The following is a 51,152-nucleotide window of genomic DNA, read 5'->3' as shown; positions in this document are numbered from 1 at the left end:
GTGGCGGCGGGATGGGTGAGGTCTACGAGGCCGAGCACACGGTCAAACAGTGGACGGTGGCGCTCAAGTTGATGTCGCGCTGTAGGCCCCAGGCGACGCCGGCGCCGAGCAGCACCAGCGCAACGGCCACCGCGATCCACGTCCGTCGTCCGACAAGTCCGGACGGCGGCGACGGCGGGCGCGCGGGCGTCGGGTGGATCTGCAGGTCGGCCACCAGCGACCGCAGCTCGCGCAGCGTCGTGGCCCGGGTGGCGGCGCTTACCCGCTCGCGGTGCTCTTCGGTCGACAGCTGACCGTCACCGAGCGCCGCGTCGAGCGCCTCGCAGGTCCGGTTCCGGTCGTCGTCGCTCGCCCGGGTGTCATCGATCATCACCCGCTACCCGATGAGCTTCGTCAGCCAGGTCGGGTCGGAGTAGTTCACCGACGCGGTGCCGTCCCACACGAAGGGCGTCGAATTGGCGTTGAGCCCGGACAGCGTCGCGTACCCGGCCGCGGACTTCGCCTTGCCCGTGCCCACGTCGTCCCCGGACTTGATGCACGTCAGCACGTCGGTGTCCGCGCCGACGTTCTTGGCCAGCTGGGCCAGTTCGCCGTCGGTGCGGTCCTCCGCGGCGTCCTCCGCCGGCTGGAAGTTGCTGGCGAACAAGCCCGAATAGAAGGCGGTGTACGTCTTGGCATCGTTTTGCGCCGCGACGCAGTACGACGCCGCCACCGCCCGGGTCGAGTAGTTCTTGCTGTGCGACTTGTCGTCGAGGAAGTCGAGCAGGTGATAGCGCACCGCGAGCTTCTTGTTGTTGACGGCGGTTTCGATGTCGCCCGCATTCGACCGGATGAAGCTGCCGCACGGCGGGCAGATCGGTTCGTTGAAGATGTCGATGGTCGTCGAGGCGGCCGAGCTGCCCACGAACACGCCGTCGTCGAGCACCCGCAACGCGACCGCGTCCGGCGGAGGCGGTGGCTTGGTCGGCTCCGGCGGGGACGCCGACTCCCAGGGCCGGATTACGGCGAGCGCGACGCCCACGATGGCCACCAGGGCGGTGGCGGCGACGCCCACCCACAGCCAGGGTTTCCTACTCGGCCGCGGCGGTTGACCCCAGGGCGGCGCCACCCCGGCGGTGCTGGGGCCCCAGGTGGGCCCGGCGCTCCATCCCGTCGGCTGGGGCGCCGGGCCGCCGGGCGGCGGGGAGGCCCAGATCGGGGCGGACGAGGGGGCGTGCACGGGCGTGGCCTGGGCGATCCCGGCGGACTGCTGGCTGGCGAATGCGGCAGGCATCCGCGCCACCTGGCTGCGCTGCAGGATGTCGGTGGCCCGGTCCCGGTCGGGTTCGGCGAGGGCGGAGTAGGCGGCCGCCGAGAGGTCACCGCAGGTGGCGTAGCGGTCCGCGGGGTTCTTGGCCATGCCGCGGGCGATCACTCCGTCGAAGGCGACCGGGATGCCGGGCCGCGCGGCGCTGGGCTTCGGGATCGCCTGGTGCAGGTGGGCGCCCATCACGCTGATCTGGTCACCGGTGTACGGCGGGGATCCGGTCAGGCACTCGTACAGGACGCAGGCCAACGCGTAGATGTCGGCGCGATGGGTGACGTCGGAGTCGCTGAACCGCTCCGGAGCCATGTACTTGACCGTGCCCACGGTGGTGCCGATCTGCGTCAGCTTCTCGTCGGCGGTGGCGCTGGCGATGCCGAAGTCGACCAGGTACGCGAAGTCGTCGCCGCTCACCAGGATGTTCTCCGGTTTCACGTCGCGATGCAGGACCCCGGCAGCGTGGGCGGCGTCGAGCGCCGAGCCGATCTGGCGGACGATGGCCACCGCCCGCGGCGGGGACAGCGGCCCGTACCGGCTCAGCATGCCGGCCAGGTCCTTGCCGTCGATCAGGCGCATGTCGACGTAGAGCTGGCCGTCGATCTCGCCGAAGTCGTGAATCGGCACGACGTGCGGTTCCTGCAATCGGCCGGCGGTGCGGGCCTCGCGCTGCATGCGGGAGCGGAAGACGGGGTCGTTGGACAGCGTCTGCGACATCAGCTTCAGGGCGACCGTGCGCTCCCGGACCGTGTCCTCGGCCTCATAGACATCGCCCATCCCGCCGCGACCGATCAGCCGCCGCAGCAGATATGGACCGAACTGCGAACCCTCCCGCGAGTCCGCGGTCGTGTCACCCATCCCGACTCCTCAGTCACCGACCGTGCGCAGGCATAAGGCTAAGGTTTTCCAGGCCGCTGGGCACGGCGAATAACGAAAGCCAGCTAATCGGACGGCGGGATCAGTGGAGTTCGTCGTCACCGCCGGCGCGTTCGGTCAGCCCTTCGCGGGACAGCGCGCGGACGAATCCGAAGGCCTGCATCCCGGCGGGGCCGGGGTTTTCGGTGATCCAGTCGTTGATCTTGCCGAAGGCGTTGGCCAGGTCGTCGCGCTTGACGCGGATGAGGTAGGTCATTCTGTCGTCGTCCGGATCGTCGAGGGATTCGGCGACGGCAACCGGATTCTTGAAGGCGTAAGCGATCCCGTGCACGGCGTCGTGGTTCAGCGCCCACTGAAGTTCGCTCGGCCGCAGCCGGTTCACCGCCAGATTGCGGTAGTCATGGTCGTCGTTTGAGCTGCTCACCTGGCCGATAGTCCTCCTGGTGTATGGCTCGACAAAGTGGACGGCGAGGATCTCTAAAACCATGCCGCGCAGGCGATTCGATACGGGTGTCAAACCGGGCAGTTCCATCATAGGAAGGGCTTTCCCCGACTGCATGTCGAGCGGAATCAGCGGCGGTAGCGCAAGAACACGTAGCCGTCGCACACCAGCGCGTGCTCGAGGTGCATCGTCACCGGTGCGGGCAGCGTCGACGCGGTCGGGCGCCGGCCCACCGGCTGGCTTGCGGCGAGTTTGGGGGCCAAAGTCACGCAGATCTCATCGACGGCGTCGGCCTCCACCAACTCGTCGAGCAGGGTCGGGCCGCCCTCACACAGGATGCGGTGCAGGCCCCGTTCGCGCAGCAGCGCGACGGCGCCCGCCATATCCACGGAATCGTCGCCCGCCACCAGCACCCGCCGCCCGTCGCCGGGGTCGTCGAGCGCCGCCGCTTGCGCGCAGGTCACCACGATCGGGGGCTGATCGGGGTCGCCGAGCAGCCTGGCGGGCAGTCGGCCGCTGCGGCTGACCACCGCGATCGGCGGCGGTGCGGTCCGGCCCCCACCGGTGAGCCGGACCGGGCCGTAGTTCTCGGCGCGGGCGGTGCCGGCGCCCACCAGGACCACGTCGGCGTGGCCCCGCAGGATCTTCAAGAGCTGCTGATCGGTGGGGCACGACAGCGGACCGGCCCGGCCGCCGAACGCCGCGGCGCCGTCGGCGCTGAAGATCATGTTGACCCGCACGCCCGGCGGGGCGTCGGCGTAGAACGATGCGAGCTCGGTGATGTCGGCGACGGTGCCCACGCGGGGAGCCACGGCTACGCCTCGTGGCCGGGTTCCAGATGCCGGACGTCGCCGAAAGACACCCAGCTCTCCAGCTCCCGTGGTGGGCGGCCGTCCACCGGCGCGAGCAGATGCCCGACGTGGTCGCCCAGGGAGAACCGTTCGAGAATCTCGCCGGCGAACCAGGCGGCCGCGTCGTCCAGGATGGGCAGCTGCGCCGGGCCGCTGTGCCACGAGCAGCGGTCGAACTTGTCCACGGTGTCGCCGGTCTGGCTGCCGAACAGCTCCACGACGTCGAGGTGCTCGTGGTCGAAGACGTGCACGGCCAGGTGGGTCGCCTTGGTAGCGACGCGGAACGTGTGGTTCTTCCTGGACAGGCCCACCAGGAAGCGGGGCGGGTGGATGCTGGTCTGACTGGCGAAGCCGACCAGGCAGCCCGCCGCCACGCCCTGGGCCCGCGTCGTCACGACGTACATCGGGTAGTTCAGCACCGAGACGAGCTTTTCGAATGCGTCTTCTCTTGGGTCGGCCATCCGGTCAGTCTTCCCATCCGGCCCGCAGGGGAACCGTGCGGGCCCGGCTAGCCCTGGCAGCAGGCGGCTTCGGCCTGGTCGGTGCCCGGTCCGAAGGTGTCGGAGTCGGCGATGACGGTGTAGACCTCCCAGCGCTCCCCGCCGGGGCCGGTGACCCACACTTTGTCCTGGTTGGCGAAGCAGCAGGTGGTGTCGAGCTCCTCCTCGGTCACCAGCCCTTGCCCGGCCAGGCGCCCGATTTCGGCGTGCACGGTGTCGCTGTCCGCGACCTCCACGCCGAGGTGGTTGAGGCTGCCACCGTGACCGGGGTTCTCTAGCAGCACCAGCTTCAGCGGTGGCTCGGCGATCGCGAAGTTGGCGTAGCCGGGTTTGACCTTGGCCGGTTCGGCGTTGAACAGCTTGGAGTAGAACGCGATCGCCGCGTCGAGGTCGTCGACGTTGAGGGCGAGTTGCACACGAGACATGGGGTGTCCTTCCTTTTCCGTGCGGCTATGGGGTTGTGGTGGGCAGGAGTTCGGCGATCAGCGCCTCGACGCGCCGGGCGATGTCGTCGCGGATCGCGCGCACGGTGGCCAGCGGCTGGCCTGCGGGGTCGGGCACTTTCCAGTCGCGGTAGGACACTCCCGGAAAGTAGGGGCAGGTGTCGCCGCAGCCCATGGTGATCACCACGTCGCTGATCTGAACGTCCGCGCCGTTGAGGACTTTCGGTTTGGCCGCGGTGATGTCGATGCCCCGCTCGGCCATGGCGGCGACGGCGACGGGGTTGACCTCGTCGGCGGGTTGCGTTCCTGCGGAACGGACTTCGATGCGGCCTTGCGCCAGCCGGTTCAGCAGCGCGGCGGCCATCTGGGAGCGTCCGGCGTTGTGCACGCAGACGAAAAGAACGCTGGGCTTACCGGCCATCGGCGAACACCCGTGACCGCAGCGCCAGTGAAACATAGACCAGGCCGACCAGCACCGGCACCTCGATCAAGGGGCCGACGACCCCGGCCAGGGCCTGCCCCGACGTGACACCGTAGGTCGCGACGGCCACCGCGATGGCCAGCTCGAAGTTGTTGCCGGCGGCGGTGAACGCGAGGGTGGCGGTGCGGGCGTAGCCGAGGCGCAGCGCGTGCCCCAGGGCATACCCGCCGGCCCACATGATCGCGAAGTAGGCCAGCAGCGGGATCGCGATGCGGGCCACGTCCCATGGCCGGGAAGTGATTTGTTGGCCCTGCAGCGCAAAGAGAATCACGATGGTGAACAACAACCCATACAGCGCCCACGGCCCGATGCGGGGTAGGAACCGCGACTCATACCAGTCGCGGCCCCGGAACCGTTCCCCCAACCGGCGCGAGGAGTAGCCGGCCAGCAGCGGAATGCCGAGGAAGATGAGCACCGCCTTGGCGATCTGCCACGGGGAGACGTCGATCCCGGTTTGGGTCAGGCCCAGCCACCCGGGCAGCACCGACAGGTAGAACCAGCCCAGCGCGGCGAACATCACCACCTGGAACAGTGAATTCAGGGCGACCAGCACGGCCGCGGCCTCGCGATCCCCGCAGGCCAGGTCGTTCCAGATGATGACCATGGCGATGCAGCGGGCCAGCCCGACGATGATCAGGCCGGTGCGGTACTCCGGCAGGTCGGGCAGCAACGACCAGGCCAACGCGAACATGACCGCCGGCCCGACCACCCAGTTGAGCAACACCGAGGAGACCATGAGCTTGCGGTCGGCGGTGACTTCGTCGAGCCGGTCATAGCGAACCTTGGCCAGCACCGGGTACATCATCACCAGCAGGCCGATCGCGATCGGTAGCGAAACACCTTGAATGGCAACGGTGCCCAGCGCCGATCCCAGCCCGGGAACGATTCGCCCCAACGCCAGGCCGGTGGCCATCGCCGCGCCGATCCAGACCGGCAGATACCGGTCCATGGTTGGGAGGCGGGTCGGGGCCGCCGTCTGGGTGCCCGTCATGGCTTCAGGACCGACGAAAGTTGCTGCAGCGCGGGGGGAATAACCCAGTAGTACACCCAGGTCCCGCGCCGCTCGCAGTCCACCAGCCCGGCGGAGCGCAGCAGCTTGAGGTGATGGGAGATCGTCGGCTGCGACAGGTCGAAGGTCGCCGAGATCTCGCAGACGCAGGCCTCGCCGCCGGGATTGCTGGCGATCAGGCTCAACAACCTCAGGCGCACCGGGTCGCCGAGCGCCTTGAACATCGCGGCCAGCTCCGCGGCCTGGGCCTCCGGCATGGCGGCCGTCCCCAGGCCGGTGCAGCATGACATCGGTTGATTAGACACACTTCTATATAAACACATATCGAATCAGTGCGCCAGCCCTACTTCGACCGCACCCGCCGAATCGCGTAGGCGGCGACGCCGACGGCCAGCACCGCCAGGCCCGATGCCACCGACGACAGGGGCATCGCGAACGCGAGGAGCACGCATCCCATCAGCCCGGTGAGCGGGATCGCCCGGTGGGGGCGGCCCTCGTCACGCCCCAGGGTGAACGCCGACGCGTTGGCGACGGCGTAGTAGATCAGCACGGCGAAGGAGGAGAAACCTATCGCGTTGCGCAGGTCGGCGGTGGCGGCCAAAATCGCCACCACGAGGCCGATCAGCAGTTCCGCGCGGTGGGGGACTCCGAAGCGCGGGTGCACGGCGGCGAGGGCGTGGGGCAGGTGGTGGTCCCGAGCCATGGCCAGCGTCGTCCGCGAGACGCCCAGGATCAGCGCCAACAGCGAGCCCAGCGCCGCGACGGCCGCGCCCACCTGGACGACGGGAACCAGCCAGCCCGTCCCGGCGGCCCGCACCGTGTCGACGAGCGGCGCCGTCGCTTCACCGAGCCGTCGCGGCCCGAGCACCGACAGCGCGGCCACGGCCACCAGCGCGTAGACGGCCAGCGCGATGGCGAGCGCGATCGGTATCGCGCGGGGGATGGTGCGCGCCGGGTCGCGCACCTCCTCGCCCAGGGTGGCGATGCGCGCGTAGCCGGCGAAGGCGAAGAACAACAGCCCCGCGGCCTGGACCACCCCGCCGAGGGTGGTCCCCAGCGGACGAAGGGGTTCGGCGCCGGCCGCTCCCGACGCGAACGCGGCGACGACCACCGCGGACAGCACGGCCAAGACCAGCGCGACGATGACGCGGGTGAGCCAGGCCGACTTCTGCACGCCGGCGTAATTCACCGCGGTCAGTCCGACCACCGCGGCGACGGCCACCGGGTGCGCGTGCGAGGGCCACGCGTAGGTGCCGATGGTCAGGGCCATCGCCGCGCACGAGGCGGTCTTGCCGACGACGAACCCCCACCCCGCGAGGTATCCCCAGAATTCGCCCAACCGCTCGCGGCCGTACACGTAGGTGCCGCCCGAGGCCGGATAGCGAGCGGCCAGGCGCGCGGACGAGGTGGCGTTGCAGTAGGCCACGACCGCGGCCAGCGCCAGGCCCGGCAGCAGCCCGGAGCCCGCCGCGCGCGCCGCCGGGCCCAGTGCTGCGAAAATCCCGGCGCCGATCATCGAGCCCAAGCCGATCGTCACCGCGTCAAACAAACCCAGGCTTCGGCGAAGCTCGCCCGCGTTGCTGTCGGCCACTTGCGTCTCCCTCACCGCTCCGCAGTGGCCAAACCTATCAAATGAGTTTGATGTATCGTCGGCGACGTGGCGGCAGGCAAGACGACGGTTCCGTCGCTGATGCAGATGGCGTCGCACCCGGTGCGCTGGGCGCTGCTGACGGAACTGGCGGGCACCGATCTCCGGGTGCGGGAATTGGCTGCCGCCGTGGACGAACCGCAAAACCTGATCTCGTATCACTTGCGGCTGCTGCGCTCAGCCGGCCTTGTCGACGCGCGGCGCAGCAGTTTCGATGGCCGCGACACCTACTACCGGCTGAACCCGACGGGGTGCGCCGGGGCGTTCCGCGAGGCGGCCGAGGCGCTGCATCCGGCGCTGGCGCCGACGCACGGCGGCAGGCCGCCGGTGCGCTCGGTGCTGTTCTTGTGCTCGGGCAACAGCGCGCGCTCGCCCATGGCCGAGGCGTTGCTTCGGCGGCGGGGCCAGGGCCGCATCCGGGCCGCCAGCGCCGGCAGCCATCCCAAATCGCACCTGCACCGCGACGCGATCCGAATCATGCGCGACCGGTATGGGATCGACCTCGGGGCGCAGCGGCCGCAGCCGTTGACCGCGGTGGCGCGGCGCCGCTTCGACTGCGTGATCACGCTGTGTGACAGGGTGCGCGAGTACGCGCGCGACCACGGCGTCACCACCACGACGCACTGGAGCCTACCCGACCCGTCGGGAGCTGGGTATCCCGAATTCGGGCGGGTGGCAAGCGAATTGGACGACCGCATCGACTTCCTGCTGCCCGTCCTCGACGCCCACCCGCGGGGACGATGACGTGGCGCTGGATCGGCGTGACTTCTTCAAATGGGGCGGCCTGGCCGCGCTCGCCGCGAGCGGGGGAGCGTGCGCGCGCCCCGCACCGCCCGGTGGAAAGGCCGATTACATGTTGCGAATCGGCACGGGCGCAGTCGAATTGGCGCCCGGCCGCGTCGTGTCGACGCTGACCTACAACGGGCAGTTTCCCGGACCGCTGCTGCGATTCAAGGAGGGCCAGCCGACAACGGTGGACGTCTTCAACGACACCGATTCCCCCGAGCAGTTGCACTGGCACGGTCAGCGGCTGGGCGTCGACGTCGACGGCGCGGCCGAGGAGGGAACGCCCTACGTGCCCGCGCACGGCATGCGGCGGGTCTCCTTCGTTCCCGGCCCGGCGGGGTTTCGCTTCTATCACACGCACGTGGTGCCGCGCTCCGACCTGTCCCGCGGCCAATACACCGGACTGGTCGGCCCGGTCTACATCGAGCCCCGGCAGAACACCGGCGGCTACGACCAAGAAATCTTCTTGACGCTCAAGGAGTTCGAGCCCTCGTTCAGCCGAGGTGGCGACATGGCCAGTGATTTCCTGCCCGGCGGGCAGGAGCCGGAACTGCGGGAGCGGGGCGAATCGGCGATGGCGGCCTCGCTGGCCCGGGGCGACCCGCGCGGGAAAGAGGTGAGTTACGGGGCGTTCGCCGTCAACGGCCGCATGCTCGGTCATGGCGATCCGATCCGCGTGCGAACCGGCGAAAGGGTCCTGCTGCACGTGCTGAACGGCAGCGCTACCGAGACGCGCAGCCTGGCGCTGCCCGGGCACACCTTCAACGTGATCGCGATGGACGGCAACCCGGTGCCCAACCCGGCGCCGGTGCCGGTGCTGTGGCTGGGCGCCGGGGAACGCGTCTCCGCGCTCGTCGACATGACGCAGCCGGGGATCTGGGTGCTGGGCGACCTGTCCGACGACGACCGCAACCACGGCATGGGAACGGTCGTCGAATACGCCGGACGGGCCGGGGAGCCGCAGTGGACCGCGCCGCCGGCGTTCACATGGGACTACCGGCTGTTCGCGCGGCCGGCGCCCGTCCCGCCGCCCGACCGCACCATCGAGTTGTTGATCGAGAAGCGCAACGCCGCCGACGCCGGGTTCAACGTCTGGACCTTCAACGGCACGCCGTTTTCCATGGACGGCAACGGGCCGGTGCTCGACGTGCAGCGGGGCCAGCGCTACCGGCTGCGCTTGCGCAACGCCAGCGACGACCTGCACCCGATGCACCTGCACCGGCACACCTTCGAAATCACCCAATTCGCCGGCACGCCAACGGCGGGCGTCCGCAAGGACGTCGCGATGTTAGGCGGCTACCAGAGCATGGACGTCGACTTCGTCGCCAATCAGCCCGGGCTGTCGCTGCTGCATTGCCACCAGCAGATCCACATGGACTACGGACTCATGCTGCTGCTCAACTGCGCCTGACTCGGCCGCCCCCTAACCCAGCGGATTGTTCTCCCGCACACCGCGATACATGCCCCACCGCACGATCCAGGGCATCACCACCTTGTCGACCGACCACGTGGGGAAGCGGAACGCGTGGCCGGTGGGCAGGAAGACCTCCAGCCCGTCAGGTTGGACGCCCACCAGCGAACCCCACCGCCGCGTCGGCGCCCGGTAGGTCCGCAGCCGGCCGTCGCCGAACTCGGCGCGGACGTTTCGGGCCACCAGCGCATCGCCGCGGTTGCGGGCCGAGCTGCGCAGCGGATCGGTCGCCGCGACGTCACCGACCGCGAAGACACCGCGCTGTCCGGGCACCCGCAGCTCCGGCGTCACCCGCACGAACCCGCGCTCGTCGAGTAACTCCGGTGGCAGCCAATCGGTGTTGGGCCGCACCCGCCCGATCGCCCACAGCACGGCGTCGGCGGACGCCGGGGCTTGCCCGGTGCTCCAGCGCACCGGCTCGCCGGTGATCTCCTCGCCGGCGAAACCGTCGGGTAGTACGGCACGGTGGCCGGAATGGATACCTACGCCCAGGCCGGCGAGTCGCCGCCGAATCCTGTCCCAACTTCGCGGGTGGTACTCCCTCAAGGCGCGTGGTCCGGGGAAGTACAGGTCGATCCGCTTGCTCGGCCAGGTGGTGGCCAGGTTCAGCGCGCTGGAGACCGCCGCCGCGCCGCCGCCCACGACGACGACCGACTCGGCGGCCGCCAGCCGGTCGTGAGCCGCGCGCAGCTCCGCGCCGACCTCGGCGGCCGTTTGCATCGTCGGGCGCCGCCAGAAGCCGTTGCTGACCCCGGTCGAGATGATCAACGCGTCGAACTCCTCGACGAATGGCGAGCCGTCGACGCGTTTACCCAGCACGGCGCGGGTGTCCAGATCCAGGCCGGTCAGCTGGGCCTGCACCGTGCGCACCCGGTCCAGGCGGCGGAACCTGTCGAACGGAATCCAGTAGTCACGGGCCCAATCGTCCGGGCGGGACAGCCGGACGCCAAGCTCCTGGCCGCTGACCAGCGCGGGCTTGACGGAAATGCCGACGACGTCAGCGTGCACGGATAGCCGGATCGCGGCCAACACGCCCGCGTCTCCGAGGCCGGCAATGACGACACGCTTGCGGTTCATGTCGCTATCCTGCCCTGGGATGGATTTCGGGTTCGTCCACTGACCGATCGATTGCCAGGAGCAAGTCCCTTGGTCGCCTCGCCCCACAGCGATCGCATCGACCGCGTCGCGGAACTGCAGCGCTCGATGCACCCCCGCGTGCGTGCCGCCCTGCGCGCCGCCGTGCGCGCGTCGGCCACCCGCCCGGACGCCGCCCGGCGGGCCGCCAAAGACTTCCAGAAGCCGGGCCTTGCGGCGGTGGCCGCGGAGATCCGGTGGGCGTTCACCGCACCGCGCACCTGGCTGATGGGCGTGGTCGCCAACGTGGTCTTCGCCGCGGCGTGGTTGCTGGTGCAGCCGCTGGCCGTCGGCCGCCACCACACCGACTGGGTGATCCTGGTGGGCACGTACTTCTCGTCGTGGGTGCTGGCCGACGTCACCACCACCAATCTGTTCGGCGCCGACCACTACCGCGTGCTGGCGGGCCTGTCCGGCGGCGTGCCGTTCTGGCGGATCCTGCTGATCAAAAACCTTGCCCTGCTTGCCATCGTCGGGCTGCCCACCCTGCTGGCGGCGATGGTGTTGACGCTGTGGTTGGAAACGCCGGGGCGGCTGGGGATCACGATCCCCACCGTCGCCGTGCCCATCGTGTCCTGGCTCGGGCTGGGCAACCTGATCTCGGTGCTGCACCCGGTCAGCGTCGAACCGCTGATCCGGCGCTGGCGCCAGCGCAGCGACCGGCGCCGCACGGGCAGTTGGCTGGCGGTCCTGACCCTGCCGTACGCGTTGTACTACGTCGCCGACCCGATGAACGGGGTTGAGCACAAGGTGCTTTGGACGAAGGTGCCCGCGATGATCTGGCCGGTGTTCGGGCGCGACACCAAGAGCTTCGTGCACCTGGCGATTTCCGTGGTCGTCTGGCTCTTCGGCACGGGCGCCGCAGTGCTGTGGGTGCGCAAGCGCGGGCTGACTGTCAGGTAATCGGTTACGGCAGGGACAAGCGGCCCCACGAACGGGCCGACGGGAGTTTAATCGTCCCCATGACGACGCAGTCCGAGGCAGACGAAGTTCGGCAGATCGAAGCGCAAGCCGTGCCGACGCGGTTCGCTCGGGGCTGGCACTGCCTGGGCCTGATTCGGGATTTCGGTGACGGCAAGCCGCACGCGATCAACGCCTTCGGGCAAAAGCTCGTCGTCTTCCGCAGCGCGAACGGCACCCTCAACGTCCTTGACGCCTTCTGCCGCCACATGGGCGGTGATCTCTCGCAGGGCGAGGTCAAGGGGGATGAGATCGCCTGTCCCTTCCACGACTGGCGCTGGGGCGGTGACGGGCGGTGCAAGCAGGTGCCCTACAGCCGCCGCACGCCGAAGCTGGCACGCATTTCGTCCTGGACCACGCTGCAGCAGGACGGGATGTTGTTCGTGTGGAACGACCCGGAGCGCAAACCGCCGCCCGCGGAGGTCACGATCCCGCGCATCGAGGGTGCCACCAGCGACGAGTGGACCGACTGGCACTGGTACACCACGGTCGTGCAGACCAATTGTCGCGAGATCATCGACAACGTGGTGGACATGGCCCACTTCTTCTACATCCACGGCTCGTTGCCCACGTATTTCAAGAACATCTTCGAGGGGCACGTGGCCACTCAGTACATGAACGGCGGGAGTCGTCCCGACATCGGTAGCCCCGAAGGGACCACGATGCTGGGGACCACGTCGGTGGCGTCCTACTATGGGCCGTCCTTCATGATCGACGACCTGACCTACCACTACACGGACGGCGACGCCAAGACGATCCTGATCAACTGTCATTATCCGATCGACTCGAATTCCTTTGTGCTGCAATATGGGATCATCGTCAAGAAGTCGGACAAGTTACCCGGCGATGAGGCGCTCAAGACCGCGATCAGCCTGGGCGACTTCGTCAAGATCGGCTTCGAGCAGGACGTGCAGATCTGGCGGCACAAGGCGCGCATCGACAACCCGCTTCTGGTCGAGGAGGACGGGCCGGTCTACCAGCTACGTCGTTGGTATCAGCAGTTCTACGTCGACGACGCCGACGTTGAACCGGATATGGTGGACCGCTTCGAGTTCGAGCTCGACACCACCCGGCCCTATGAGGCGTGGATGAAAGAGGTCGAGGCGAACATGGCCGCCCAGGGCGCCGGCTAGGTGCGATGATGTCGCTCGATTCGTCTGTGCGGCAAGACAATCGCCTTGACGAGATGCCGATGCGCGCCGTGGGATGCCGCAGGTGCGGGGCGCGGGTACTTGCTCGCAAAAGTAGTTGGAATCAGACCAGCGTGCAGTGGAACGCCGACGCGACGGCCCGCTGTGTCGAGCGTGAGGACGCCGCCCGGATCGCTGGCAATGATCGCGGGGTGTTCCTGGCCTGCTCGGCATTGCGGGAATCGATCGAGGATGCCGTCGCGGCCGGAGAGCTGCCGATCGTCGACGAAACCGCCTGACCCTCAACCCGCCGAACGTCGAATTATCGTGCCATTGAGGGTATCCGTCTCGTTACTCGGTGATGAGAGTCCAGAGACCCCCGGCGCTCGCGCGCATTGCGGCATCGGCGACGACATCGTCCCAATAGCGCATCGAACCGAACTCCGATCGCCACGCCAGCGCAGCCCTGGTGAATTCGTGCAGCCGGTGCTCACGGGTGGTGCCGATGGCACCGTGCACTTGGTGGGCGTTTCTCACCACCACGGATGTCGCGTGGCCGGCACACGAACGCGCCGCGGCCACAAGGAATTCCAGGGTCGGGTTCGACCACTCTGTGACGGCGGCCGTCAACGCCGCCTCGGTTGCGGCCCGGGCGAGCGCGGCCTCGGCGGCAACGTCGGATACCAGGTGCGCAACGCCTTGGAATTTCGCCAGCGGGCGCCCGAACTGGGAGCGCGAGGTCACGTGCTCGACGCAGAGTCGCAGTATTTCGTCCAGGGCGGCACACACCTGGATCGCCCGCACCAAGCCCGACTTCAGCCGTAGCTGGCTGACCAGGGCCGGGCCGATGGGTGCGCCCTGCAAGCCGGCGAGCTCGGCAGCCACGGCGTCGCGGGGTTCGCCGATCAAGTTGGCGCCGGGGGTGATGGTCAGCGCCTCGGCCGCGACGTCGGCGATGCGATATCGCCCGTCGGCGCGCCATACCATCACGACGCGTTCGGCCGTGCTCGCCCACGGCACGTGCGTCGCGACGCCGCGCGCGTCGACCACGCAGACCGTCCGCACCGCGCGGTCGGCGGGCAACCCGCTGGCCTCCAGGAGCCAGCATGCCAACAAGTCGTGCTCCGCCAGCGGGATTCGGATACCGCTGCACACCGCCGCCTTCAGCAGCTCGGCGGCCTCGTACCACCCAGCGCCGCTGCCGCCGTGCTCGACCGCACCGGTCAAGCGCAGAAGACCGAGCTCATCGAGCTGGTGCCACAGGTCAGAGCCCCGCTCGACGATCGTTTGGCCCGCGAGCTTTTCGCGGTGACCGGCAAAGACGGCGCCCATCATGTCGGCCAGGGCTTCGTCGACCGACGGCCAAGTGCTCACCGCAGCCCCAATCCGCGTGCGATGACTCCGCGCAGCACCTCATTGGTGCCGCCGCGCAGGGTGAACCCGGGCCGCTGGTCCACGGCAACCCCCACCAACTCCGCGAAGATCCGATCGGGGGGGTCCTGCAGGTCGGCGAACTCCGCGATGTCGCCTTCGGTGGTGGTGCCGAGCACCTTGACCAGGGCGGCGGGGATGTCGGCCGGCTCGCGCCGTTCCAACGCGCCGGCAACCGCGGTGGACATCTGGTGCAGACCGGTGACCCGCGCAACGAGCCTCCCCAGCTCGGCGTCGCGGGGAATGGCGTTCGCCGCCATCCGGTCGGCGCAAGCGGCAAGCAGGACAAACGTCGACAGGTACCGTTCGGGTCCGCTGCGCTCGAAGCTCAGCTCGGAGGTCACCTGCCGCCAGCCGTCACCGAGTGCGCCCAAGACCATGTCGTCGGGAACGAACGCCTCATCGAGTATCACCTCGTTGAAGTGGTGGACGCCGTTCATCGAGACGATCGGGCGCACGTCGACGCCGGGCCCGCGCAGGTCGACGATGAACTGGCTCAGTCCGGCGTGCCGGTGCTCTGGATCCAGTGGCGCTGTTCGGGCGAGCACGATGAACGCGTGCGCGAGGTGTGCGCCCGAGGTCCACACCTTGGTCCCGGTCAGCGACCAGCCTCCGTCGACCGGCAGCGCCTTGGTGCGCACGCTGGCCAGGTCGGAGCCCGACTCCGGCTCGCTCATGCCGATGGCAAAGAAGCACTCGCCGCGCACGATCCGCGGCAGGAAAGCGAACTTCTGTGACTCTGTGCCGTATTTCAGCAATGACGGCACGATCTGCCGGTCGGCGATCCAGTGCGCAGCGACGGGAGCGCCGGCAGCGAGCAGCTCCTCGGTCACGGCGAACCGCTCCTGGAATGAACGCCCGTGGCCGCCATATTCGATCGGCACCGTCATTCCCAACCAGCCGCGCGCCGCGAGCGCGGCGGTGAATTCTTCGTCCCATCCCGACACCCAGGCGTCCACCGACGGGGTGAACGCACCGGCCGTGCGCTGGTCGTCCAGGAACTGCCGCACCTCGTCGCGAAGCCGCTGCGTCGACAACGGGTCGATCGAGGCAGGGGGAATCAACCGGGAGAACGCCACCACCGTATCTTCCACCTCGCCCGTTTCACCGATCAGCCGGTCCCGGGCCGAATCGCTCGCGCAGCATGCGTTTGAGCAGCTTGCCGCTGGGGTTCTTCGGGTGGCCAGGAAGTTGTCGAGTTGTGCGCAGTGGTAGAACGGCAGGGAATGGATCTCGACATCGTCGGCGGACATGTCGCCGGCCAGGATTGTGCTGACGTAGTTCCACATCAGGGTTCGGCTGGTGTGCATGGCGCCCTTGGGGCGCGATTCGGTGCCGCTGGTGTACATCAGCCGCAGCAGTTGGTCGTCGTCGATGTGGGGGCGTGGGGCCGTCGATGTGGTGCGCAGCCACTCGCCGAAGTCGGGCCAGCCAGTCGGCGCGGACTGCCCGGGCGGCAGCAGCGCCGCCTTCGTCGTTACCGATCCGCCCAGTCGCATTGCTTGGTCGGCAGGTGGGTGTCAGGGCCGCTTCGACGATGAATCCTCGTGCGCCACTGTGGCCGAGCAGGTAGCAGACCTCCTCGGCGGTGAGCATGAAGTTGATCGGGACGAGGACCACCCCTGCCCGTGCGGTGGCGAATACCAGTACGGCGTATTGCCAGCAGTTGTGCGACAAGAGCGCCAACCGATCGCCTGCTTGAAAGCCATTGTCGCCCAACGCCGCAGCCGCGCGGTCCACCAGGTTCTCGAACTCGGCGAAACTGAGCACGACATCACCGTCGATGATCGCGATCTTGTCGGGGGGGCTGCTCGCCGGCCGGCGGGGGATATCACCGAGCGCATGCCTGCGTGCGCGCGCGACGGTGAGGTCAAGGTCGTCTAACTGCATGGGGGCCACCGTAGGCGCCGGTACTCGACGGCCTGCCGCCGGTGTCCCGCAGAGTCGACAGAGGGCTGCCCGATAACGATGGACGGCGTCGATGCCCGGCGTGATGAGCACCGGCGCAACCGCGAGAGGCGATGTCGGTATCCGGCCTCACAGCCGCATGGCCGCGGGCATTTCGCCGATCCACTGATGACCCCAGTAGCTGTCCGCGGTGATTTCCTCTGCCGTGTAATAGGTTTCGTCGACGCGCATGCCGTCGGTGCCGAACTCGATGTCCCAGTCTCCGGGGGCGCGGACGTAGAACGACACCATCTTGTCGTTCGTGTGCCGGCCCAGCGTGGAGGACAGCTGGAAGCCCTCGGCGTTCACGCGGTCCAGCGCCTGCCCGACGGCGTCCAGGCTGTCGACCTCCACCATGATGTGCACCAGGCGCGGGTCGCGCTGATGTGCGGCCGGCACGATCGCCAGGCTGTGGTGTCTTTCGTTGATGCCCAGGAAGCGAACGCGTACGGGCCCAAATTCTTTCGGCAGCGGCACCCGGAACGCGCCGCGCGTGCGGAAACCCAGCACCTCGGTGTAGAAGTCGAAAAGCCCGTTCGGGTCCATCGCCGGCACCACGACGTGGCCCATGCCCTGGTCGCCCGTGACGAATTTCGCACCGAACGGGGTGACGACGGGGCTGTGGTCGAGCACCGCACCGTGGAACACCTCGAGCGTCGTGCCGGCTGGGTCCTCGAAGGTGATGACCTCTTCGACGCGGCGGGCCTCGGCCTCGTCGGCGGACAGTTGCTTGAACGGGGTGCCGGCGGCGTCCAAGGTCGCCTTGACCCGTTGCAGCGCCGGGCGGTCCCGCACCTCCCAGCCGACCGTCAGCACCCGGTCGGTCTCGCCGGGCACCACGATCAGCCGGGCGGCGCGCTCGTCCATCCGCAGGTACAGCGCCTCGGAGTCAGGGCCCTTACCCTCGGCGAAACCCAGGACACCGAAGGCGAATCGCCGCCAGCGGCCGATGTCGTTCGTCGAAATGGTGATGTAGCCCAGGCTTTTCAGGTCGGTCAACGTGCTCTCCTAGATCAAGGCCCGCAGCGGGCCCTCGGGCGGATCGATACCCAGCGAACTGAGCGCCGATGCGTGATAGGTGGTGCCCGGCATGTGGATGGCGTGCAGCTGACCGACGTGCACGTCGCGCCAATACCGTTGCAGCGGCTTATCCATGCGGGCCGCGTTGCCGCCGGAGCGGGCGAAGATCTCGTCGACCGCCGCCACCGCGCGCCACACCGCGCGGATCTGGGTGCGCCGACCGGCCGCGCGGTCGGCGAACGACACCTCCTTGCCGGCGGCGACCATGTCGTAGATTCGGTCGGCGTTGGCCAGCAGTTCCTGGCGGGCGGCGTTGATGTCGGCGGCCGCCTCGCCGATGGCGAACATGACGTAGGGGTCGTCTTTGATGGCGGTTCCGGTGGCGCCGATGCGCTCGCGCTGGTAATTCAGGTGCGCGGCCAGGGCCCCCTCGGCGATGCCGATGGTGGCCGCCGAGATGCCCAGCGGGAACATCGTTGACCACGGCATCAGATACAGCGGCTCCGTCATGCCGGCCTCGCGCTGGGCGGTGCCGTCCATCACCTTCGTCGCGTCCATCACCCGGTAGGACGGGACGAACGCGTCCTTGACTATCACGTCCTTGGAGCCGGTTCCACGCAGCCCCACCACGTTCCACGAGTCCTCGACGATCTCGTAGTCCTTGCGCGGCAGGATCATGTGCAGCATCTGCGGCGGCATGAGCGGATTGCCCTTGTCGTCGCCCAGCATCGCGCCCAGGATGATCCAGTCGCAGTGATCGGTGCCCGAGCTGAACTGCCAGCGGCCGTTGAAGATGTAGCCCCCGTCTACGGGCTTGGCCACCCCCTGCGGCGCGTACGGCGAGGCCATCCACGTGTCGACGTCCTCGGCCCAGATCTCGGCGGCGACCTTCGGATCCGCGTACGCCAGCTGATAGGGGTGCACGCCGACAACGCCGACGATCCAGCCAGCCGCCGGATCGAGTGCCGCGGTCGCCATCGTCGTCTCGGCGAACTCGCGGGGGTGGACCTCGAAACCCTGATATTGCTTGGTTTGCAGCAGCCGGATCAGGCCGGCGCCCTTCATCAGCTTGACCGTGTCATCGGTGAGCCGGCCGATCCGCTCGGCTTCGGGGGCCTGGTCGCGCAACTGATCCGCCATCGCCACGACCCGGTCGAGTACCCGTTCGGTCATGTTGGTGTCCTTACGTCTGGAGGCTTAGTAATGGTCTACCGCAGTTCATGCCTCAGCCGAAGCCATTCCCCGACCAGACGACTGACGTGACCGCCAACGACGAGGCCCGGAAGTTCTACGAGGAGAAGGTGCGCGCGGTCATCGGCGACCCTGCGCTGGCCGACCTGCTCACCCCACCGGGATCAGAACCGCCGACGCGCACTACGACGTCGACATGATCGCGCTGGCAACGGGATTCGACGCCCTGACCGGCGCGCTGGCCAAGATCGACATCATCGGACGCGGCGGCCGTCGGCCGCGGCACGACTGGGTGCAGGGGCCGCACACCTACTTGGGCCTGGGCGTCGACGGATCTTCCAATCTGTTCCTGATCGCCGGGGCGCCCGCGGTGCTGGCGAACATGGTGCTGCACGCCGGGGGCAGCGCGGAAGGCATATTCATCAAGCCGCGCGGTGTCCGTGACCGAGGGACTCACGGGCGCTCGGTGACAGCCTCCGCCGAAATCCGATGCTGGTGTAGGTCCACCAACTTCAGCGCCCGCGCGGCCTTCGCGGGAGCCATCACGACCGCGGTGTGTGGCGCCCGGGATCCGCTGTGCTGCGCCGGTGGTGGGCCGGACTTGGCGGGCTCGTCGGGTTCCGGGTTATCGGTGGGTGGTGACGGTTCGTCCCGGCCTCCCGACCGCAACCGGTTGGTGGCGGCGACGGCGAGGACGGCGGCCGTGGCGGTGCCCAGCCCCTGCGCCCAGCCCACCGGGCCGACCGGCGTGCAGCCCAGGAGTTGGCTGATCCCCGGGGTGGTGATCATCGCCGTGAACGCGGCGAAGGAGCCGGCGGCGGTAAGCAGCACCAGCGGCGCGTGTGAGTCGACCACGGTCTGGCCCAGCTCGACGGCGACCAACGAGATCAACGCGACGGTGGAGGCCCGCTGCGGCAGCCCGGTGACCGAGGCCATCACCCAGGCCGTCGTGGCGGCGGTTGCGGTGAGCGCGCCCCGCGCGGCCACGGTTCGCATGAGCGCGCGCTCGTCGATGCCTTGCGCCACCCGTTGCACCGGCCCCGCCGGAGTGCTGACGGCGACCGCGGTCGCGGGCAACGCGTCGGTGAGCATGTTGATCAGCAGCAACTGCCGGGTGTTCAGCGGCGAGGTCCCGGTGAGGGCCGTGCCGATGACCGAGAAGATCACCTCGCCGGCGTTGCCGCCGAGCAGGCCGGCCACGGCCGACTGGACTCCGCGCCACAGCCGGCGCCCCTCGTCGATGGCGGCCACCAGGGTCTCGATGCGGCCTTCGGTGAGGACCAGGTCGGCGGTGGTGTGGGCGGAGTCGCTGCCGCGCGCGACCACACCGACGCCGACGCTCGCGGCCCGGATCGCGGCGGCGTCGTTGGCGCCGTCGCCAACCATGGCGCACACCCGCCCCGCGCGCTCGAGCGTCTGGACGACCTGCACCTTGTTCTCCGGCGACATCCGGGCGAAGATCACCCGCTCTAAGACCGCGCGCTGCTGATCCTGCCGGGACAGCGCGTTCCATTCGGAGCCGGTGATCACCTGGTCGGCGCTCACGGGCACCCCCAGTTCACGGGCGATTGCGGTGGCGGTGACGGGGTGGTCGCCGGTGATCAGCCGGATGGCCACGCCGCGGGTGGCTAGGTCCGCCAGCAGCTGCGGCGCCTGGGGGCGCGGGGTGTCCGAGAGGCCCAGGAATCCGGTCAGCGTCAACCCGGTCTCGCACAGTCCGGTGATGTTGTCGGGGTCTTTCCGCAGCGCTCGCGCCTGCGCGGCGCTCAGGCGGCGTTGGGCCACCGCGATGGTCCTCAGTCCCGCGGTCGTCAGGGCGGCGACCGCTTCGTCCACCTCCGCGCCGACGTCCCCGCACGCCGCCAAGATGACTTCCGGCGCGCCCTTGACGGTCAACTGCGTACCCGTCACCGAGGCCGAGAAGGCCCTGCCGGAGCGGAACGGTAGGTGTGCGTCGGGATCGGGTCGTGGGCCGGACCCCGCCACCGCGTCAGCCGCCTTGATGATGGCCTCGTCGGTGGCGTGGACGTGGGGATTGCCGTCGTCGGCCGGCGCGGCCTGGGCGGCGCACCGCAGGACGTCGTCGCGGGAATGGGCAGCCACCGGGTGCACCTCGGCGACCCGGAGGCGGTTCTCGCTCAGCGTTCCGGTCTTGTCGAAGCAGACCACCTCGACGCGGCCGAGCGCCTCGGCGGCGCGCGGCACCCGCACCAGCGCCCCGCATTCGCCCAGTCGCTGCGCCGACGCGGATTGGGCGAGGGTGGCCATCAGCGGCATGCCCTCGGGGACGGCCGCCACGGCGACGGCGATGGCGCTGCCGAGGGCTTGGCGCAGGCCACCGGCGCGCAGCAGGCCGAGGGCACCGACCGCGATGCCGCCGCCCGCGCTGAACGGGAACGCGCGGCTCATCAGCCGGCTGAGTTGGTGGTGCAGGCCGACGGTCGGCAGTTCACCGGACGCCAGTTCGGCCGCACGGCGGCTCTGAGTGTCGGCCCCGACGGCGGTGACCACCGCGACCGCGGTGCCGGCCACCACGGTGGTGCCGGCATAGATCATGCAGCGGCGCTCGGCCAATTCGGCCCCGGGCGTGGCCTCGACCTGCTTCTGGACCGACAGAGATTCACCGGTCAGCGACGATTCGTCGACCTCGAGGTCGTGCGCCTCGATCACCCGAGCGTCGGCGGGCACCACCTCGTCGCTGCGTACCTCGATCACGTCGCCGGGCCGCAGCTGCTCGATGACAACTTCTCGGTAGCCGCGTGCGCCCTCGGGTCCCGGGGTAACCACGCGGGCCGGTGGAGTCTGCTGGGCGAGCAGGCGGTTCAGCCGGTTCTCGGCCCGAAGCTGTTGGGCCGTCGACAGCAGCGCGTTCCCGGTCAGCACGGTCCCAACCAGCAGCGCGTCGGTCGGCGACCCCAGCACCGCGGTGGCCGCCGAACACAATCCGAGGAGCGGCGTCAACGGGTCGCCGGTCAGCTCGGCGACGGCGGCCCTGGCGAAGTTCCACGCCCCGGCGGGGAACCCTGTGCCATCGTGCGCGGAATCCGTTGCCGCAGAATGCTCGTCGGGGTCGCGCAGCGCAGCCAGCACCTCGCGGACCCGCTCGGCTGACATCGCATGCCACTCGAACGCTGGGGCCGGCCGGGGGACGGGCGTGCGAATCGTGCCGAGCGCCAACAGGTATCCCGATAGCAGTCCCGCGACGGCGCCGACGGTCACCGGGCCGGGCCCGCGCAGTCGGCGCACGCCGGGCACCATGAACAACGCGCCGAGCGCCGACGCGCCCACCGAGATCGCGATGCCCTGTTGGCTCGCCCTCCTGGCCGCCGGCAACGCATGCAGCACCCGCCACGCTCCGGCCAGGTCGTCGAGCATCAGGTCGGCGGTCCATGGCGGCGGAGCATCCGAGTCCGGCCTAATCCCCAACGCCACGTCGGCGCCCGAAAGTGCTTGTGCGCCAGAGGATGACAGCACCGCGACGGTGTGCCCATCCCGTTGCAGCGCGGACACCGCATCGGCGAGGGCGGCGTCGATGTCGCCGCCGGTCGGTTGGACGTCGTCGAAGGCCGGACGCAGGTCACCAAGCAGGTCGGTGTCGACGGACACCAGGCGCGCGCCGGAGTCGCGCGCGCGGGTGATCAACGCCGACGCCAGAGGGTGTGGAGCCGGGGCGATGAGCGCCTCGACCGGACCGCCGCCGTTGACTTCGTCGGCCGAGGTTACGGGAATCGGATGCCAGCCCGGGGCCGCGCCGTCGTCGAGCAGCTCCTGTGCGCGGGCCCAGGCCAAAAGCAAGTCGTCGTCGCTGGCGCCGCGCAACCGAACCACCCGCATTTGAGCGCCGCACAGCACGCGCGGATCGATCAGCAGCGCATCCACCTTGTCAAGCCTGCGCAGACTTTCCGGCCGCAGGGGAAGCACCGCGTGTTGATCCGCCAAGCCTCGCCCGAGCGTCGCCGCGAAGGCCTCGTGCGTAGTGCGCATCGCCTTCGGCGAGGCGGCCAGCGCGGCGTTCGATGCCATGGTGACGTCGCGGGTGAGGGCACCGGTCAGGGCGACGCCGAGCATCTGCACCCATGCCACCCGCGTCGCATGACGTTCGATCGGGCCGGCTGGTGGGGGAATCGGGCGCGGCAAATCGTGCAGGCTTGAGTCGTCGGCATGCCGGGCCAACTCGGGCTCATAACGGGCCCACGCGCGCGCTGCGGCCCGGCACTCGGCGGCCTTGAATGCCTGCATCGCCAGGTCGACCGAGAGCTTTGCCGGCGACAGCGTGACAACATGCGCGGCGGTGCCGAACACCGACAACGCGGTGTCCGTTGCACCGGGGCCGATCCCGCCCTCGAGCGCACGACGCAGCCACGGCTGATGATTCGCGATCGCCGACACCGCCTCGACGGCGATCGGGGCCGCCGGCAACCGCAATGCCCGGCCCGCGACCGCGGCCGCGAACCCGGCGGCGTTGACGGCCACCATCGCGCCGCGGGCGGCCAACAGCAGCCCGTCACCGGGTAAGCTTTCGCCACGCGTGGAACCGGCTGCGCCGTAGTCCTTTTCAGCGTTGTCGAGCGCGGCGCAGAGCTCGCCGAGCGACGCCCCGTCGTGGTCGATCTCGACAACCACCCGCGACAGCGGACGGTTCAGGCTGACTTTCGTGACGCCGGGCTGGGCCCGCAGCGCATCGACCGCGGCGCGGCCACGCGCCGCCCCGCCCGTGCCGTCGAGGCCGCGTACCTCGATCCACAGGCGCCCGTCGCCGCGCCCGCACCGCCGGTTCAGTGTGGATCGGGAGACGTCCCCCGAGAGCACCTGTGCGCCCACTCGGACTGGCAGCGCGACAACGTCGAGGCCTGCGGCCGCCAGCTTGGCGACCGCGTCGCCAAGTTCCGCGGCGGCGCCGAGTCCCGTCGACATCGCCCGCAGCGGCGAAAGCTGTCGCACGCGCAACCCCCTTCACGCACATGACGAATGATTGCTTCGCGGATTTCCGCGAGGGAGGCCGACGACCCACGCTGGCCGCGACCGCAAACCTGACCAACCTAACCCGGGGTCAAGGGCCCAGCAACCTGAGAGGGACACGCGTAACGAACATGTAAAAAGTGATCGCTGCTGTTAGGCCGCTTCGATCAAAATGTTCGGGCGGCCTGATTTAGAGATTTAGCAAACCCCAATGGGCCGTTGTGGTTACGCCCGTTCCTGATTGAATCCGGTGCGCCCTTGACGCTCATGCCGTCCGTCCTAAACGTGTGGGCATCGATAGTGGTCGGCTGCCGCAAACCCGTCCGATGGCGGCGACCCGCCGCGCCCGGCTTCGCCGCGGTTGCGATCGCCGCTAGGTCCGATGGCGGCGACCCGCCGCGCCCGGCTTCGCCGCGCTTGCGATCGCCGCTAGCCGCGGGTGAGAAACGCCAGCACCGTGCTCTCGAACGCCTCCTTGGCCTCGATCATCGCCCAGTGCCCCGAGTTCGGGAAGATGTGCAGCTCGGCATTGGGGATGGTGCGCATCGGGATGAGCGCCATGTCCGGTGGGCTCACGCGGTCGTCGCGCCCCCAGGTCAGCAGGGTGGGTGCGGTCAGCTTGTGCATGACGGCCCATGGCATCGGCCGGTCGGAGGCGGCCATCGCGGCGTTCATCGCGCCGAAGGCCGCTTTCCCGTACATGCGGCGCGCGGCGGCCAGCGTGTCCGGGGCGGTCGCCAGCTCCCAGCGTTCCTGGACCAGCTCCTCGGTGATCAGTGCCTGGTCGTAAACCATCGACTTCAGCCAGTCGACCAGCCGCTGCCGAGTGGGATCCTCGACGAACTCCTGCAGCAGCCGGATGCCCTCGCTGGGGCTCGGGCTGAAGATGTTGGTCCCGACGCCTCCGATGGTGACCAACCGGTCGACTCGGTCCGGGCTGTGGGTGGCGAAGTTGATGCCGACGCCGCCGCCCATCGAGTTCCCGACGATGTGCACCCGCCCGACGCCTAGCGCGTCCAGGAAGGGCGGCACGGTTCCAAACGCGGTCACCATCGGGTGACCGCCGAAGTCGTCGCTGACGCCGAACCCGGGAAACTCCAGGATCAGGCAGCGGAACCGCTCGGTGAACGTGGGCAGTATGCCGCGGAAGTTGCGCCACCCCGTGACGCCGGGTCCGGAGCCGTGCAGGAACAGCAACACCGGAGCGGAGTCCGGGCCGCAGTCGTAGTAGCGCAAAGCGCCCTTGGGAGTACTGATTTCGCGCAGGTCCTGCTGCGTAACGGTGTCTGCCACGGGTGTCACCCTGCCATGCCGCGGCGGTCAGCTCTGCTGGCGGCTCGATTCGCGGCGACATGACTGTGATGTTGAGTCTGGCACCGGCGATGATCGGGCCGAGTGGATACATGGGGTCGACCCCGACACCGAGACCGGCACGCTGGCCACCATCGGTGACCCGAATCCGCTCACGGGCGACCAATTCCCACATCTCCACCGCCGCGGGCCTAATCCGCGAGGTGCGACCACGGGCGGGTCTTACCTCACGAGATAAGGACGGAAGCCACGCTGGGCCACCGGTGTGACCCCGTTCAGGTCGAAGACGGCGATGAGGGCGCGCAAGAGGGCGGGGGACCAGTCGTCAAAATGCTGCGCATCCATGCGATCGAGTAGTTCGCCGCGCAGGCGCTCGATGCCGGTGGGCTCCTGGTGATCGGTCATGTCGTGAACGACGCTAGGAGCGGCATCCGGCGCTTGTACAGCCAACTGGCCAGATTCAAATGTCCTTCTTGGCCGATATGTAATGGGAATGAATCGCCGCGCGCGAAGGTATAAGCACGCATGAAACTCAACGGCGCTGCGCGCGATCTCATCGGCAAGGGTGCCGACGCCACCCTGGTCACCCTCAATCCCGATGGCAGCCCCCAGGTGAGCGTCGTCTGGGTCGCGCTGCAGTCGACACCCGACGGGGACGAACTGGTCACCGCGCACCTCGCCGAACACAAGAAGGTGCGCAACGTTCGCAACGATCCCCGCGTGGCCGTCACGATCCTGGCGCTGGACAAGGCCGGCCAGGGCATGCGGCCCTACCTGTCCGTCACCGGGACCGCGCGAATCGTCGAGGGCGGGGCGCCAGAACTCCTGACGGAACTCAACCCGGTCCTGGGCGATCCCAACATGAATTTCCCCCCGGAGGGCGCGCCGCCGGGATTTCTCACCCGCATCCGCATCGACAAGGTCGGCGGCATCGGCCCCTGGGCGTCCTGAAATCCGGTCCGAGACCTAGTTGACGTACCCCCGCAGCAGGCTGCGGGTCCGGGCCCTACCCTCTTCCGATGTGTCGAATGCATAGGCGACGAACTCGTCGACGCCGGCCGCGCGCAGCTCATCGAGGCGTTCGGTGACGACCGTCTCGTCGCCGATAATGGCCGCATCCTGCGGATCGCGGTAGCCCTCGCGATCGAGCATTGCCCGGTATGACGGCAGTTGTCCATAGAGGGCGAACTGCTCGGCGGCTTGTGCGCGCAGCTTCTCGACGTCATCGGTGACCGCGATCGGAAGCGAGGCCGCCACCCGCACCGCGCCCTCGGGACGGCCCGCCTCGGCGGCCGCGGCGCGAAGGGTGGGCCCGACGTGTTCGGCGAGCGTCTTGGGTCCGGTCATCCAGGTCTCGGTGCCCGCGCAGCGCCGCCCCGTCAGCCGCAGCAACTGCGGACCGAGGGCCGCGATGTACACCGGTGGGGCCGAGGCGCCGGGAACGCGCACCGAACCGCGGGTGGTCACCGTTTCGCCCGTCGCGTTGGCGTCCTTGCCTTCCAGCAAGGGCAGCAGGCCGTCGAGGTATTCGCCGAGTCGGCGCACCGGTTTGTCCCACGGGATGCCCCACATTCCCTCGGTGACCATGCGATGGGTCATGCCAAGCCCGAGGATGAATCGGCCACCGGAGATCAGGCTGAGGGTGAGGGCGCGCTGGGCCATCAGCATGGGGTGCTGGTTCTGAATGGGCAGTACGCCGGTCGCCACCTCGATTGTGTCCACCTCGCGGAACGCGATCGCAAGCACCGCCGAAACGTCGGCCTGCCAGGGCATTTGAGCCACCCAGGCCCGGCGGAATCCCTCGTCGCGCAGCTTCGCGAGTTCCGATACGTAGTCGTCGACCAGCGACACCGAGGGCTCGTCACCAAGGAAACAATTGACGTTGATTTGCACCGCATCCCTTTCTGTGGATTCTTGCGCTGAAACCGTAACGAGCGCCCTCCGTGCAGGGTTCAAGCACGCCGGCCCGGCATGGGCGAGGCGCGTTGCGCGAAATGGCACTTCCGCGACGGACAATGACGTCGTCACCGTCAAGTCGGCGGCCGGTGAAATCAAAGTGCCCGTCGAGGTCACCGAGGCGATCAAGCCGGGCGTGGTGTCGATGCCCCACGGCTGGGGACATGGCAAGCCGGGCACTCGCATGGCGGTGGCCAACGGCTCACCGGGTGTGAACACGAATGTGCTTTCCCCGCCGACATTTATCGACGAGCCGTCCGGTAACGGCGCGCTCAACGGGATACCGGTGACGATCGTCGACGATCAAGCCCGATTCCGGCCCGCACCGACACACGAAAACCGTGTCACCCCCTCACCCCTGTCGCTTGGTTAACGGCAAACCCGGGTCTGTGGTTCATCTCACCCCGGCCAACTTTCACTGAACCGTCCGGTGGGGCCGCCCGTCGGGATAGGCATGACTGCAACAACACATCTCACATCCCCCAGCCGCGGTGCTCAACATGGACGCGGCGCGCCGCACATCGCTGGGGCCGCGGTGGCCTTCACCTCGCATCGCTACAACCAGGACGAAGTCGCGCGAGAGTTAACCGAGTTCACCGACCCGCAGTTCCTGCGCTTCGCGCAGACAACGGGAGTCGACCAACGCAGCCTCGCGCTGCCGCTCTCGCGCTACCCGCGGCTGAGCGGCTTCACCGAAGCGAACGACGCCTACCTCGAGGTCGCGGTCGACCTCGGCGAGCGCGCGATACGGTCGGCATTGGCAGAGGCCAACGTCGAACCGCACGAGGTGGACACGATCGTGATGGTCTCGAGTACCGGTATCGCGGTGCCCACCATCGACGCGCGGCTGATGACCCGGATCGGCCTGCGGCCCAACGTCAAACGTGTCCCGCTGTTCGGCCTCGGCTGCGTGGCCGGGGCCGCCGGGATGGCACGCGTGCACGACTACTTGCACGGCTATCCCGCGGACGTGGCGGTGCTCCTGTCGGTCGAGTTGTGCTCGCTCACGCTGCAGCGTGACGACACCTCTATCCCCGCCCTCATCGGGGTGTCCCTGTTCGGCGACGGCGCGGCCGCGGTCGTCGCCGCGGGAGCAGACCGAAACCCGTTGAACGGCAATGCCGGCCCACGAGTTCTCGCTACCCGCAGCCGCGTGGTGCCGGAGACGGTGGACGTCATGGGCTGGAACGTCGGCTCCAGCGGATTCCAGCTCGTGATGTCGCGCGACGTCCCGAAAATGGCCGAAACCTACCTCAGGGACGAGGTTGACGGTTTCCTCGCCGACCACGGGTTGTCCCTCGCGGACGTCGCGACCTGGGTGTGTCATCCCGGTGGCCCCAAAGTGCTCGACTCGATTGAGGAGGCGCTGGACCTACCCCCAGAGGCCATGGTCCACAGCCGAAACTCGATGCGGGACAACGGTAACATCTCCTCGGTGTCCGTGCTCGACGTGTTGCGCCGGACCCTCGCGGAACCGCCGGCCGCAGGGTCGCTCGGCGTCATGCTGGCGATGGGGCCGGGCTTCAGCTTCGAGCTGCTCCTGCTGCAGTGGTGAGGGGCGAGGCCATGTACTTGTACTACTACCTGTTCATCCTGGCCGTCGGCGCCGAACGCCTGATCGAGCTGGCCGTGTCGCAACGAAACACCAAATGGTCACTCGCCCACGGGGGCAAGGAGTTCGGCCGGGACCACTACCCGGCGATGGTCAGCATGCACTCCCTACTGCTGGTCTCGTGCGTCGTGGAAACCGGGGCCCTATCCCGGCCGTTCATCCCCTGGCTGGGGTGGCCGATGGTCGGCGTCGTGGTGATCAGCACGGTGGTGCGCTGGCGCTGCGTGGCCGTGCTCGGCAAGCATTGGAACCCGAGGCTGATCGTGATCCCGGGCGCACCGTTGGTCCGCGACGGGCTGTATCGCTGGGTGCGCCACCCCAATTACGCGGCGGTGGCGGCGGAGGTGGCGGCGCTGCCGCTCGTTCACTCGGCGTGGCTCACGGCGATCGCGTTCAGCATCGCGAACGCGATCGTGCTCAGGGTGCGGATCCGCGCCGAGAACGCCGCATTGGGCCTGGTGTGAGGGCCGATTCGGTGATCACGGCGCGATGGGCCGATTCGTCCACTCGCGGTCGGGCCGGCGCGACGAGCGGAACCAGCCGCCCGCCGCGCCGGTACCGCCGTCGGTCGGGATGGTGTGGCCGGTGACGAATGCGGACGAGTCCGAGACCAAGAACAAGATCACGCGCGCCTGGTCCTCGGGCACGCCCATGCGGCCGACCGGAACCCATTGCGGCCACTGGGCCTGCTCGTCCGGGGACAGCCACTGCGAGTAGGGCACCTGCAGGGATTCGGTGACGTCGGGCGCGATCGCGTTGACCCGCACCCCGTGCCCGCCCACCTGGACCGCGAGGCTGCGGGTGAACTGGATGACCGCGGCCTTGAACGCGGCATAGACCGGGTCTTCGGGGTAACCGCGCAACCCCTCGATGGACGACACATTGACGATCGCGCCGGCCCGACGGGCGACCATCGCGGGCAAGAACGCGTGGGTCACCAGGAAGACGTGGTGCAGGTTGACCCGGTACAGCTGGTCCCAGAGTCCGGGCTCGGTGTCGGCGAAGTTGCCCGGATGCCGCAGCCAGTGGCCCACGTTGTTGACCAGTGCGTCCGCCCGGCCGTAGCGCTCCAACACCGATCGCGCCATGTCGTCGACCGCGGCCGGGTCGCGGACGTCGGTGACCACCGCCACCGCCGATCCGCCTGCGGCGGCGATGTCGTCGACCGTCCGTGCGGCGAGCCCGCCGTCGATGTCGACGATGACCACATGTGCGCCATGGCGGGCGAAGAGCCTCGCGGTGGCCGCGCCGATGCCGCCGCCCCCGCCGGTCACCACAGCCACCCGGTCGCCCAGCAGCGCGTCCGCGCGCGTTTCGTCGCTCATCGCTTACATCTTGGGCCACCGGGGGAAGCTGGTCGATGCCCGGCCCGCCGAACTGCGGAAAGTTTGCGGATACCCACCGTCGGACGCCGATAAACCGTGATGTACCCAACATTCATGCCGCCGTTACCGAAAGTTAGTCGCGCTCACGGACGGGTATTCGGTGCGCACTGAGGAGGTAGCCCAATGGTGAGCACCGGCCCGCACCGCGTATTGCCAAGTGGCGCAATGACGCGGCGAGTCCACCATCGCCACAGCCCACAGTCGTTCGCGGTTGCGTTGGCCAGCAGGCTGATAGTGAAGAACACCGTGCGCGCGTGGGCTTTCACCCCCAACATGCACTGGCCATTCGAATACGTCGACGGATTGGCGGGAATGATGCCGCGGTTCGGCATTTCGGCGAAGATCGAACCGGTGCGGCTGGAAAACTGCGCGGCCGAGTGGGTTTGCGCGCCGGGCGCTTCCACGGATCGGGCCATCCTGTACCTGCACGGCGGCGCCTTCCTCACCTGCGGCCTCAATACGCACCGTTCGGTAGTCACCCGCCTTTCGAAGGCCGCCGACGCGGCCGTGCTCACCGTTGGGTACCGCAAGCTACCCAACCATCAGATCACCGACGCAATCGAGGACGGGATGAGCGGCCTTCGCTGGCTGCAGGATCGCGGCTTCGACGGTGACCGGGTGGTGGTGGCCGGCGACTCAGCCGGGGGATACCTGGCGTTCATGACCACGCTACTGGCCATCGGCAGCGAGTTGATGCGGCCCGCCGGCATCGCCGCGATTTCGCCGTTCACCGATGCCGACCCGGCCCGAAAGCTGAGGCACCGCAACGCGGGCCGGTGCTCGATGTTCACTCGCGGCGCGCTGTCGATGTTCGCCCAATACCTCAACCAGGCGCAGCTGTTGGAGGGACATGGGGAGTCCACTGTGGTCTCACCGGTGGACGCCGACCTATCGGACTTGCCGCCGGTCACCATCCACGCGAGCTCCGACGAATTGCTGTTGCCCGATGCCGAACTCATGGCAAAGCGCTTGGAGGCCAGCGGAATTCCGTGCGATTTGCATCTGTGGGACGGGCAGGTTCACGACTTCCCGCTAGCGGCGGACATTCTGCCCGAGGGCAGGCGGGCCGTTCGCCACATCGGCCATTTCATCAAGGAAGTCACTGCGGCGCCGCACGCGTGGCGCCGTGACCGGCATGCGGAGGCGGGCTGACCGCGTATCTGAAAATAGCTGTGCCACAATCGAACTGATGGGATGCAGCGATTTCTGCCCACCGTCACCGGCCTCGGGATCGATCCTCACGCAGTTCCTGCCGGCCGGGCGGGGCGTCTCGAATGGTGAGTCACAATCCGGCCGCCCGCGGACACAGCGTCGACCCCGGTGTGCTGCAGCCGCCCGGCGCGGGCGGGGGAACGCCGTCGGGAAATACACCGCCGCTATCCCGCATGGACGGACGACCACCCGTTCCGTCGAAAACCGCCGCCATGCCCGGGGAGGCGGTCCGGTAGAGATTCGGGGTCCTGATCCGGCCGGCTGCCGATACAGTTGGTCGTGATGAGCCGACCAGTCCCACCCGTGTTGACGGTGCGGTACGAGGGCGCCGAGCGCACGTTCGCCGCGGGCAACGACGTAGCAATCGGGCGTGACCTTCGCGCCGACGTCCGCGTCGCGCATCCGCTGATCTCTCGTACCCACCTGATCGTCCGGTTCGACCAGGGCCGATGGGTCGCCATCGACAACGGCAGCCTCAACGGGTTATTCGTCAACCACCATCGCGTGCCCATGGTCGACATCCAGGACGGCCTGCGCGTCAACATCGGCAATCCGGACGGTCCGGCGCTGACCTTCGAGGTGGGCCGCCATCAGGGGAGCGCCGGGCGGCCCCCGCTGACGGCGTCGATCCCGATCGTCAACCCGGCCACCGCGGCGAGCCCGCGGGTTTCGCACGGCCAGCCCGCCGGCGCGTCATGGCCCGGCCAGCCCCAGCAATCACCGTCGGCCTCCTTCCGCCAGCCCACGCATCCGCCCAGCGCGCCCCAGCCCGTGCACCCGGCGAGCGGGCCCTCGCCGGTTAATCCGCCAAGCGGGTCGATGCCGAGCTACCCATCGGGCCCGCAGCCGCGACACCCGACGGGTGGCCAACCGGCGGCCCCGCCCAGCGGCCCGCAACAAGCCCCACAGATCTACCGCACACCCCCGAACGTGCCCCCGGCGCAGGCTGCGGGGCCGGAGACGAGCCGCGTCGCCGGCGACGCGTCGAACCTGGCGACCTCGATGATGAAGATCCTGCGGCCGGGCAAGGCCGCAATGGACTCGACGCCCGGCGCGATCAAGATCGGCCGGGCCAACGACAACGACATCGTCATTCCCGAGGTACTCGCGTCGCGCCACCACGCCACGCTGATCCCGACGCCGCACGGCACCGAGATCCATGACAACCGCAGCATCAACGGAACCTTCGTCAACGGGGCGCGGGTCGACTCGGCGGTGCTGCGCGACGGCGACGTCGTCACCATCGGCAACATCGACCTCGTCTTCGCCGGCGGCACGCTGGCCCGCCGCGACGAGAGCGCGACCGCGACCCGCACCGGCGGCCTGGACGTGCGCGGCGTGACGTGGACGATTGAGAACAACAAAACGCTGCTGGACGACATCTCGCTGGGCGCGCAGCCGGGGACCCTGACGGCCGTCATCGGGCCATCGGGCGCGGGCAAGTCGACATTCGCCCGGCTGGTCGCCGGGTACACGCACCCGACCAGGGGCACGGTGGCCTTCGAGGGCCATAACGTCCACGCCGAGTACGCCTCGCTGCGCAGCAGGATCGGCATGGTGCCTCAGGACGACGTGGTGCACGGGCAGCTGACGGTGCAGCAGGCGTTGATGTACGCCGCCGAGCTGCGGTTACCGCCAGACACCACCAAGGACGACCGGGCCCAGGTGGTGGCCCGGGTGCTCGAGGAACTCGAGATGACCCAACACCTGAACACCCGGGTGGACAAGCTCTCGGGCGGTCAGCGCAAACGCGCCTCGGTCGCCCTGGAGCTGCTGACCGGGCCGTCGCTGCTGATCCTGGACGAGCCGACGTCCGGCCTGGACCCCGCGCTCGACCGCCAGGTGATGACCATGCTGCGCCAGCTCGCCGACGCGGGTCGCGTGGTGCTCGTGGTCACCCACTCCCTGACCTACCTCGACGTGTGTGACCAGGTCCTGCTGCTGGCCCCCGGCGGCAAGACCGCCTTCTGCGGGCCGCCCAGCCAGATCGGGCCCGCGATGGGGACGACCAACTGGGCCGACATCTTCAGCTCGGTCGCGGGCGATCCCGACGGCGCGAAGGCCCGCTACCTCGCGCACACCGGCCCACCGCCGCCACCGCCCCCCGCGCAACAGCCGGCCGACCTGGGCGACCCCTCGCACACGAGCCTGTTCCGGCAGTTTTCCACGATCGCGAGGCGGCAGGTCCGGCTCATCTTCTCCGACCGCGGCTACTTCGTCTTCCTGGCCGTGCTGCCATTCATCATGGGATCGCTGTCCATGTCGGTACCCGGCGACGTCGGCTTCGGCATCCCCAACCCGTACGGAGCCGCGCCGAACGAACCCGGGCAGATCTTGGTGCTGCTCAACGTCGGCGCCGTGTTCATGGGTACGGCGCTCACCATCCGCGACCTCATCGGCGAACGCCCGATCTTCCTGCGCGAACAGGCGGTTGGCCTGTCCACCAGCGCTTACCTGCTGGCCAAGGTCTGCGTCTACACAGTTTTCGCGGTCATCCAATCGGCGATCGTGACCATCATCGTGCTGCTCGGCAAGGGCGCGCCGACCCAGGGGGCGGTGGCCCTGGGCCGGCCGGGTCTCGAACTGTTCGTCGACGTGGCGTTGACGTGCGTGGCGTCGGCGATGCTCGGGCTGGCGCTGTCGGCCATCGCCAAGTCGAACGAACAGATCATGCCGCTGCTGGTCGTGGCGGTCATGTCGCAGCTGGTGTTCTCCGGCGGCATGATCCCCGTGACGGGACGGCTCGGGCTGGACCAGATGTCCTGGGCGACTCCGGCGCGCTGGGGGTTCGCGGCATCAGCCTCGACCGCCGACTTGGGCAAACTGGTGCCTGGTCCGCTCAGTCCCAAGGACTCGCACTGGCATCACACCGCGGCCGCGTGGTGGTTCGACTTCGCGATGCTGGTGGTCATCAGCGTCTTCTACCTGAGCTTCGTCCGCTGGAAGATCCGGCTCAGGGGCGGCTGAAGCCGCCGCGGGTCACGCGCCCTTGCGGATCACCTGGTCGGCCGCGGCGCGCATGCGATCCGACAACTGCAGCAGGCTGTGCTCGCCCACGCCGAAGGGCAGGGTGTACGCCAATTGCCGCAGTTCGACCGCATAGTTGCGCAGGTCTTCGCGAAGGCGCGTCTCAACAGTGGGCATGACATCTCCCTCAGGCTGGGGCTGGGCAGAGTGCCTGGTCCACGTCGACCAGCCGATGTAGATAGCGTCCCAGCCCCGCCGCGCAACTGCGAGAGCGCCGATGCAAATTAACGGGAGTTTGACAGCGAATTTACAGTCAGAGCGACAACCTGGTCAATCGTTCACGTGGTCGAGCTGGACTCGCAGGACCGCCGCGACCCGCCCTGGTGTTGCGCGACGGGGCGCAGCTGCGGCCCGACGACTTCGTGACTTTCCTTGCCGCACAACCGGATCTGTCACCCACGGCCTGGCCGCGCTATCTGGGCATCGACGCCGATCTACCGACGACCGCGACCAACAAGATCCTCAAGCGCGCGCTGACGGCCGCAGGCACCAGCGCGGAGGGCGGCGTGCTGTGGGCGCGCCGGACGCGCGGCACGGCCTACGGTCAATTGACGGTTTCGCCCTGAGCCGACTCAGAAAGTTCCTGCGGCGCTTCGCCGAATCGCGCCAGCACGAGCGTGGCGGACACGGCCACCACAAAGCCCGCGATGACCAGCCAGCCCAGGTGATCGCGGGCGCTGTCGCCCAGCCACACCACGCCGACGAACGCGGGTGCGATGGTTTCGCCGACGACCATCCCGGCGACGGCCGTGGTCACCGATCCGCGGTGCAGGGCGGAGGTCAGCAGCAAGAACCCCGCCGCACCGCCCGCGGCAGCCGCGTACAGCGCCGGATTGGTGTAGAAGGCGCGGTGGGCCGGATTGATCACCTCGATCAGCCGCACGCCAACCTCGATGACCCCGAACCCGGTTCCGGCCGCCAGGCCCAGCGCGAGCGCGCGCGGCCGGTCCGGTAGTCGGCCCGCTACGGCGCCGGCGAGCAATATCGCAGCCACCACGCCCAGCAACGCCCAGCCGAGCCCCGCCGGGGCATGCCGGAAGTGCCCTGGTCCGGCCGCGAGGGCGAGCACGATCAGGCTCGCACAGACCACGCCCACCGCCGTCCACTCGGCCCGCGACAACCGCGCCGACAGGAGCCACGCGGAGGCGATGCCGGCGACCGCGATCGAGGCGGCCAGCGCGGCGGCGACCACGTAGATCGGCACCAACCGCAACGCCGCCACTTGCAGGAGGAATCCGACGCCGTCCAGGCCGACGCCGACGATGTACCGCCATTGCCGGGCGGCCCGCATCAGCAGCACGGTATCGACGCCCGAGCCGCTCCCGGCCTCCACCGACCGCGTCGCCGCCGCCTGCAGCACCGACGCCGTGCCATAACAGACCGAGCAGCCCAGCGCGAGGAGGAAGCCGATCAGCACACCCCGAACAATAGGGGGCGGCGCCGGCCGGCGCGCCGAGGCGCTCAGCTGAGAATCCTCTGAACAAATGTTTGGGCCTGGCATGGCTGGGGCACGCGCCAGCTACGCGTCGCCGCAGCCCTGGCCTGGTCCCCGTCGCAACTAGTGAACATGCATGCGTCTTTTGCATAGTCATTGAGTGACTGTCAAACAGTGCACTACAAGCTAATTCACGGCGTACGTTTAAACTCGGTGTACAACTGTGTACTCTGACGGCATGGCGGAACGCGGCGCTGAACCCCAGGTCCCACGCGGGCGCCGGCTCTTTCTGCGCGCGGTCCGCCGGTTGTTCAGCCCGCTGCAACCGGACGATTACCTCGAAATGATCAACCCGCTGTGGACCACCAAGGAGCTGCGCGGGAAGGTCGAAGGCATCGAGGCGCAGGGTTCCGAAGCGGCCAGCGTCTTGATTCGCCCGGGGTATGAGTGGCCGGGCCACAAGCCCGGTCAGTACGTGCGCCTCGGGGTGGTCATCGACGGCGTCTACCACTGGCGCGCGTACTCGCTGACCTCAGATCCCAGGCCCGAGGACGGGCTGATCAGCGTCACGCCGAAGCGGGTCGACGGTGGCGTGGTGTCGCCGTATCTCGTGCACAAGATTCAACCTGGCGATCTGGTGCGCCTCGGCGAGATCGAGGGCGTTTTCACCCTGCCCGAGCCGTTGCCGCCGAAGTTGCTGTTCATCAGCGCCGGAAGCGGCATCACACCGATCATCAGCATGCTGCGCGACCTCGACCATCGCGACGAAATGCGTGACGTGCTGGTCATTCATTCCGCGCGGACCCGCGAGCAGGCCATGTTCCTACCGGCGTTGGAGGAGCTCCTGGAGCGACATGAGGGAATGCGACTGGACCTGCGCCTGACCTCCGAGCGGGGCCGCCTGACGCCCGGCGACCTGGACGACGTGTGCCCGGACTGGCGCGAACGCGAGGCGTTCTGCTCGGGTCCCGGCGAGATGCTCGACGCACTGATCGAGCACTGGAAGGAACAGGGGGATTGCGACCGCCTGCACTTCGAGCGATTCCAGCCAAAGATCGGCGGCGATGCCAACGCCGGCGAGGGCGGCACCGTGTGCTTCTCCGACAGCGAAAAGGAAGTCGAATGTGACGGCGGCACATCGATTCTCGAGGCCGGCGAGAAGGCCGGTCTCAACCTCGCCTATGGCTGTCGCATCGGAATCTGCCATACCTGCGTCGGGACGCTGAAGTCGGGCAAGCTGCGCGACATGCGCTCGGGTGACGTGATCGAACCGACCGAGCAGGACGTCCGAATCTGCATCAACACCGCCGAGGGCGACGTCGAACTCAAACTCTGACCGAAAGGAGCGGCTTGTGACGACTGCCATGAAAAGGCCTGCGGAATCGCCGCTTTCCCGCTTGGGAGAACAAGAACTGGAAAAGCTCGCGAAGGAATTCGACGCGATTCATGACGAGGTGTTCGCCGATCTCGGCGACCGCGACCGCCGGTACATCAAGAACGTGATCTCGGCGCAACGGCAGATCGTCGTGGCCGGCCGGGTGCTGTTGCTGGCGTCGCGCTCGAAAACCGCGTGGCTGCTGGGCACCGCGTGTCTTTCCATGGCCAAGATCTTGGAGAACATGGAGATCGGCCACAACGTGATGCACGGTCAATGGGACTGGATGAACGATCCCGACATCCACTCCTCGGTCTGGGACTGGGACACGGCGTCGACCGCCGAGTCGTGGAAGCACTCCCACAACTACATCCATCACACCTTCACCAATATCCTGGGCAAGGACAAGGATCTCGGCTACGAGATCATGCGGATCGACCCCAACCAGAAATGGGCTCCGCGCTACCTGGGCCAACCGATTTACAACCTGCTGCTGACGCTGCTGTTCGAGTGGGGCGTCGCCGTCCACGACATGGACATCGACGCGATCCGCAAGCGCGAGAAGCCGTGGTCGGAAGTGCGCAAGGACCTGCGCGGCATCGGGGTCAAGGCGCGCGCGCAGATCTACAAGGACTACCTCGGCTGGCCGGCCATCAGCGCCGGCGCGTTCGCGCTCACCCAGCTGGCGTTGCGCGGCCGGCTCGAACAGCCGGCGCAGTCGCGGATTGCCAGAAGGCTCCGCAGGGTGTCGAAGGGCGGCCGCGTCGGCGCGGCGGCGAACTTCCTCGACAAGGTCGCGCCCGGCGTCGAAAGCACCTACCTGCGCACCCTGGCGGCCGACGCGCTGGCCAACGTGATCCGCAACGTGTGGGCGCACGCCATCATCTTCTGCGGTCACTTCCCCGACCAGACCTATACCTTCACGCAGGAAGAAACCGAAAACGAGACGCGCGGTGGTTGGTACGTGCGCCAATTGCTCGGCGCCGCGAACATCGACGGCAGCCCGCTGTTCCACATCATCAGCGGCAATCTCGGTTACCAGGTCGAGCACCACCTCTACCCGGACATGCCGAGCAGTAGATACTCCGAGATCGCGCCGCAGGTCAAGGACATCTGCGAGCGCTACGAGCTGCCGTACAACTCAGGAAGATTCGGCAAGCAGTGGGCGACGGTGCACCGCAGCATCTTCCGGCTGGCCTTCCCGGGCGGTAAGCCCCGGCCGAAGCCGGGCCCTTACCGCGGCAACGTCCATCGGCCGGGCCCCGATCGCCCAAGTGAGGGCACGCGATTCCGCGACCGTGTACCGGCCGAGCATCCGGCCGCGGGTCCCGAACACGACTCCTCCGGCGTCGAGGTGCAGCCGCCGCCGCGGGGCAACGACTGACACTCGCTGAGCCCTGCGCTCGCCTTGGCGGCCAGCATGCCTCGCCGCCGACCAGCTATGTGACCGGATCGACGCTGTAGGTAGACGGCAGCGGTGCCGCCGTCGAACAAGCGCCGAATCTGAACCATTTTCCGCGTCCGCTCGTGGATGATCATCGATGATGCTGCCCATCCGCGGACCCGAGACCGACGACACCGAGCCGACCGACTCCATCGGCTACGGGTTTCCCGCGCGCCTGTGGCGCCTACTGGATGATCACCCGCCGCCGGGCGTCAGGCGGGCACAGCGCTGGCGCAGCCCGCTGCGGGGACGTTGGCTGACGTCCGTGTTCGGCTCGGTGCTGCTGGTCACGCTGCCGATCGTCATTGTCACCGGCCTCCTGTCCTACATCGCCTACGGGCCGCGGTTCGGCCAAGCCATCCCCGGCGACGTCGGATGGCTGAAGCTGCCGACGTTCGATTGGCCCACCAACCCGTCGTGGCTGTATCGGCTGACCCAGGGGTTGCACGTCGGGCTCGGGCTGATCCTGATCCCGGTAGTGCTGGCCAAACTGTGGTCGGTGATCCCGCGACTGTTCGCGTGGCCGCCCGCTCGGTCGATAGCCCAACTGCTGGAACGGGTTTCGCTGCTGATGCTGGTCGGCGGTGTCCTGTTCGAGATCGTCACGGGCGTGCTGAACATCCAATACGACTACATCTTCGGTTTCAGCTTCTACACGGCGCATTACTTCGGCGCCTGGGTGTTCATCGCGGGGTTCGTCGTGCATATCGCGATCAAGATCCCGGCCATGTGGTCCGGCCTGCGCTCGATCTCCGCGGGCGACGTGCTGCGCACCGGGCGCGCCGAGACCCGCGCCGAACCGTGGGAGCCGGACGGGCTGGTCGCCGCGGATCCGGCCCCCGCGACGATGAGCCGCCGCGGCGCCCTGGCGCTGGTGGGCGCGGGTGCGGTGTTCATAGGGGTCATCACCGCCGGGCAAACATTGGGTGGGTACACGCGTCCCGCGGCCCTACTGCTTCCGCGCGGGCGCACCCGCGGGGATGGACCCGACGACTTCGAGGTCAACCGGACCGCGGTAGTGGCCGGCGTTTCCGCCGAAAACACGGGCGAGCGCTGGCGGCTCACGTTGAGTGGAAGATCCCACACCGTCGTCCTGGATCGCTCCGCCCTCCTGGCCATGCCCCAGCACACCGCCACGCTGCCGATCGCTTGCGTGGAAGGCTGGTCCACCACCCAAACCTGGACCGGCGTGCGGCTGGCGGACCTGGCCGGGCTGGCCGGCGTTCCCGCACCCGAGTCGGCGTACGTCTCGTCGTTGGAGCGCGGGGGCGCATTCGGCCGCGCGACGCTGCAGGGCAGCCAGGTGCTGCACCCCGATGCGCTGCTGGCGCTGCGCGTCAACGGCACCGACCTCTCCCCGGATCATGGCTTTCCTGCGCGCATCATCGTGCCCGCGTTGCCGGGGGTGCACAACACCAAATGGGTGGAATCCATCGTTTTCAGGTCCGCCCCAAATGCGTAGCGCGCGAGCGGCTTTCGTAGGGCTCTACGGCTCTCGCCCGTGGCATCTGTTGACCCTGATCGCCGGATTCGCCCTGTTGGGCTACGTGGTGGCCACCGTCAGGCCTGTCGCGCTGTGGAACCCGCACGTGTGGTGGCAGTCGATCATCGTGTGGTTCGCCGCGGCCATCGTCGCCCACGACCTGGTGTTGTTTCCGATCTATGCGTTGCTCGACCGGCTGCTGTCACGCTCCGCCGTCCGGCTCCCCACCGAGCGGGTTCCCGTGATCAATCACCTCCGGGTGCCCGCGCTGGGTGCGGGCCTGACGCTGCTGGTGTTCCTGCCGGGCATCATCAAGCAGGGCGCCGCCACGTATTCGGCCGCGACCGGCCAGACGCAGGATCCCTTTTTTGGCCGCTGGCTGCTGCTGACCGCGGCGATGTTCGGGGTCAGCGCCGCGATCTACGCGGTCCGCGCGGTAACGGCGCATCAAGGCGCCGAGGCGGCACCCGACCTACATGTTGGCGATGATCTGTAGGCGCTGGGCGCTGTATTCGGTGTCGGTGATGGCGCCCCTGGCGTGCAGGTCCTCGAGCTGATTGAGGCGGTCGTATAGCGCCGGCTCGGGCCGCCGGCGCGCGGCCGGGTGAGCGTGGATGCCGCCGGTGCGTGGCGTCGTGCCGCCCTTGGTGGTCCATCCCTCGCCCAGGTCGAGGAGCCGCAGCGCGAACAGCACGCCGGCTCCGGTGACCGGCAGGCCAAGGTAGAGCATCCACCCCAGTGGCACACCGGCCCGGCTCAGCGCGAAGTAACGCGTCAGCAGCACCAGCGCGAGCATCCCGCCGGCCAGCAGCACGATGGCCTTGCTTTTCATCCGCTATGAACCTCCGTGTCGGTCGCTGCGGGGCGCAGCGGTGGTGGGGCAAGTGCAACCCCCCCGGGCTGCTACCGATCCCAAGGGGCGAAGCGCATTCACCGTCCACGGCCGCGCTTGAAGGATTCTTGACGGCTTCTTGGAGTGTCCTTTGAAACCCCCGCGTGTTCTGCGCGTGCGCCGGCGACTAACTACTCTGGTCAGCATGGGAAACGGGCGGACCGGGACGGCTACGGCATTGTGCGCCTGCCTGGCCGCACTTGTCTGCACGCCACTCGACGGCATCCCAACGACTGAGATGACACAAACCGTTGCGCCGTCCCCATCCTCGTCGGTCGACGAGAGCGCCCTCGGACTGCCTAGCTCGCCCTGTTTCATCGGCCTCAACTGCGGATGTGTTCAACACTGCCCATCGTCGCCACGCCAACGTCCGCCGGCTGTAGCCGGCGATCCACAGCACGCCCCTCCCGCCTCCACGCCACCAAATCCCTAGCCCGGCCGCCTAAATTGCCCCCGCCGCGCGGCGAGAAAGAACACTGGAGATTGTGAAGATTCGAAAAGCCCAGCCCGTGGCCGCGGTTTGCGGTGTCTTCGCAGCACTCCTCTTGGCGTTCGGTTGGTCGGACGCAGACCTGGTCACCCACGCCGCGAATACGTCGTCGAGCGGGACGCCGGCGCCCCCGCCGGCCCCGGGTGGCGCCCTGCCGGTGCAACCCGTCGGGGGAGGCGGCTGCATCATCGGCCTGAACTGCGGTTGCACGCGCAATTGCCATAAACCCCGACCCCGTCCGCCGGGTCCCGTCGCCGACCCCCAACACGACGCCCCGGCTCCGGTCCCGCAAAACCCCTAGCGGCGCGTCAGCCGACTCGGCCACTGGGCGCTTTCCTATCATCGGCTGATGGAGATCGAGTCCTCGCCGGCGTTCACCGACGAGGACTCGGCCCGGTTTCATGCCGCCGGATTCTGGTCGGACACGACGTTGTCGGACACGGTGCGCCGCAACGCCGAACGGTCGCCGGACCGGCTTGCCTATGTCGACCATCCTGGGACGCCACTGAGCTGGCGCCAATTCGACGATGCCGCAGGCGCTCTGGCCGAGGGGCTGGCAGGCGCGGGGATCGAGCCCGGTGACCGAGTGGCGGTGTGGCACGGCGACTCCGCCGCCCTGCACGTCCTGTTCGTCGCGATCGAGCGGTGCGCCGCGGTGGTCGTCGGCGTCGGCGCGCGCGCCGGAGCCCGTGAGGTCGCTGCGATACTGCGCAGCGCCCAGCCCGCAATCCTCATCAGCGACCAACAGCGCGCCGCGACGGCGGCGGCCGTCGCCGAAGAGCTTGCGCTGCCCACGCTGACGCTGGGCGCGGACGCCGGCCCGCCACGACTCGACGTTCGGGCGGTGCCCAGGGCGCTTGCCCCCGAATCCCGACTCGGACCCGACGATGTCTTCCTCATCAACTCGACATCCGGGACCACCGGCCTGCCCAAATGCGTGGTGCACACCCAGAATCGCTGGCATTACTTCCACCAGAAGGCCGTCGCCAACGGGATGCTGACGCCGGAAGACGTTTTCCTGCCGGTCATCCCAACGCCGTTCGGCTTCGGGCTATGGACCAGCCACACCACGCCGATCTATCTCGGCGCCACCGCCGTCAGCCTGGGACGGTTCAGCACCGGGGCGACCTGCGAGGCGGTATCACGGCACCGGATCACCGTATTATGCTGTGTCAGTACACAATTGACCATGTTGATGGCGGATCCCGCGACCCGCGACCACGACCTGAGCTCGCTGCGTGTCGTGTTCACCGGCGGTGAGGCGCTGCCCTACCGGCCGGCCGCCGACTTCGAGGAACTCACCGGTGCCAAGATCCTGCAGTTCTACGGCTCCAACGAAACCGGGATGCTGAGCGCCACCACGGTCGACGACACGCGAGAACGCCGGCTGCGCACCGGCGGGCGGATCGTGCCCGAAATGGCGGTCCGGCTCTTCGATGGAGAACGGGACGTGACCGCGACGGGCAAGGGCCAGCCTGCCTGCCGCGGCCCGGCGACCAGCCTGGGCTACCTCGGCGGGACCGATCACGACAAGTTGTTCACCCGAGACGGCTGGATGCGCATGGGCGACATCTGCGAAATCGACGCCGCCGGGTATCTGACGGTCACCGGGCGAACGTCCGACTTCATCCTGCGCGGCGGCAAGAACATCAGCGCGACGCAGGTCGAGGACGCCGTCACCACCCACCCGGCGATCGCCGTGGCGGCGGCGGTTGCGATGCCCGACCCGGTGTTCGGCGAAAAGGTATGCCTCTACGCCGAACTCGTCGACCCGGCCACGATCGAACTGCCCGAGCTGGTCGACCACCTGCTGACGCTGGGCGTGTCCAAGGAGCTGTTGCCCGAGCGGCTCATCGTGGTCGACGAACTTCCGCGGTCGTCGGGCGGCAAGGTTGCCAAGGGCCGGCTCCGCGAGGATATTCGAGCCAGAACGGAAGGCCGAAGATGAATGCTCCTCATGCGCGCCGGTGCGGCCTGGAGGTCTGGGCGCCGTCAGTGGTTCCCCCGATCGGGATCGACTTGTCCGACGAGCAGGCGCTCGCGGTCGCCTTCCGCCACCTGGCCGGCATCGGGTTCGCCGAGAACATGGCCGGACACATCACCTGGCAGCCGGACGCCCACACTCAGCAGACGATCCACGAGCAAATCGGGTTCGTCCGGTTCGGACAAGCACACCGTGGTCCTGCTCCAGGGTCTCTGCCTGATCCAATCGAGCTGGGCGCTGCAGACCCCGTGACCAGTTGAAGACCCACATCACGTAAACTACGTTTAGTATGGACTGAACGTTGCGGGATGGGGAGCTATGTCGCCGGAAGAGGCCGAGTTCGTCGATCGCCTCGGGCTGTTCTTCGAGCTCCTCGGCGCCACCCGCACCATGGGCCGGATGTACGGGTGGCTGCTCATCTGTCATCCGCCGCAGCAATCCTTGACCCAGCTGGCTGACGCGTTATCGGTCAGCAAGGCCTCCATCAGTACGGTCGCCCGGCAGCTCCTGGAGGGCGGCATGGTGGAGCGGTTGCCCAGTCCGAACCGTCAACACCTTTATCGGGTCACGCCGGGTGGGTTCACCAGCGTTCTGGAAACACAACTCTCGTTGATGCGGCTGGGCATCGAACCCGCCGAGTTCGCCCTTTCCGTGCTGGATGAGGACCGCGCCGAACAACGGCAGCGCGTCGAGGATTTCCGCGATTTCTGTGAGTTCTGCACCAATGCCTACCGCGACCAGCTCATGCAGATGTGGACCGAATATCGGGCGGCAAGGAGAAAGCCATGACCTCGACGGACAAAGTCGACTTCACCTCTGTGCCGTGGGGCTCGGTGGAATGGACGAACCTCGTCACGCTCTATCTGCGCGCTCACGAAAGCCGTTCGGGCCGGCCTATTCTGGGTGACAAGGCGGCGGCGGAAGCGGTGGAGCGGATCGACTACGACTTCAAGCGAATCCATCGAAGCTCGCTGCCGGCGTCGAACCAGTACCTGGTCGCCCTGCGGGCCAAGCAGCTCGACGACTGGTGCGCGGAGTTCCTGCGGCGCCATCCCGATGCGGTGGTGCTGCACTTGGGTTGTGGCCTCGACGGCCGTGCCTTCCGGCTCACCCTGCCGCCGTCGGTGTTGTGGTTCGACGTCGACCAGCCCGGCGTGATCGAGCTGCGGCGGCGGCTCTACGACGAGGCCGAGCGGTATCGGATGGTCGGCTCGTCGGTGACCGATCGCAAGTGGCTGGACCAGGTACCGGCCGGTCGCCCCACGCTGGTCATCGCCGAAGGCCTGCTCATGTATCTGAGCGAACACCAGGTCCGCGACATGCTGCAGCGTCTGACGGACCGATTCCAAAGCGGCGAAATGCATTTCGACACACTCTCGGCGCTGGCGCCGCTGCTGTCAAAGGTGTTCACCCGGGGGATCATCAAGTGGGGTATCGGCGATGCGCGGGAACTGGAGTCTTGGAACCCGCGGCTGCGGTTGCTCGAGCAGACGTCCACGCTGGCCGGCCACCGGCAGATCGACTCGACGGTGGTGCGACTGCTGTATCGGGTCATGTGGGTGGCGGGGGCTCGCAACTACGACGTGCTGAACCGCTTCGAATACTCATAGGTCGCTAGCCAGCCGCCGCAGAATCTGGGCGGTGGGTTCGGCGGTGGCATTGCGGTAGCCGGTGCCCGCCCACAGGTGCACGTAGTCGGGCTTGCCCGCCGCGGCTGCCGCCTTGCGCAGTGGGCTGGTGAGGTAGTGGATGGCCGGATAGCCCAGCGGCGCCTGAGCCTCGTGGGCGTCGATGAACGCGTTGCGCAACCCGCGGGCGGGCCGACCGGTGAAGGCGTGCGTGAGCACCGTCTCGGTGTACTCCGGATCGGTCAGGGCCGCCTGATGCGTGGCCGAGGCGCCGCTTTCGTCCGCGCGCAGCAGAACGGTCCCGACGGCGGCCGCCGCGGCGCCCGCGCGGATCACCTCGGCCACCGCGGCGGGGGTGGCGAGCCCGCCGGCGGCCAGCACCGGCAAGGACACGGCCGCGACGATCCGTTCGACCAATTCGGCGATCGGCACCGGCGTCAGCGGCTCCCGCGGCGAGAGTGTGCCCGAGTGACCGCCGGCGGCCGCCGCCTGCACGGCGAGCATGTCGACCCCGGCGTCGCGCGCCTGCACCGCCTCGTGGGGCGTGGTCACCGTCTGCACCACGACGCTGCCCGCCTTGCGCAGCGCCGCAATTACCGCGCGCGGCGGGATGCCGAAGGTGAACGACACCATGGGAACCGGGTCGTCGAGCAGCAGCGCGACCTTGTCGTCGAACCCGTCGGTGTCCTCGATCGGGGCCTGAGGCAGCGTCAGCCCGAATTGCTCGGCGTCGCGCTGCACGATCGCGGCGTAAGTGCGATAGCTCCCGCGGTCCACCGGCAGCGGGTTGGGTGCAAACAGGTTGATGCCGAACGGGATTCCCTCAGCGCGGACCTGTTTGACCTCGGCCTCCACGGCCTCCACGGTCTTGTAGCCGGCGGCAAGCATGCCCAGGCCGCCCGCGCGGGTCGCGGCCGACACCATTGCGGGGGTGGTCGGGCCGCCCGCCATCGGGGCGGCGACCAGCGGAATGGACATTTCAAAAGCTGCCAGCATGTCAGAGCCCTTCCGGTGTAGCCGAAGGCGGACAACCCCGCCCCGACAATAACGAGGCCCCGTCGTGGCGGCATTCCGCTCGGCCGCGGGACCTGGCAGGATGCTTCAGCGTGAAGCGGCCCAACTTCCTCGTGATCGTGGCGGACGACCTCGGCTTTTCCGATATCGGTGCGTTCGGCGGCGAAATCGAGACGCCGAACCTCGATCGGCTGGCGCATGCGGGAATCCGGCTCACGGACTTCCACTCCGCGCCGGCCTGCTCACCCACCCGGGCGATGCTGCTGACGGGGACGGACCACCACATCGCCGGCATTGGCACCATGCTGGAGGTCGCGGGTCCCGCGTTCCGCGGCGCGCCGGGCTACGAGGGTTACCTGAACGACCGGGTGGTGGCGTTGCCGGAACTACTGCGCGACGCGGGATACCTGACGCTGATGTCGGGCAAGTGGCACCTGGGCGCCACGATCGACAGGTCGCCCTGGGCGCGCGGTTTCGAGCGCTCGTTCGCGCTGCTCCCGGCGGGGGCCAGCCATTTCGGTGGCGGTGGTGCGCGCAGTTTCTCGCCCGTGCCAACGCTTTACACCGAGGACGACCAGTTCGTCACCGTGGGAGATGACTTCTACTCGTCGGACTTTTACACCGACAAGCTGCTGCAGTATTTCGGCGAACGTGCGCCCGGCGACGACCGGCCGTTCTTCGCGTATCTGCCCTTCCAGGCGCCGCATTGGCCGCTGCAGGCCCCGGACGCATCCATCGCGAAATACCGTGGCCGCTATGACGCCGGACCCGACGCGCTGCGCGAGGAGCGACTGGCGGCGCTCAAGCGGCTGGGCCTGTGCCCGCCGGACGTCGAGGCGCACCCGGTCGTCGCCGACGGGGCCCCCGAGTGGGCCGATATGACCGATGAGCAGCGCGCGTTGTCGGCCCGCAGCATGGAGGTCTACGCCGCGATGGTCGACCGGATGGACTGGAATATCGGCCGGGTGCTCGACTACCTTTCGGGCCGGGGCGAACTGGACGACACCGTCGTTATCTTCTTGTCCGACAACGGAGCCGAGGGAGCGATCGTCGAGGCGATGCCATTGGTCGGGGCTCGAATCGTCGCGCAGATCGAAAAGCATTGCGACAATAGCCTTGACAACCTGGGCCGGCCCTCCTCTTTCATCTGGTACGGCCCACGGTGGGCACAAGCCGCTACCGCGCCGTCGCGGTTGCACAAGGCGTTCACCACCGAAGGCGGGATCCGCGTGGTCGGTTTCGTGACCTGGCCGGGGTTTGCGCGGCAGCGAGAGATCGGCACCGCGTTCAGCACCGTGATGGACATCGCCCCGACCGTGCTCGAACTGGCGGGCGCGGCGCACCCCGGCACGTCCTACCGCGGGCGCGATGTAGCGCCGATGCGCGGCCGTTCTCTCGTGGGTTACCTGTCGGGGGGTGCCGAGACCGTTCACGACGCCGAGACCGGGACGGGCTGGGAGCTGTTCGGCCGCAGGGCGATTCGCCAGGGGGATTGGAAGGCGTTGCACCTGCCGGCGCCGTACGGTCCGGGCGGCTGGCAGCTCTACGACCTCGCGGCGGACCCCGGCGAAATTCACGACCTGGCCGGCTCGCACCCGGACAAGCTGGCCGAGCTGCTGACGTTGTGGGATCGCTACGTCGAGGAAACCGGGGTGATCCTCGATCCCGTCTCGGTCTTCGACGTCGAGTTCTGACGGCTCCGATGGCCGAGACGACGACCTGCGCGATCATCGGTGGCGGACCGGCCGGCATGGTCCTGGGGCTGCTACTGGCTCGGGCGGGTGTGCAGGTCACTTTGATGGAGAAGCACGGCGATTTCCTGCGCGACTTTCGCGGCGACACGGTCCATCCGACCACCATGCGCTTGCTCGACGAGCTGGGCCTGTGGGAACCCTTCGCGGCCTTGCCTTTCACCGAGGTCCGCACCGCCAAACTCGAATCCAACGGGCGGTCGGTGACCTACGTCGACTTCGAGCGGTTGCGCCAGCCCCATCCCTTTGTCGCGATGGTGCCGCAGTGGGACCTGCTCAACCTGCTGGCCGACGCGGCTCAGGCGGAGCCCAGCTTCTCGCTGCGGATGAACACCGAAGTCACCGGGCTGGTATGGGAGGCCGGCCGGGTCGCCGGGGTGCGCTACCGCGGGCCGGACGGCCCGGGCGAACTGCGGGCCGAGCTGACGGTTGCCTGCGACGGCCGTTGGTCGATCGCTCGTCGGGAGGCGGGACTGAAAGCGCGTGAGTTCCCGGTGAAGTTCGACGTGTGGTGGTTTCGGTTGCCGCACAAGGAAGACGTGGAATACTCCTTCCTCCCTCGCCTCGGTCCGGGCAAGGGCCTTGCCGTGATCCCGCGGGAGCGCTACTTCCAGATCGCTTACCTTGGGCCCAAGGGCACGGACGCCCAGTTGCGGGCGCGCGGCATAGACGCGTTTCGCCGTGACGTCGAAGAGCTGCTGCCCGACATGCCGGAGTCGGTGGCGGCGCTGCAATCGATGGACGACGTCAAACACCTTGACGTGCACGTGAATCGGCTGCGTCGATGGCATACCAACGGGCTGCTGTGCATCGGCGACGCGGCGCACGCGATGTCGCCGCTGGGCGGCGTCGGTATCAACCTGGCGATCCAGGATGCCGTCGCGGCCGCGACCGTCCTGGCCGAACCGCTGCGGCGACACCGAGTCGGTGACCGCGACCTCGCGGCGGTGCACCGCCGGCGCATTTTTCCGACGGTGGTGACGCAATTGGTGCAGCAGGCGCTGCACCGGATGCTGCTCGGGCCGTTGCTGCGCGGGGCGGACCCCACCCCACCGGCGGCACTCCTCGGCCTGATGCAACGATTGCCGTGGCTGTCGATCGTGCCGGCCTACTTCGTCGGCGTGGGTGTCTTGCCCGAGCACGCGCCGGCATTCGCCCGTCGCGCGAACGGCTGAGTCCACGCAGGTGGGGACCCGCTGAACGCTGGCGCGGTTTGCTACGTCGCGAGCGGGGGTAATCTAGTGGGACAAATTGGGGTCGTGAGATCGGTCTATCCCCGCACACCGCGGGCGCTCCGGATGGAGGCCACGGGACCGAGAGGAGGCCAGCAGAGTGAACGTCAAGAAATTTGCAGGTAGGACCGCGGTCGTCGGCGCGTTGAGCGCGGCGGCCCTCGGCCTCGGTACCGGTATGGCGCAGGCGCACCCAGGACCGTGGCCGCCGCCGGTTCCGCCGGGCCCGCACGTCGTGGACAACGGTCACTGGAACCCGCTGCCACCGGGACAGGTCAAGCAGATTTGTCCGTGGCAGTCGCCGCCCGGTCAGTGGATCGGCGGCCCACATGGGGTTCCCTGCACTTAACCGCCGCGGGCCATGACCTGGCGCGGTCTGTTGCCGTCACTGGATGGCGGACAACGGCCGCCGCCCCGCTTTGACGCATGGGCGCAGCCGGTCGATCGCGGCGACATTGGCGGAAGCCGAATACGCTCAGCAACCCGAGCCGAGCCGAGCCGATCGGTGCCCGTCGTGGTCACGTCACAACGGACGGCCGGCGAGCTGGGCCAAATGCGCAGCTCCCTCGGCCGTTTGAGTGGTCAGCGCGATGCGCCCCGAAGTGACGGGTTCTTCGATGATTGGCGCCTCCAGCACGAGATTGTCGCGGATGAAGGCCACATGGTCTTTGAGATGCGCGGCGGTATATGACGCCCACGTGGCTGCCGATGAGGGGTCGAGGGTAAGGGTCACGTCGTAGAAGCCCGCCGTCAGCGACTTCGGTGGCTCCACATGGATCAGCCCGAGCTGCATCGTCTCGGGGCCGAGCGCGTACAGGGTCGTTCGGCCGACATCGCACGCGGTGAAGGAATCATTCGGCGCCACCGGATGATTCGGGTCGGTGGCCGGGCACTTCTGCGGGCTGGCCGGCTGCGACTTGTTGACCGGGCGCACGGGCAGGGGCGCGATCTTCACGATCGGCGCGGGCGACGCGCTTGTGGTGGGCATCGCGGTGGTTGCGGCGGTAGTGGTCGACGAGGAGGGGACGGCCGCGTGCCGCGTCGAGTGGCAGCCGCACACCAGCGCAACGAGCAGCCCGGCGCACATCAGCCGAGCGGTCGGGACGCCGACCCTCCCACCACCTGGCCGTCGAGTCATTCGACCCATTGTTCCAGCCGAGGGAACGGCCGCGTCGGTGCGTGGTTGTACGGCGCCCGCTTTCGGCCGCGTGGCGGGATACGCGAAGCCCTGACCGCTTCAGGAGGGCTCCCATGTCGGCGCGCGACCGCGAGCTGTATCGGCTCGCCAGCGATCACCGTGAGGGTCCGCGGCCGATCGTCGGGCCGTCCTGGCGGATGGCACGCAACGAGGCGCGCATCGCTCGCGGCGCCCCAAACCTGGGCGAGCGCACCGATTATGTGCTACACGGGATACTGGGCGCGCCATCGGAGGCGGCCCGCTCGACGACGGGTGGGACATGACGGGGACACTTGCACACACCGCGGCCCTGGTGACCGGCGCCAGCAGCGGTATCGGCGCCGCTACGGCGAGGGCGCTGGCCGCCGAGGGTGCGGCGGTGGCCCTGCTGGCGCGCCGCGCGGACCGGCTTGCCGAACTGAAGGCCGACATCGAATCCGCCGGAGGCGCAGCGCTTCCCGTGGCCGCCGACGTCACCGACGCCGATCAGGTGTCAGCGGCCGTCCAGCGCGCCGTGACGGAGTTCGGCCGGCTCGACACGGTGGTGAACAACGCCGGGTTGATGCAGTCGGGCCCCGCGGTCGAGGCGTCGCTGCGGGATTGGGACGCCATGGTGACGGTGAACGTGCAAGGGGTCCTGTACGTGAGTCGCGCGGCCCTTCCGCATCTGATCAACGCCGCCTCCGACTCACCGCGTGGTGTCGCCGACCTGGTCACCATCAGTTCGACCGCCGGATGGGTCGCTCGGCCGAACACGGCGGTCTACTCGTTGACCAAGTTCGGCGTGAACGCCTTCAGCGAGGGCATCCGGCAAGAGGTGCTCGGCCAACGGGTGCGTGTCGGCGTGGTCGGGCCCGGAACGGTCGATACCGAGATCTTCAGCCACCTCGCCGAGCCGTCCCGGGAGGCGTTCGAACGCCAGACCGCCGGCATGGTGAGGTTGCGGCCCGAAGACATCGCCGACGCGGTGTTGTTCATGGTGACCCGCGATCGCCGGGTCGCGGTCAATCACATGCTGGTGCGCGCGGCGGAGCAAACCTGGTAGGTCTGCTCGACGCCGCGCTGGCAGAGTCGACCCCTGACCTATGCCGCGTCGTCATCGTCGTCTTCACCGCGCAGCAGTTTCTCGGGATGGTGAAATGTGTTGCTGCGCGGTTGCCCCCGT

At 68.5% G+C, this 51,152-nt stretch carries 42 protein-coding genes and 9 pseudogenes; 26 read left to right on the top strand and 25 right to left on the bottom strand.

Annotation, left to right across the window (positions count from 1 at the left end):
* Window positions 1-77: pseudogene (locus A5695_RS30420) on the top strand (hypothetical protein); the annotation flags it as partial.
* A gap of 134 nt (window positions 78-211) precedes the next feature.
* Here A5695_RS30420 and A5695_RS30415 read toward each other — a convergent pair.
* From A5695_RS30415 to A5695_RS24835, 9 genes and pseudogenes are all read right to left on the bottom strand, one after another.
* Window positions 212-370: pseudogene (locus tag A5695_RS30415) on the bottom strand (DUF1707 domain-containing protein); the annotation flags it as partial.
* A 6-nt stretch (window positions 371-376) separates the two neighbouring features.
* Complete coding sequence (locus tag A5695_RS24875; protein ID WP_068088787.1) at window positions 377-2,158, bottom strand: serine/threonine protein kinase PknE; 1,782 nt, start codon at window positions 2,156-2,158, stop codon at window positions 377-379.
* Window positions 2,159-2,258: 100 nt separating this feature from the next.
* Complete coding sequence (locus A5695_RS24870; RefSeq protein ID WP_068088784.1) at window positions 2,259-2,600, bottom strand: hypothetical protein; 342 nt, start codon at window positions 2,598-2,600, stop codon at window positions 2,259-2,261.
* Between the two features lie 146 nt (window positions 2,601-2,746).
* Window positions 2,747-3,430: a pyrimidine reductase family protein gene (locus A5695_RS24865; protein ID WP_068088781.1), complete on the bottom strand. Its 684-nt coding sequence runs from the start codon at window positions 3,428-3,430 to the stop codon at window positions 2,747-2,749.
* Between the two features lie 2 nt (window positions 3,431-3,432).
* Window positions 3,433-3,930, bottom strand: a complete 498-nt coding sequence (locus A5695_RS24860) for a flavin reductase family protein (RefSeq protein WP_068088779.1) — start codon at window positions 3,928-3,930, stop codon at window positions 3,433-3,435.
* A 47-nt stretch (window positions 3,931-3,977) separates the two neighbouring features.
* Window positions 3,978-4,394 carry an ArsI/CadI family heavy metal resistance metalloenzyme gene (locus tag A5695_RS24855; RefSeq protein ID WP_068088777.1) on the bottom strand — a complete coding sequence of 139 codons (417 nt, stop codon included), beginning with the start codon at window positions 4,392-4,394 and terminating at the stop codon, window positions 3,978-3,980.
* Window positions 4,395-4,419: 25 nt separating this feature from the next.
* Window positions 4,420-5,884 (bottom strand): annotated as a pseudogene (gene arsB / locus A5695_RS24845) (ACR3 family arsenite efflux transporter).
* Window positions 5,881-6,207, bottom strand: a complete 327-nt coding sequence (locus A5695_RS24840; RefSeq protein ID WP_068088771.1) for a helix-turn-helix transcriptional regulator — start codon at window positions 6,205-6,207, stop codon at window positions 5,881-5,883. The pseudogene arsB and the gene A5695_RS24840 overlap by 4 nt, the downstream one beginning before the upstream one ends.
* 38 nt (window positions 6,208-6,245) lie before the next feature.
* Window positions 6,246-7,508 carry an APC family permease gene (locus A5695_RS24835; protein WP_156749831.1) on the bottom strand — a complete coding sequence of 421 codons (1,263 nt, stop codon included), beginning with the start codon at window positions 7,506-7,508 and terminating at the stop codon, window positions 6,246-6,248.
* A gap of 51 nt (window positions 7,509-7,559) precedes the next feature.
* Between A5695_RS24835 and A5695_RS24830 the strand changes: the two genes are divergently transcribed.
* Window positions 7,560-8,294, top strand: coding sequence for a helix-turn-helix domain-containing protein (locus A5695_RS24830; protein WP_231974966.1), 735 nt, complete (start codon window positions 7,560-7,562; stop codon window positions 8,292-8,294).
* 1 nt (window position 8,295) lies between these two features.
* On the top strand, window positions 8,296-9,747 hold the full coding sequence (locus tag A5695_RS24825; protein ID WP_068088764.1) for a multicopper oxidase family protein: 1,452 nt from the start codon (window positions 8,296-8,298) through the stop codon (window positions 9,745-9,747).
* Between the two features lie 12 nt (window positions 9,748-9,759).
* Here A5695_RS24825 and A5695_RS24820 read toward each other — a convergent pair whose 3' ends face one another.
* Window positions 9,760-10,884, bottom strand: coding sequence for an FAD-dependent oxidoreductase (locus tag A5695_RS24820; RefSeq protein ID WP_068088760.1), 1,125 nt, complete (start codon window positions 10,882-10,884; stop codon window positions 9,760-9,762).
* 126 nt (window positions 10,885-11,010) lie between these two features.
* Here A5695_RS24820 and A5695_RS24815 point away from each other — a divergent pair, with 126 nt between their 5' ends.
* Genes A5695_RS24815 through A5695_RS24805 form a run of 3 tightly spaced genes read left to right on the top strand, consistent with a single transcriptional unit; the run spans window position 11,011 to window position 13,330 of the window.
* Window positions 11,011-11,844: a hypothetical protein gene (locus A5695_RS24815; RefSeq protein ID WP_197515612.1), complete on the top strand. Its 834-nt coding sequence runs from the start codon at window positions 11,011-11,013 to the stop codon at window positions 11,842-11,844.
* A gap of 59 nt (window positions 11,845-11,903) precedes the next feature.
* Window positions 11,904-13,034: a Rieske 2Fe-2S domain-containing protein gene (locus A5695_RS24810; RefSeq protein WP_068088757.1), complete on the top strand. Its 1,131-nt coding sequence runs from the start codon at window positions 11,904-11,906 to the stop codon at window positions 13,032-13,034.
* Window positions 13,035-13,042: 8 nt separating this feature from the next.
* A complete protein-coding gene (locus tag A5695_RS24805) occupies window positions 13,043-13,330 on the top strand; it encodes a ferredoxin (protein WP_068088755.1) in 288 nt (95 codons plus the stop codon).
* Between the two features lie 52 nt (window positions 13,331-13,382).
* Here the strand turns inward: A5695_RS24805 and A5695_RS24800 are convergent, their stop codons facing one another.
* The 5 genes and pseudogenes from A5695_RS24800 to A5695_RS24780 form a co-directional block, all read right to left on the bottom strand.
* Complete coding sequence (locus A5695_RS24800; RefSeq protein ID WP_231974965.1) at window positions 13,383-14,405, bottom strand: acyl-CoA dehydrogenase family protein; 1,023 nt, start codon at window positions 14,403-14,405, stop codon at window positions 13,383-13,385.
* Window positions 14,402-15,541 carry an acyl-CoA dehydrogenase family protein gene (locus A5695_RS24795; RefSeq protein ID WP_068088816.1) on the bottom strand — a complete coding sequence of 380 codons (1,140 nt, stop codon included), beginning with the start codon at window positions 15,539-15,541 and terminating at the stop codon, window positions 14,402-14,404. Before A5695_RS24795 ends, A5695_RS24800 begins: the two co-directional genes overlap by 4 nt.
* A gap of 99 nt (window positions 15,542-15,640) precedes the next feature.
* A pseudogene (locus A5695_RS28070) lies at window positions 15,641-16,352 on the bottom strand (AMP-binding protein); the annotation flags it as partial.
* 147 nt (window positions 16,353-16,499) lie between these two features.
* On the bottom strand, window positions 16,500-17,408 hold the full coding sequence (gene bphC / locus A5695_RS24785; RefSeq protein ID WP_068088750.1) for a biphenyl-2,3-diol 1,2-dioxygenase: 909 nt from the start codon (window positions 17,406-17,408) through the stop codon (window positions 16,500-16,502).
* A gap of 9 nt (window positions 17,409-17,417) precedes the next feature.
* A complete protein-coding gene (locus tag A5695_RS24780; RefSeq protein WP_068088743.1) occupies window positions 17,418-18,602 on the bottom strand; it encodes an acyl-CoA dehydrogenase family protein in 1,185 nt (394 codons plus the stop codon).
* Between the two features lie 59 nt (window positions 18,603-18,661).
* Here A5695_RS24780 and A5695_RS28065 point away from each other — a divergent pair.
* Window positions 18,662-19,017, top strand: a pseudogene (locus A5695_RS28065) (cyclohexanone monooxygenase); the annotation flags it as partial.
* Between the two features lie 56 nt (window positions 19,018-19,073).
* On the opposite strand, the gene A5695_RS24775 reads toward A5695_RS28065, so the two are convergent.
* The 3 genes from A5695_RS24775 to A5695_RS24765 form a co-directional block, all read right to left on the bottom strand.
* Window positions 19,074-23,534 (bottom strand): cation-translocating P-type ATPase, encoded by a 4,461-nt coding sequence (locus A5695_RS24775; protein ID WP_082946286.1) that lies wholly within the window; start codon window positions 23,532-23,534, stop codon window positions 19,074-19,076.
* Between the two features lie 474 nt (window positions 23,535-24,008).
* Window positions 24,009-24,881 carry an alpha/beta fold hydrolase gene (locus A5695_RS24770; protein WP_197515610.1) on the bottom strand — a complete coding sequence of 291 codons (873 nt, stop codon included), beginning with the start codon at window positions 24,879-24,881 and terminating at the stop codon, window positions 24,009-24,011.
* Between the two features lie 231 nt (window positions 24,882-25,112).
* Complete coding sequence (locus tag A5695_RS24765) at window positions 25,113-25,295, bottom strand: hypothetical protein (RefSeq protein WP_068088739.1); 183 nt, start codon at window positions 25,293-25,295, stop codon at window positions 25,113-25,115.
* A gap of 120 nt (window positions 25,296-25,415) precedes the next feature.
* Between A5695_RS24765 and A5695_RS24760 the strand changes: the two genes are divergently transcribed.
* Window positions 25,416-25,841, top strand: a complete 426-nt coding sequence (locus A5695_RS24760) for a PPOX class F420-dependent oxidoreductase (protein WP_068088737.1) — start codon at window positions 25,416-25,418, stop codon at window positions 25,839-25,841.
* A gap of 15 nt (window positions 25,842-25,856) precedes the next feature.
* Here A5695_RS24760 and A5695_RS24755 read toward each other — a convergent pair whose 3' ends face one another.
* Entirely contained in the window at window positions 25,857-26,741 is an 885-nt protein-coding gene (locus A5695_RS24755) for a TIGR03564 family F420-dependent LLM class oxidoreductase (RefSeq protein ID WP_369830235.1), read from the bottom strand.
* Between the two features lie 160 nt (window positions 26,742-26,901).
* Between A5695_RS24755 and A5695_RS24750 the strand changes: the two are divergent.
* From A5695_RS24750 to A5695_RS24740, 3 genes and pseudogenes are all read left to right on the top strand, one after another.
* Window positions 26,902-27,219: pseudogene (locus A5695_RS24750) on the top strand (molybdopterin dinucleotide binding domain-containing protein); the annotation flags it as partial.
* A gap of 81 nt (window positions 27,220-27,300) precedes the next feature.
* Window positions 27,301-28,401, top strand: coding sequence for a type III polyketide synthase (locus A5695_RS24745; RefSeq protein ID WP_082946284.1), 1,101 nt, complete (start codon window positions 27,301-27,303; stop codon window positions 28,399-28,401).
* An 11-nt stretch (window positions 28,402-28,412) separates the two neighbouring features.
* Complete coding sequence (locus A5695_RS24740) at window positions 28,413-28,922, top strand: isoprenylcysteine carboxyl methyltransferase family protein (RefSeq protein ID WP_068088726.1); 510 nt, start codon at window positions 28,413-28,415, stop codon at window positions 28,920-28,922.
* Window positions 28,923-28,937: 15 nt separating this feature from the next.
* Here A5695_RS24740 and A5695_RS24735 read toward each other — a convergent pair whose 3' ends face one another.
* Window positions 28,938-29,783, bottom strand: a complete 846-nt coding sequence (locus tag A5695_RS24735) for an SDR family NAD(P)-dependent oxidoreductase (protein WP_068088723.1) — start codon at window positions 29,781-29,783, stop codon at window positions 28,938-28,940.
* Window positions 29,784-29,966: 183 nt separating this feature from the next.
* On the opposite strand from A5695_RS24735, the gene A5695_RS24730 reads away from it, so the two are divergent.
* A complete protein-coding gene (locus A5695_RS24730) occupies window positions 29,967-30,995 on the top strand; it encodes an alpha/beta hydrolase (RefSeq protein ID WP_068088720.1) in 1,029 nt (342 codons plus the stop codon).
* A 342-nt stretch (window positions 30,996-31,337) separates the two neighbouring features.
* Window positions 31,338-34,022: an FHA domain-containing protein gene (locus tag A5695_RS24725; RefSeq protein WP_082946283.1), complete on the top strand. Its 2,685-nt coding sequence runs from the start codon at window positions 31,338-31,340 to the stop codon at window positions 34,020-34,022.
* Window positions 34,023-34,034: 12 nt separating this feature from the next.
* Here A5695_RS24725 and A5695_RS29260 read toward each other — a convergent pair whose 3' ends face one another.
* Window positions 34,035-34,199: a hypothetical protein gene (locus tag A5695_RS29260; protein WP_197515609.1), complete on the bottom strand. Its 165-nt coding sequence runs from the start codon at window positions 34,197-34,199 to the stop codon at window positions 34,035-34,037.
* 200 nt (window positions 34,200-34,399) lie between these two features.
* On the opposite strand from A5695_RS29260, the pseudogene A5695_RS24720 reads away from it, so the two are divergent.
* Window positions 34,400-34,648, top strand: a pseudogene (locus A5695_RS24720) (acyl-CoA synthetase); the annotation flags it as partial.
* Here the strand turns inward: A5695_RS24720 and A5695_RS24715 are convergent.
* A complete protein-coding gene (locus A5695_RS24715; RefSeq protein WP_231974964.1) occupies window positions 34,627-35,499 on the bottom strand; it encodes a DMT family transporter in 873 nt (290 codons plus the stop codon). The pseudogene A5695_RS24720 and the gene A5695_RS24715 overlap by 22 nt on opposite strands.
* Window positions 35,500-35,755: 256 nt before the next feature.
* On the opposite strand from A5695_RS24715, the gene A5695_RS24710 reads away from it, so the two are divergent.
* The 4 genes from A5695_RS24710 (at window position 35,756) to A5695_RS24695 (ending at window position 40,315) form a co-directional block, all read left to right on the top strand.
* Window positions 35,756-36,853, top strand: a complete 1,098-nt coding sequence (locus A5695_RS24710) for a ferredoxin reductase (RefSeq protein ID WP_068088714.1) — start codon at window positions 35,756-35,758, stop codon at window positions 36,851-36,853.
* Between the two features lie 28 nt (window positions 36,854-36,881).
* Complete coding sequence (locus A5695_RS24705; protein WP_068088709.1) at window positions 36,882-38,276, top strand: acyl-CoA desaturase; 1,395 nt, start codon at window positions 36,882-36,884, stop codon at window positions 38,274-38,276.
* Window positions 38,277-38,433: 157 nt separating this feature from the next.
* The gene (locus A5695_RS24700; RefSeq protein WP_231974962.1) at window positions 38,434-39,798 is read left to right on the top strand and encodes a molybdopterin-dependent oxidoreductase; all 1,365 of its coding nucleotides are present in this window, start codon (window positions 38,434-38,436) and stop codon (window positions 39,796-39,798) included.
* Window positions 39,791-40,315, top strand: a complete 525-nt coding sequence (locus A5695_RS24695) for a hypothetical protein (RefSeq protein WP_068088706.1) — start codon at window positions 39,791-39,793, stop codon at window positions 40,313-40,315. Before A5695_RS24700 ends, A5695_RS24695 begins: the two co-directional genes overlap by 8 nt.
* Here the strand turns inward: A5695_RS24695 and A5695_RS24690 are convergent.
* Complete coding sequence (locus A5695_RS24690; RefSeq protein WP_068088701.1) at window positions 40,292-40,651, bottom strand: SHOCT domain-containing protein; 360 nt, start codon at window positions 40,649-40,651, stop codon at window positions 40,292-40,294. The genes A5695_RS24695 and A5695_RS24690 overlap by 24 nt on opposite strands.
* A gap of 899 nt (window positions 40,652-41,550) precedes the next feature.
* Here A5695_RS24690 and A5695_RS24685 point away from each other — a divergent pair.
* From A5695_RS24685 to A5695_RS24670, 4 genes and pseudogenes are all read left to right on the top strand, one after another.
* Window positions 41,551-43,149, top strand: a complete 1,599-nt coding sequence (locus A5695_RS24685; protein WP_068088698.1) for a class I adenylate-forming enzyme family protein — start codon at window positions 41,551-41,553, stop codon at window positions 43,147-43,149.
* Window positions 43,146-43,340: pseudogene (locus A5695_RS28060) on the top strand (class II aldolase/adducin family protein); the annotation flags it as partial. The gene A5695_RS24685 and the pseudogene A5695_RS28060, both read left to right, overlap by 4 nt.
* A gap of 163 nt (window positions 43,341-43,503) precedes the next feature.
* On the top strand, window positions 43,504-43,974 hold the full coding sequence (locus tag A5695_RS24675; RefSeq protein ID WP_068088693.1) for a GbsR/MarR family transcriptional regulator: 471 nt from the start codon (window positions 43,504-43,506) through the stop codon (window positions 43,972-43,974).
* Entirely contained in the window at window positions 43,971-44,795 is an 825-nt protein-coding gene (locus tag A5695_RS24670) for a class I SAM-dependent methyltransferase (RefSeq protein ID WP_068088689.1), read from the top strand. Before A5695_RS24675 ends, A5695_RS24670 begins: the two co-directional genes overlap by 4 nt.
* Here A5695_RS24670 and A5695_RS24665 read toward each other — a convergent pair.
* The gene (locus A5695_RS24665; RefSeq protein WP_068088687.1) at window positions 44,790-45,809 is read right to left on the bottom strand and encodes a nitronate monooxygenase family protein; all 1,020 of its coding nucleotides are present in this window, start codon (window positions 45,807-45,809) and stop codon (window positions 44,790-44,792) included. The genes A5695_RS24670 and A5695_RS24665 overlap by 6 nt on opposite strands.
* 110 nt (window positions 45,810-45,919) lie before the next feature.
* On the opposite strand from A5695_RS24665, the gene A5695_RS24660 reads away from it, so the two are divergent.
* Window positions 45,920-47,521: an arylsulfatase gene (locus A5695_RS24660; RefSeq protein ID WP_068088684.1), complete on the top strand. Its 1,602-nt coding sequence runs from the start codon at window positions 45,920-45,922 to the stop codon at window positions 47,519-47,521.
* An 8-nt stretch (window positions 47,522-47,529) separates the two neighbouring features.
* Window positions 47,530-48,753 carry an FAD-dependent oxidoreductase gene (locus A5695_RS24655; RefSeq protein WP_068088681.1) on the top strand — a complete coding sequence of 408 codons (1,224 nt, stop codon included), beginning with the start codon at window positions 47,530-47,532 and terminating at the stop codon, window positions 48,751-48,753.
* 580 nt (window positions 48,754-49,333) lie between these two features.
* On the opposite strand, the gene A5695_RS24650 is transcribed toward A5695_RS24655, so the two are convergent.
* A complete protein-coding gene (locus A5695_RS24650; RefSeq protein ID WP_068088679.1) occupies window positions 49,334-49,948 on the bottom strand; it encodes a preprotein translocase subunit SecD in 615 nt (204 codons plus the stop codon).
* Window positions 49,949-50,073: 125 nt separating this feature from the next.
* Here A5695_RS24650 and A5695_RS24645 point away from each other — a divergent pair.
* Both A5695_RS24645 and A5695_RS24640 read left to right on the top strand, forming a co-directional pair.
* Window positions 50,074-50,271, top strand: a pseudogene (locus A5695_RS24645) (hypothetical protein); the annotation flags it as partial.
* Window positions 50,268-51,032, top strand: coding sequence for an SDR family NAD(P)-dependent oxidoreductase (locus A5695_RS24640; RefSeq protein WP_068088673.1), 765 nt, complete (start codon window positions 50,268-50,270; stop codon window positions 51,030-51,032). The pseudogene A5695_RS24645 and the gene A5695_RS24640, both read left to right, overlap by 4 nt.
* Window positions 51,033-51,152: the final 120 nt, after the last annotated feature.

Origin of the sequence: Mycobacterium sp. E1747 (genome assembly GCF_001667775.1) — a bacterium.
In the GTDB taxonomy this organism is placed as follows: domain Bacteria; phylum Actinomycetota; class Actinomycetes; order Mycobacteriales; family Mycobacteriaceae; genus Mycobacterium.
Note: the sequence above shows the minus strand (reverse complement) of the source record. Positions and strands in the feature narration are given on the sequence as shown.

Bases quoted from the DNA above. Each gene is read 5' to 3' on its own strand.
- A5695_RS24875 (WP_068088787.1), bottom strand. From the start codon at position 2,158: ATGGGTGACACGACCGCGGACTCGCGGGAGGGTTCGCAGTTCGGTCCA.
- A5695_RS24860 (WP_068088779.1), bottom strand. From the start codon at position 3,930: ATGGCCGACCCAAGAGAAGACGCATTCGAAAAGCTCGTCTCGGTGCTG.
- A5695_RS24855 (WP_068088777.1), bottom strand. From the start codon at position 4,394: ATGTCTCGTGTGCAACTCGCCCTCAACGTCGACGACCTCGACGCGGCG.
- A5695_RS24820 (WP_068088760.1), bottom strand. From the start codon at position 10,884: ATGAACCGCAAGCGTGTCGTCATTGCCGGCCTCGGAGACGCGGGCGTG.
- A5695_RS24815 (WP_197515612.1), top strand. From the start codon at position 11,011: ATGCACCCCCGCGTGCGTGCCGCCCTGCGCGCCGCCGTGCGCGCGTCG.
- A5695_RS24810 (WP_068088757.1), top strand. From the start codon at position 11,904: ATGACGACGCAGTCCGAGGCAGACGAAGTTCGGCAGATCGAAGCGCAA.
- A5695_RS24805 (WP_068088755.1), top strand. From the start codon at position 13,043: ATGTCGCTCGATTCGTCTGTGCGGCAAGACAATCGCCTTGACGAGATG.
- A5695_RS24780 (WP_068088743.1), bottom strand. From the start codon at position 18,602: ATGACCGAACGGGTACTCGACCGGGTCGTGGCGATGGCGGATCAGTTG.
- A5695_RS24775 (WP_082946286.1), bottom strand. From the start codon at position 23,534: ATGTCGACGGGACTCGGCGCCGCCGCGGAACTTGGCGACGCGGTCGCC.
- A5695_RS24765 (WP_068088739.1), bottom strand. From the start codon at position 25,295: ATGACCGATCACCAGGAGCCCACCGGCATCGAGCGCCTGCGCGGCGAA.
- A5695_RS24760 (WP_068088737.1), top strand. From the start codon at position 25,416: ATGAAACTCAACGGCGCTGCGCGCGATCTCATCGGCAAGGGTGCCGAC.
- A5695_RS24745 (WP_082946284.1), top strand. From the start codon at position 27,301: ATGACTGCAACAACACATCTCACATCCCCCAGCCGCGGTGCTCAACAT.
- A5695_RS24740 (WP_068088726.1), top strand. From the start codon at position 28,413: ATGTACTTGTACTACTACCTGTTCATCCTGGCCGTCGGCGCCGAACGC.
- A5695_RS24735 (WP_068088723.1), bottom strand. From the start codon at position 29,783: ATGAGCGACGAAACGCGCGCGGACGCGCTGCTGGGCGACCGGGTGGCT.
- A5695_RS24730 (WP_068088720.1), top strand. From the start codon at position 29,967: ATGGTGAGCACCGGCCCGCACCGCGTATTGCCAAGTGGCGCAATGACG.
- A5695_RS24725 (WP_082946283.1), top strand. From the start codon at position 31,338: ATGAGCCGACCAGTCCCACCCGTGTTGACGGTGCGGTACGAGGGCGCC.
- A5695_RS29260 (WP_197515609.1), bottom strand. From the start codon at position 34,199: ATGCCCACTGTTGAGACGCGCCTTCGCGAAGACCTGCGCAACTATGCG.
- A5695_RS24710 (WP_068088714.1), top strand. From the start codon at position 35,756: ATGGCGGAACGCGGCGCTGAACCCCAGGTCCCACGCGGGCGCCGGCTC.
- A5695_RS24705 (WP_068088709.1), top strand. From the start codon at position 36,882: ATGAAAAGGCCTGCGGAATCGCCGCTTTCCCGCTTGGGAGAACAAGAA.
- A5695_RS24700 (WP_231974962.1), top strand. From the start codon at position 38,434: ATGATGCTGCCCATCCGCGGACCCGAGACCGACGACACCGAGCCGACC.
- A5695_RS24695 (WP_068088706.1), top strand. From the start codon at position 39,791: ATGCGTAGCGCGCGAGCGGCTTTCGTAGGGCTCTACGGCTCTCGCCCG.
- A5695_RS24690 (WP_068088701.1), bottom strand. From the start codon at position 40,651: ATGAAAAGCAAGGCCATCGTGCTGCTGGCCGGCGGGATGCTCGCGCTG.
- A5695_RS24685 (WP_068088698.1), top strand. From the start codon at position 41,551: ATGGAGATCGAGTCCTCGCCGGCGTTCACCGACGAGGACTCGGCCCGG.
- A5695_RS24675 (WP_068088693.1), top strand. From the start codon at position 43,504: ATGTCGCCGGAAGAGGCCGAGTTCGTCGATCGCCTCGGGCTGTTCTTC.
- A5695_RS24670 (WP_068088689.1), top strand. From the start codon at position 43,971: ATGACCTCGACGGACAAAGTCGACTTCACCTCTGTGCCGTGGGGCTCG.
- A5695_RS24665 (WP_068088687.1), bottom strand. From the start codon at position 45,809: ATGCTGGCAGCTTTTGAAATGTCCATTCCGCTGGTCGCCGCCCCGATG.
- A5695_RS24655 (WP_068088681.1), top strand. From the start codon at position 47,530: ATGGCCGAGACGACGACCTGCGCGATCATCGGTGGCGGACCGGCCGGC.
- A5695_RS24650 (WP_068088679.1), bottom strand. From the start codon at position 49,948: ATGACTCGACGGCCAGGTGGTGGGAGGGTCGGCGTCCCGACCGCTCGG.
- A5695_RS24640 (WP_068088673.1), top strand. From the start codon at position 50,268: ATGACGGGGACACTTGCACACACCGCGGCCCTGGTGACCGGCGCCAGC.